This window comes from Streptomyces sp. DSM 120436, from assembly GCF_055778765.1.
Genome location: NZ_JBSKBS010000001.1, coordinates 3981074 through 4038744 on the forward strand (window position 1 = coordinate 3981074; position 57671 = coordinate 4038744).

The 57671-nt window shown below is 71.9% G+C and carries 47 protein-coding genes (2 of these 47 running past the window's edge); 27 read left to right on the plus strand and 20 right to left on the minus strand.

Translation table 11 applies throughout. From position 1 onward, the window contains the following. The 7 genes from ACWH4W_RS17675 to ACWH4W_RS17705 all read left to right on the plus strand — a co-directional run. Positions 1 to 2194, plus strand: partial view of a non-ribosomal peptide synthetase gene (locus ACWH4W_RS17675; RefSeq protein ID WP_473076683.1) — the final stretch only. 8069 nt of this gene lie to the left of the window's left edge; 2194 of the gene's 10263 nt are visible here — the last part of the coding sequence; the start codon falls outside the window, past its left edge; it ends in the stop codon at positions 2192 to 2194. A gap of 211 nt (positions 2195 to 2405) precedes the next feature. Further along, positions 2406 to 3290 carry a GHMP family kinase ATP-binding protein gene (locus ACWH4W_RS17680; protein ID WP_473076684.1) on the plus strand — a complete coding sequence of 295 codons (885 nt, stop codon included), beginning with the start codon at positions 2406 to 2408 and terminating at the stop codon, positions 3288 to 3290. Between the two features lies 1 nt (position 3291). Continuing rightward, positions 3292 to 4350 carry a PLP-dependent cysteine synthase family protein gene (locus tag ACWH4W_RS17685; RefSeq protein ID WP_473076685.1) on the plus strand — a complete coding sequence of 353 codons (1059 nt, stop codon included), beginning with the start codon at positions 3292 to 3294 and terminating at the stop codon, positions 4348 to 4350. Then, on the plus strand, positions 4347 to 5591 hold the full coding sequence (locus ACWH4W_RS17690) for an ATP-grasp domain-containing protein (RefSeq protein ID WP_473076686.1): 1245 nt from the start codon (positions 4347 to 4349) through the stop codon (positions 5589 to 5591). The genes ACWH4W_RS17685 and ACWH4W_RS17690 overlap by 4 nt, the downstream gene beginning before the upstream one ends. Continuing rightward, a complete protein-coding gene (gene argH, locus ACWH4W_RS17695) occupies positions 5588 to 7066 on the plus strand; it encodes an argininosuccinate lyase (protein WP_473076687.1) in 1479 nt (492 codons plus the stop codon). The genes ACWH4W_RS17690 and argH overlap by 4 nt, the downstream gene beginning before the upstream one ends. Continuing rightward, positions 7063 to 8355: an MFS transporter gene (locus tag ACWH4W_RS17700; RefSeq protein WP_473076688.1), complete on the plus strand. Its 1293-nt coding sequence runs from the start codon at positions 7063 to 7065 to the stop codon at positions 8353 to 8355. Before argH ends, ACWH4W_RS17700 begins: the two co-directional genes overlap by 4 nt. 42 nt (positions 8356 to 8397) lie before the next feature. Continuing rightward, positions 8398 to 9162: a 4'-phosphopantetheinyl transferase family protein gene (locus ACWH4W_RS17705; RefSeq protein WP_473076689.1), complete on the plus strand. Its 765-nt coding sequence runs from the start codon at positions 8398 to 8400 to the stop codon at positions 9160 to 9162. A 103-nt stretch (positions 9163 to 9265) separates the two neighbouring features. Here ACWH4W_RS17705 and ACWH4W_RS17710 read toward each other — a convergent pair whose 3' ends face one another. From ACWH4W_RS17710 to ACWH4W_RS17720, 3 genes are all read right to left on the minus strand, one after another. Next, complete coding sequence (locus ACWH4W_RS17710) at positions 9266 to 9586, minus strand: hypothetical protein (protein WP_473076690.1); 321 nt, start codon at positions 9584 to 9586, stop codon at positions 9266 to 9268. Between the two features lie 492 nt (positions 9587 to 10078). Continuing rightward, entirely contained in the window at positions 10079 to 10972 is an 894-nt protein-coding gene (locus ACWH4W_RS17715) for a DUF1963 domain-containing protein (RefSeq protein WP_473076691.1), read from the minus strand. Between the two features lie 507 nt (positions 10973 to 11479). After that, positions 11480 to 12052, minus strand: a complete 573-nt coding sequence (locus ACWH4W_RS17720; protein ID WP_473076692.1) for a dihydrofolate reductase family protein — start codon at positions 12050 to 12052, stop codon at positions 11480 to 11482. Between the two features lie 282 nt (positions 12053 to 12334). Here ACWH4W_RS17720 and ACWH4W_RS17725 point away from each other — a divergent pair, with 282 nt between their 5' ends. From ACWH4W_RS17725 to ACWH4W_RS17760, 8 genes are all read left to right on the plus strand, one after another. After that, positions 12335 to 12688, plus strand: a complete 354-nt coding sequence (locus ACWH4W_RS17725; protein ID WP_473076693.1) for a hypothetical protein — start codon at positions 12335 to 12337, stop codon at positions 12686 to 12688. Positions 12689 to 12849: 161 nt separating this feature from the next. Next, on the plus strand, positions 12850 to 13338 hold the full coding sequence (locus ACWH4W_RS17730; RefSeq protein WP_473076694.1) for a hypothetical protein: 489 nt from the start codon (positions 12850 to 12852) through the stop codon (positions 13336 to 13338). 914 nt (positions 13339 to 14252) lie between these two features. Further along, complete coding sequence (locus tag ACWH4W_RS17735; RefSeq protein ID WP_473076695.1) at positions 14253 to 15023, plus strand: AraC family transcriptional regulator; 771 nt, start codon at positions 14253 to 14255, stop codon at positions 15021 to 15023. Between the two features lie 102 nt (positions 15024 to 15125). Next, positions 15126 to 15314, plus strand: a complete 189-nt coding sequence (locus ACWH4W_RS17740) for a hypothetical protein (RefSeq protein WP_473076696.1) — start codon at positions 15126 to 15128, stop codon at positions 15312 to 15314. Between the two features lie 133 nt (positions 15315 to 15447). Then, positions 15448 to 16002: a MauE/DoxX family redox-associated membrane protein gene (locus tag ACWH4W_RS17745; protein WP_473076697.1), complete on the plus strand. Its 555-nt coding sequence runs from the start codon at positions 15448 to 15450 to the stop codon at positions 16000 to 16002. An 18-nt stretch (positions 16003 to 16020) separates the two neighbouring features. Then, positions 16021 to 16569 (plus strand): TlpA disulfide reductase family protein, encoded by a 549-nt coding sequence (locus ACWH4W_RS17750; protein ID WP_473076698.1) that lies wholly within the window; start codon positions 16021 to 16023, stop codon positions 16567 to 16569. Beyond that, on the plus strand, positions 16566 to 18470 hold the full coding sequence (locus tag ACWH4W_RS17755; RefSeq protein WP_473076699.1) for an ABC transporter ATP-binding protein: 1905 nt from the start codon (positions 16566 to 16568) through the stop codon (positions 18468 to 18470). Before ACWH4W_RS17750 ends, ACWH4W_RS17755 begins: the two co-directional genes overlap by 4 nt. Then, a complete protein-coding gene (locus tag ACWH4W_RS17760; protein WP_473076700.1) occupies positions 18467 to 19105 on the plus strand; it encodes a S26 family signal peptidase in 639 nt (212 codons plus the stop codon). Before ACWH4W_RS17755 ends, ACWH4W_RS17760 begins: the two co-directional genes overlap by 4 nt. A gap of 193 nt (positions 19106 to 19298) precedes the next feature. On the opposite strand, the gene ACWH4W_RS17765 is transcribed toward ACWH4W_RS17760, so the two are convergent. After that, positions 19299 to 19634, minus strand: coding sequence for an ATP-binding protein (locus ACWH4W_RS17765; RefSeq protein WP_473077532.1), 336 nt, complete (start codon positions 19632 to 19634; stop codon positions 19299 to 19301). A gap of 2 nt (positions 19635 to 19636) precedes the next feature. On the opposite strand from ACWH4W_RS17765, the gene ACWH4W_RS17770 reads away from it, so the two are divergent. Then, on the plus strand, positions 19637 to 19930 hold the full coding sequence (locus ACWH4W_RS17770) for a hypothetical protein (protein ID WP_473076701.1): 294 nt from the start codon (positions 19637 to 19639) through the stop codon (positions 19928 to 19930). Between the two features lie 114 nt (positions 19931 to 20044). Here the strand turns inward: ACWH4W_RS17770 and ACWH4W_RS17775 are convergent, their stop codons facing one another. Continuing rightward, positions 20045 to 21454 (minus strand): MFS transporter, encoded by a 1410-nt coding sequence (locus tag ACWH4W_RS17775; protein WP_473076702.1) that lies wholly within the window; start codon positions 21452 to 21454, stop codon positions 20045 to 20047. A 435-nt stretch (positions 21455 to 21889) separates the two neighbouring features. Between ACWH4W_RS17775 and fusA the strand changes: the two genes are divergently transcribed. Next, positions 21890 to 23938 carry an elongation factor G gene (fusA, locus tag ACWH4W_RS17780; RefSeq protein WP_473076703.1) on the plus strand — a complete coding sequence of 683 codons (2049 nt, stop codon included), beginning with the start codon at positions 21890 to 21892 and terminating at the stop codon, positions 23936 to 23938. A 294-nt stretch (positions 23939 to 24232) separates the two neighbouring features. On the opposite strand, the gene ACWH4W_RS17785 is transcribed toward fusA, so the two are convergent. After that, positions 24233 to 24442, minus strand: a complete 210-nt coding sequence (locus ACWH4W_RS17785; RefSeq protein ID WP_106411463.1) for a 4-oxalocrotonate tautomerase family protein — start codon at positions 24440 to 24442, stop codon at positions 24233 to 24235. 127 nt (positions 24443 to 24569) lie between these two features. On the opposite strand from ACWH4W_RS17785, the gene ACWH4W_RS17790 reads away from it, so the two are divergent. Continuing rightward, the gene (locus ACWH4W_RS17790) at positions 24570 to 25427 is read left to right on the plus strand and encodes a helix-turn-helix transcriptional regulator (protein WP_473076704.1); all 858 of its coding nucleotides are present in this window, start codon (positions 24570 to 24572) and stop codon (positions 25425 to 25427) included. 120 nt (positions 25428 to 25547) lie between these two features. Continuing rightward, entirely contained in the window at positions 25548 to 26048 is a 501-nt protein-coding gene (locus tag ACWH4W_RS17795; RefSeq protein WP_473076705.1) for a hemerythrin domain-containing protein, read from the plus strand. Positions 26049 to 26093: 45 nt separating this feature from the next. Here ACWH4W_RS17795 and ACWH4W_RS17800 read toward each other — a convergent pair whose 3' ends face one another. The 5 genes from ACWH4W_RS17800 to ACWH4W_RS17820 all read right to left on the minus strand — a co-directional run bounded on the left by ACWH4W_RS17800 (position 26094) and on the right by ACWH4W_RS17820 (position 33573). Next, the gene (locus ACWH4W_RS17800; RefSeq protein WP_473076706.1) at positions 26094 to 29018 is read right to left on the minus strand and encodes a DUF5682 family protein; all 2925 of its coding nucleotides are present in this window, start codon (positions 29016 to 29018) and stop codon (positions 26094 to 26096) included. Next, positions 29015 to 30139, minus strand: coding sequence for an ATP-binding protein (locus ACWH4W_RS17805; protein ID WP_473076707.1), 1125 nt, complete (start codon positions 30137 to 30139; stop codon positions 29015 to 29017). Before ACWH4W_RS17805 ends, ACWH4W_RS17800 begins: the two co-directional genes overlap by 4 nt. A gap of 97 nt (positions 30140 to 30236) precedes the next feature. Continuing rightward, positions 30237 to 31667 (minus strand): vWA domain-containing protein, encoded by a 1431-nt coding sequence (locus tag ACWH4W_RS17810; protein ID WP_473076708.1) that lies wholly within the window; start codon positions 31665 to 31667, stop codon positions 30237 to 30239. After that, positions 31664 to 33055: a hypothetical protein gene (locus ACWH4W_RS17815; RefSeq protein WP_473076709.1), complete on the minus strand. Its 1392-nt coding sequence runs from the start codon at positions 33053 to 33055 to the stop codon at positions 31664 to 31666. The genes ACWH4W_RS17810 and ACWH4W_RS17815 overlap by 4 nt, the downstream gene beginning before the upstream one ends. After that, positions 33055 to 33573 carry a hypothetical protein gene (locus ACWH4W_RS17820; protein ID WP_473076710.1) on the minus strand — a complete coding sequence of 173 codons (519 nt, stop codon included), beginning with the start codon at positions 33571 to 33573 and terminating at the stop codon, positions 33055 to 33057. Before ACWH4W_RS17820 ends, ACWH4W_RS17815 begins: the two co-directional genes overlap by 1 nt. 341 nt (positions 33574 to 33914) lie before the next feature. Between ACWH4W_RS17820 and ACWH4W_RS17825 the strand changes: the two genes are divergently transcribed. Further along, the gene (locus ACWH4W_RS17825) at positions 33915 to 35552 is read left to right on the plus strand and encodes a phosphodiester glycosidase family protein (RefSeq protein WP_473076711.1); all 1638 of its coding nucleotides are present in this window, start codon (positions 33915 to 33917) and stop codon (positions 35550 to 35552) included. Between the two features lie 62 nt (positions 35553 to 35614). On the opposite strand, the gene ACWH4W_RS17830 is transcribed toward ACWH4W_RS17825, so the two are convergent. Then, entirely contained in the window at positions 35615 to 35941 is a 327-nt protein-coding gene (locus ACWH4W_RS17830; protein ID WP_473076712.1) for a protein kinase family protein, read from the minus strand. A gap of 294 nt (positions 35942 to 36235) precedes the next feature. Between ACWH4W_RS17830 and ACWH4W_RS17835 the strand changes: the two genes are divergently transcribed. Continuing rightward, positions 36236 to 37270, plus strand: coding sequence for an alpha/beta hydrolase (locus ACWH4W_RS17835; RefSeq protein WP_473076713.1), 1035 nt, complete (start codon positions 36236 to 36238; stop codon positions 37268 to 37270). Between the two features lie 42 nt (positions 37271 to 37312). Here ACWH4W_RS17835 and ACWH4W_RS17840 read toward each other — a convergent pair whose 3' ends face one another. Further along, complete coding sequence (locus tag ACWH4W_RS17840; protein ID WP_473076714.1) at positions 37313 to 38050, minus strand: TioE family transcriptional regulator; 738 nt, start codon at positions 38048 to 38050, stop codon at positions 37313 to 37315. Between the two features lie 70 nt (positions 38051 to 38120). On the opposite strand from ACWH4W_RS17840, the gene ACWH4W_RS17845 reads away from it, so the two are divergent. Together ACWH4W_RS17845 and ACWH4W_RS17850 are read left to right on the plus strand one after the other, a co-directional pair. Continuing rightward, on the plus strand, positions 38121 to 39326 hold the full coding sequence (locus tag ACWH4W_RS17845) for an erythromycin esterase family protein (protein ID WP_473076715.1): 1206 nt from the start codon (positions 38121 to 38123) through the stop codon (positions 39324 to 39326). 60 nt (positions 39327 to 39386) lie between these two features. After that, the gene (locus tag ACWH4W_RS17850; protein WP_473076716.1) at positions 39387 to 39860 is read left to right on the plus strand and encodes a hypothetical protein; all 474 of its coding nucleotides are present in this window, start codon (positions 39387 to 39389) and stop codon (positions 39858 to 39860) included. Between the two features lie 76 nt (positions 39861 to 39936). Here the strand turns inward: ACWH4W_RS17850 and ACWH4W_RS17855 are convergent, their stop codons facing one another. From ACWH4W_RS17855 to ACWH4W_RS17875, 5 genes are all read right to left on the minus strand, one after another. After that, positions 39937 to 40446: a hypothetical protein gene (locus tag ACWH4W_RS17855; RefSeq protein WP_473076717.1), complete on the minus strand. Its 510-nt coding sequence runs from the start codon at positions 40444 to 40446 to the stop codon at positions 39937 to 39939. A gap of 564 nt (positions 40447 to 41010) precedes the next feature. After that, positions 41011 to 41751 (minus strand): hypothetical protein, encoded by a 741-nt coding sequence (locus ACWH4W_RS17860; protein ID WP_473076718.1) that lies wholly within the window; start codon positions 41749 to 41751, stop codon positions 41011 to 41013. 110 nt (positions 41752 to 41861) lie between these two features. Further along, complete coding sequence (locus tag ACWH4W_RS17865; protein ID WP_473076719.1) at positions 41862 to 44642, minus strand: glycosyl hydrolase; 2781 nt, start codon at positions 44640 to 44642, stop codon at positions 41862 to 41864. A gap of 966 nt (positions 44643 to 45608) precedes the next feature. Next, complete coding sequence (locus tag ACWH4W_RS17870; RefSeq protein WP_473076720.1) at positions 45609 to 46421, minus strand: M23 family metallopeptidase; 813 nt, start codon at positions 46419 to 46421, stop codon at positions 45609 to 45611. 123 nt (positions 46422 to 46544) lie between these two features. Beyond that, entirely contained in the window at positions 46545 to 47012 is a 468-nt protein-coding gene (locus ACWH4W_RS17875; RefSeq protein ID WP_473076721.1) for a MarR family winged helix-turn-helix transcriptional regulator, read from the minus strand. A 30-nt stretch (positions 47013 to 47042) separates the two neighbouring features. Here ACWH4W_RS17875 and ACWH4W_RS17880 point away from each other — a divergent pair, with 30 nt between their 5' ends. After that, positions 47043 to 48107 (plus strand): GNAT family N-acetyltransferase, encoded by a 1065-nt coding sequence (locus tag ACWH4W_RS17880; protein WP_473076722.1) that lies wholly within the window; start codon positions 47043 to 47045, stop codon positions 48105 to 48107. A 192-nt stretch (positions 48108 to 48299) separates the two neighbouring features. Here the strand turns inward: ACWH4W_RS17880 and ACWH4W_RS17885 are convergent, their stop codons facing one another. Together ACWH4W_RS17885 and ACWH4W_RS17890 are read right to left on the minus strand one after the other, a co-directional pair. After that, a complete protein-coding gene (locus ACWH4W_RS17885) occupies positions 48300 to 49214 on the minus strand; it encodes a YceI family protein (RefSeq protein WP_473076723.1) in 915 nt (304 codons plus the stop codon). 678 nt (positions 49215 to 49892) lie between these two features. After that, positions 49893 to 52751: a type 1 periplasmic-binding domain-containing protein gene (locus ACWH4W_RS17890; protein ID WP_473076724.1), complete on the minus strand. Its 2859-nt coding sequence runs from the start codon at positions 52749 to 52751 to the stop codon at positions 49893 to 49895. Between the two features lie 796 nt (positions 52752 to 53547). Between ACWH4W_RS17890 and ACWH4W_RS17895 the strand changes: the two genes are divergently transcribed. From ACWH4W_RS17895 to betT, 3 genes are all read left to right on the plus strand, one after another. After that, positions 53548 to 55026, plus strand: a complete 1479-nt coding sequence (locus ACWH4W_RS17895) for an aldehyde dehydrogenase family protein (protein ID WP_473076725.1) — start codon at positions 53548 to 53550, stop codon at positions 55024 to 55026. 85 nt (positions 55027 to 55111) lie between these two features. Continuing rightward, entirely contained in the window at positions 55112 to 56683 is a 1572-nt protein-coding gene (locus ACWH4W_RS17900; RefSeq protein WP_473076726.1) for a GMC family oxidoreductase, read from the plus strand. 171 nt (positions 56684 to 56854) lie between these two features. Further along, positions 56855 to 57671 carry the start of a choline BCCT transporter BetT gene (gene betT, locus ACWH4W_RS17905; protein ID WP_473076727.1) on the plus strand. The gene runs 1304 nt beyond the window's last position, so only the first 817 of its 2121 coding nucleotides appear in the window; the start codon lies at positions 56855 to 56857; its stop codon lies beyond the right edge, outside the window.

A 57671-nucleotide genomic window follows, 5' to 3' on the forward strand; every position in this document is an offset into this window, starting at 1 on the left:
TCTTTCGCGTGAGGTTGCCGGGATCAGCGCGGAGTCGGGTTCGGCCGTGGAGACCGGCGGGTCCCCGGAGGCCGTCGCCTGTGTGATGTTCACCTCCGGTTCGACGGGCAGGCCGAAGGGGGTCGTCGCCTCGCATCGGGCGCTGGCCGCGACGTTCGTGGGTCCTGACTATCTGGCCTTCGGGCCCCAGCAGACTTTCCTGCAGTGCTCGCCGGTGTCCTGGGACGCCTTCGCCCTGGAGGTCTTCGGGCCTCTTCTGCACGGTGGAGTGTGTGTGCTGCAGCCGGGTCAGCACACCGACCCGCATCAGATCGCCGAGCTGGTCGAGCGGCACGAGGTGACGTCCCTGCAGATGTCGGCGAGCCTGTTCAACCACATGCTCGACGAGCATCCCGCCGTCTTCGGGCACATCCGTGAGGCCATGACCGCCGGTGAGGCGGCTTCGCCCGTGCACGTGGCCCGGGCGCTGCAGGCCCGTCCCGGGCTGCGTCTGCTGAACGGTTACGGTCCGGCGGAGAGCATGGGGTTCACGACCACGTTCACGGTCGAGCCGGGCGCGTGTCCGGAGACGGCGTCGAGCATTCCGGTCGGTGGCCCGCTGCGCGGAAAGCACGCCTACGTCCTGGACGAGAACCTGGAACTGGTGCCTGCGGGCGTGCCGGGTGAGCTGTATGTCGCCGGTCACGGGCTCGCCCACGGTTACATCGGTCAGCCGGGCCTGACCGCGGACCGGTTCCTCGCGAACCCGCACGGCCCGGCCGGCTCCCGCATGTATCGCACCGGCGACCTCGCCCGCTGGAACAGGCAGGGTGCCCTGGAGTACCTCGGCCGGGGTGACGAGCAGGTCAAACTGCGGGGCTTCCGTATCGAACCCGGTGAGATCGAAGCCGTCCTGACCTCCCGCCGCGACGTCCAGCAGGCGGCGGCCGTCGTCCGCGAGGACCGCCCCGGAGACAAACGACTCGTAGCCTACGTGGTGGCCTGCGACGTCGAGGCCGACGCCCTGCGCCGGCACGTGGCCGCCCGCCTCCCCGAACACATGGTCCCCTCGGCCGTCGTGCTCCTCGACGAACTGCCCCGCACGGTCAACGGCAAACTCGACCGCCGCGCCCTGCCCGCACCCGACCTCAACGCCGACAGCCACGGCCGCGCCCCGCGCAACCCGGCCGAAGAAATCCTCTGCGGCCTCTTCGCCGACACCCTCGGCGTCACCGGCGTCACCGTCGACGACCACTTCTTCCACCGCGGCGGCCACTCCCTCCTCGCCACCCGGCTGATCAGCCGCATACGCACGGTCTGGGACACCCGCATCACCATCCGTGACCTGTTCCAGTGCCCGACCCCGGCCCTGCTCGCCGAGCACATCGCCGCGGGCGGCGGGGACGACCCGCTGGACACGGTCCTGCCCATCAGGGCCGCGAAGGGCCGCGACGGCCGGGAAGCGCCTCTCTTCTGCGTGCACGCCGTCTCCGGAGTGAGCTGGGGCTACGCCGGCCTCCTCCCGTACCTCGATGCGGACCGCCCGCTCATCGCCCTCCAGGCCCGCAGGCTCACCGGCACCCGGAACGTGCCGGCATCCGTCGAGGAGATGGCGGACGCCTACCTCGCCGAGATCCGCGAGGTCCAGCCGCACGGGCCGTACCACCTGCTCGGCTGGTCCTTCGGCGGGCTCGTCGCGCACGCGATCGCCGCCCGGCTCGAGGCGGCCGGGGAAGAGGTGGCCCTACTGGCCCTTCTCGACTCCTATCCGCTGCCCGACGGCTTCACCGCGCCCGAGATCGACGGCAGGCACGTCCTGACCGCCCTCCTGGGCAGCCGTGGCGAGACCGTGCCCCTGCGGTGCGCGGCCGGCACCCCCGACACCGCCGAACTCGCCGAGGCGCTACGGCAGCGCGACCCGGTTCTCGCCGGGCTGGAGCACGCCCAGGCCGCGGCCGTCGTGGAAGCGACCGTCGACAACCTGCGGATGCGCTACCGGTACGTCCCCGCCGGACGGTTCGGCGGCGACGCGCTGTTCTTCGACGCCACGGGCACACCGGCCGAACAGTCCGGGGCGGCGTCCTGGGCGCCGTATGTCGGGGGTCACGTCGAGGAGGTCGCAGTCGACTGCGAACACGCGCGGATGACCGAGGCGGAGCCGCTGAAGGCGATCGGACAGGTGCTCGCGCGCCGCCTGAGGCCGGCCCGCATCTGACGTGCCCCGCGGTGAGGAGCCGGGCGACGAGACCCGGCTCCTCACCGACGAACTGCCCGCATACTGCCGCTCCACCAGCCGGACCGGCACCCTCGCGGTCCTTAGCGTGAAGACGTCCGCACGATCGGCCAGGCCCGCGAGCGGTCCGGTCCGGCTCACAGAGGAAGTCAAGGACATGGTGGATCATTCCGGTTGGCGCGTCGGTGTCGCCTTGGCACCGATACATCACGGCGAAATTCTCCAGGGCGTCTTTCCGTACCAGGGTCAGCTCACCCGGGGACTGGTCACACTTCCCTGTACCGTCCACACCACCCAGGCCTCCTTCATCCCCGCGCGGGGCGAGGAGCTGACCGTCTACCCGACGTGTAAGAGCAAGGCCCGGCGCGCGGCCCAGCTGGCCGTCGAGGCCTGCGCACTGCCCGGCGACGGACCCGTCGGCGGCCATCTCGAACTCTCCGGGGACGTCCCGCTGTGCCGTGGGTTCGGCTCCTCCACCAGCGATGTGCTGGCCGCCATCTGGGCCGTGCAGGACGCGCTGGTACGCCCGCTGCCGCCCGACACGGTCGCGCGGATCGCGGTACGCGCGGAGACGGCATCCGACTCCCTGATGTTCAAGGAGAGTTCGGTGCTGTTCGCGCAGCGCGAGGGCAAGGTCATCGAGGACTTCGGTTACCGCATGCCGGCTGTCCGCGTGCTCGGCTTCGGCTCCCGCCCCGAGAACCACGGCGAGGGCGTCGACACCCTCGCCCTCCCGCCCGCCGAGTACTGCGACGCCGAGATCGACCTCTTCGCCGAACTCCAGAGCATGCTGCGCGAGGCCATCCACACCAAGGACGTCGCCCTGATCGGTGCGGTCGCCTCCGCCAGTACCGAGATCAACCAGCGGCACCTGCCCATCCCCCGCCTCGACGAGCTGCGTGCCATCGCCCAGGACACCGGTGCTCTCGGGATCCAGGCGGCGCACAGCGGTGACATCGCCGGGCTCCTCTACGACCGCGACGACCCCGAGGTCGACGCCCGCACCGAACAGGGCCGCGCCCTGCTGCACACCATCGGCATCCACGAGCAGTGGATCTTCACGACGGGTGACTACTGACATGACCACTCCCACACTCGCGGGTGCGTCCAAGCTGCACGACTCGGTGGTCGACGCCACCGAGCTGCCCCGCGTCATCCAGGTGACCGAGAACCTCTATGCGTCCGCGTTCAGCCTGATGAAGCTGCTGCCCGCCCGTTTCATCATCGACCGGGCCGAGACCGCGGGCCTGCTGCGCCCCGGCACCCGTGTCATCGAGACCTCCTCGGGCACCTTCGCCCTGGGCCTGGCGATGGTGTGCCGGCTGCGCGGTCACGACCTGACCATCGTCGGTGACAACGCCATCGACCGAGATCTGCGCACCCGCCTGGAAATGCTGGGCGCCACCGTGGAGATCGTCGAGTACGCGGGCCAGCCCGGCGGCATCCAGGGCGCCCGCCTCGCCCGCGTCGAGGAACTGCGCCGCATCCATCCGAACAGCTTCGTGCCCGGACAGTACGACAACCCCGACAACCCCGGCGCCTATGCGGTGGTCGCCGATCTCATCGGGGAAACCGTCGGCTCGGTGGACTGCCTGGTCGGCCCGGTCGGCTCCGGCGGCTCCACCGGAGGCCTTGCCGCCGCTCTGCGGCCCTCCGACCCGGCCCTGCACCTTGTCGGCGTCGACACCCACGGCTCGATCATCTTCGGTACCCCCGACGGCCCGCGCACCCTGCGTGGCCTGGGCAGCAGCATCCACCCCGGCAACGTCCGGCACGCCGCCTACGACGAGGTCCACTGGGTCACCGCCGCCGAGGCCTTCCACGCCACCCACGAACTCTTCCGCAACCACGGCCTCTTCATGGGCCCCACCAGCGGCGCCTCCTTCCAGGTCGCCTCCTGGTGGGCCGCGCAGAACCCCGACAGCAAGGTCGTCATGGTGCTGCCCGACGAGGGCTACCGCTATCAGTCGACCGTCTACAACAAGGACTGGCTCACCGAGCAGGGCATCGAGCCCGCCCCTTCCGTCGGTGGACCCTTCACCGTCGAACACCCTCTGGACGCCCCGGCCTCGTGGACCCGCCTGCTCTGGGCCCGCCGCGGCTTCGACGACGTGATGATGCCGGAGGCCGGCGCGTGAAAACCCGGCTCCTGGTCCTTGTCGAGTCCAACACCACCGGAACCGGGCGTCAGTTCGCCCAGCGAGCCCGCGCCCTGGGATACGAGCCGGTGCTGATGAGCGCCGACCCCGGCCGGTATCCGTACGCGTCCGAGGACGGGCTGCGCACGCTCGTCGTCGATACATCGGACACCGACGCCCTGTGGTCCGCCGTGCGGCGCCTCGACGGTCAGGTCGCGGGGGTCCTGTCCAGCTCCGAGTACTACGTCGCCTCCGCAGCCGCGCTCGCCGCACGCCTCGGCCTGCCCGGCCCCTCCGCCGACGCCGTGCGTGCCTGCCGCGACAAGTCCCTGCAGCGCCGCACGCTCGCCACCGCGGGGGTGCCCGTGCCCCGCTTCTCGGTCACGGGTTCGGTCGCCGAGGCGGTTGCCGCCGCGCAGTGGCTGGGCGACGGCGGCCCGGTCGTGGTCAAGCCGGTGCAGGGTTCGGGCAGCCTGGGCGTGCGGCTGTGCCGTACGCCCGCCGAAGTCGCCCGGCACACCAGAGACTTGCTTGCCGCCACGGTGAACGAGCGAGGGCTGTGCAGCCCTTCCGTCGTGCTGGTCGAGCAGTATCTGACCGGGGCCGAGTTCTCCGTGGAGGTGTTCGGGGAGGCGGCCGTCATGACCGTCGCCAAGCATGTGGGCGCGCCGCCGGTGTTCGTGGAAACCGGGCACGACGTACCGGCCGTCCTTCCCGCGTCGGAGGCCGCCGCGCTGGTTGACGGCGCTGTGCACGCGGTCAAGGCGCTCGGCCTTGGCTGGGGCGCCGCGCATGTCGAGCTTCGCCTCGACGGGGGCGTGGCCCGCGTCATCGAGGTCAACCCCCGGCTGGCCGGCGGCATGATCCCGGAGCTGGTGCGGCGCGCGCGTGGGATCGACCTGGTGGGCGCGCAGGTGCGCGCGGGGCTGGGACTGCCGGTGGACGTGACGGGCGGCCCGGACGCCGCGGGCTCGGCCTCGATCCGCTTCCTGACCGCTTCGGCGGCCGGCGTGATCGGCTCCACCGGGGCGGCCGAGTCGGCGGCACACGAGGTGCCCGGGGTCGTCGACGCCACGCTGTACCGCCCCACGGGCAGCGAGGTCGGCCCGGCCGAGGACTTCCGCGGCCGCTTCGGGCACGTCATCGCCGCCGGGACGGCCTCGGCGGAGGCCGCCGAGCAGGGGCGCGCCCGCGCTCTGGCCGCCGCACTGGGGGCGGTCACGGAGGCGGTGCCTGTATGAGCGCGTCCCCTGGCGCAGGCGTCGACACCGGCCGGCTGCGCACCGCCCTCAACGCCCGGGCCCACAGCATCGTCTACGGCGCCGGCGCCCCACTGGCGCACGAGCTGAGGCTGATCAGCGAGGTCGACCGCGCACACCTGGTGATGCTCACCGAGCGCGGCATCGTCGACCCCGCCCGAGCCGCAGCGCTCCTCGGCACCATCACCGAGCTACGCACGGCCGACTTCGTCCCGGTGCGCGAACTCCCCATGCCCCGTGGGGTGTACCTCGCCTACGAGGGCTGGCTGGTGGACCGGCTCGGCCAAGAGGTGGGCGGGGTCCTGCACACGGGCCGTTCCCGCAACGACCTCAATGCCACGACCGTACGACTGAAGGTGCGCGAGCCCTACGCCCGACTGGTCGGCACGGTGACGGAGTTGGCGCGCACGCTGCTCGACCAGGCCGAGGCGTACCAGCACGTCATCATGCCCGCGTACACGCACGGTCAGCCCGCCGTGCCCATCAGCTACGGTCACCACCTGTCCGGTGTCGCGGGCGCGGTTCTGCGATCGCTCGCCGAGCTCCTCGACGCCGGACGGGAAATCGACGTCAACCCGCTCGGCGCGGGAGCGATCGGCGGTACGTCCGTGCCGGTGGACCCGGCACGGACCGCGGCTCTCCTCGGCTTCACCGCGGCCGCGCCGAACTCCGTGGACGCCGTGGCCTCGCGGGACTTCGTCCTCCGGCTGCTGTCCGCCGCGTCCGTGCTGGGCGTGCTCATGGCCCGGGTCGCCCGCGACCTCACCTGGTGGACGTCCGAGGAGTTCGGACTGCTGCGGATGGCCGACGACCTGGTCGGCTCCAGCTCGATGATGCCGCAGAAGCGCAACCCCTTCCTGCTGGAGCACATCCAGGGCCGCTCCACCGCGGCCCTGGCCGGCTTCACCGGAGCGGCGGCGGCCATGTCGACAGCCGGCTACACCAACGCCATCGCCGTCGGCACCGAGGCCGTACGGCACCTCTGGCCCGGCCTGACCGACACCGAGGAGGCGGCGACCCTGCTGCGCCTGGTGGTCGCCGGGGCCGAGCCCGACGCCGAGCGCATGCGCGCCCGCGCCCGGGACGGCTTCACCTCGGCGACGTACCTCGCGGAGCGGCTCGTCGTGGACGGTATGCCCTTCCGCTCCGCGCACCACCTGGTCGGCGAGACCGTACTGGCTGCCCTGGACGGCGACCTGCCCCTGTCCGAGGCGGCCCGCACGCACCCGGCCGTGGCGGAGGCGGCCGAGGGCTACCCGGCCGACTGGCTGGACCCGGAGACTGTCGCGGCGGCCTGCGCCCACGGCGGCGGCCCCGGTGCGACGGTGAAGGCGATCAGCCAGGCTCGCTCCGAACTGGACCGACTGGAAAGCGATTTCGCGGCCCGCCGGAAACGCTGGACAGGTGCTGCGGCCCAACTCGCCGACGAGGTGGCCAAGGTGGTGGCACAGCGATGAAGCACCTGGGTGCCGGACTGCTCCGGCAGCGCGACTTCCGCCTGCTCTGGGCGGGCGAGACGGCCAGCCGGTTCGGCAGCAACATCACGGGCGTGGCCATGCCGCTGGTCGCCGTGGTCACCCTGGACGCGAGCACCTTCTGGGTGAGCGCCCTGGCCGCGGCGGCCTGGCTGCCCTGGCTGCTGATCGGCCTGCCCGCCGGCGCCTGGGTGGACCGGCTGCCGCGCCGCCCGCTGATGCTGCTCTGCAACATCGGCTCACTGCTGCTGCTGGCCGGCGTGCCCGTGGCAGCGTGGCTGGACGCGCTGACCATGACGTATCTGCTCCTGGTGGCACTGCTCACCGGGCTGGCCAACGTCTTCTTCTCCATCGCCTACCGCGTCTACGTTCCCTCGGTCGTGGCCCATGACGACCTCGCCGAGGCCAACGCCAAGCTCCAGGGCAGCGAGTCGGCGGCCCAGCTCGCCGGGCTCGGCGGCGGAGGCATGCTGGCGAGCGCCTTCGGCGCGATCAGCGGTCTGCTGGTCAACGCGGCGACCTTCCTGATCTCCACCCTCTGCCTGCTCGGCATCCGCAGCACCGAACCCCCGCCGACCAGGCCCGAGACACCGCGTGCGCTGCGCCAGGACGTGGCGGACGGCCTGCGTCACACGGCGGGCGACCCCTACCTCCGGGTGCTCACTACCTACGGCACGGTCACCAACCTCCTCCTCACCGGTTACCAGGCGCTTCTCACGGTCTTCCTCATCCGCGAACTCCGTGTGGACGAGGCGGCGGTGGGCTGGCTGCTGGCCGGCGCGGGCGTGGGAGGCATGCTCGGCGCGGTGGTCGCCACCCCGCTGGCCCGCCGCTTCGGCACGGCCCGGGGCATGTTGCTGTGCAAGTTCGCCACGGCCCCGTTCGGCCTGCTGATCCCGCTGGCCCAGCCGGGCTGGCAGGTCCTGCTCCTCGCTGTGGGCGGCGCGGTGCTGGCACTGGGGGTGGTCTCGGCGAACGTCATCCAGGGCACCTTCCGCCAGCAGTACTGTCCACCCCACCTGCTGGGCCGTGTCACCGCGAGCATGTCGGTCGCCAACTTCGGAGCGATTCCGGTCGGTTCGCTGCTGGGGGGTGTTCTCGGCAGCGTTCTGGGCGTACGCCCCGCGTTGTGGCTGCTCACCGGCGGCCTGGCGGTCAGCTCCGCGCTCCTGCTGGCCGGCCCGCTGCGAGGCCGTCGCGACCTGCCCGACCGCCCGCCCACGGACGGCGAGGACCTCACCGGAACCGCCGGGGTCCTCGAACACAGGTGAACCCCGCGGACTACGCACCCGCCATCGACCAGGAGGTGTCCGGTGAGTGATCCCACGAGTGGAAATCCGAGCGGCACGCTGCTGCCGGCGGGCCCCGAGCGCGCCCTGCCCCACCCCGGCTTCCTGGACCTCTGGTTGCTCAGGGTGCCCGAGGTGCGCGGCGTGGCCCTCGACACTGCCGTACTGGACACGACCGAACGCCGGCGGGCAGCCGAGTTGGCGCACGCGGGAGACCGCATCCGGTTCACCGCCGCCCACCTGGCGCTGCGCCGGCTGCTCGGCACCTACCTCGACATGCTCCCGCAGGACATCCGCTACGGCCGCGAGGCATGCCCTTGCTGCGGCGGCCCGCACGGCCGCCCGACCGTACTGGGCGCCACGCGCCCGCTGCACTTCTCTCTCTCCCACCGGGGTGACCTGGTGCTGATGGGCACGGCCGTCGCCCCCATCGGGGTGGACGTCGACCTGGTGGCGGATCCGGGCAGCGCCGCGGAGCTGGCCGCCATGCTGCACCCGGCCGAGCAGGCGGAGCTCGAGGCCCTGCCCCTTGCCCGCCGCCCCCGCGCGCTGGCCCGCCTGTGGACCCGCAAGGAGGCGTACCTGAAGGGCCTGGGCACAGGCCTGGGCCGGGATCCCGCGACGGACTACGTCGGCTCAGGTACCCCGGACGGGGTGACGCCGCCCTCCGGCTGGACCCTGCTGGACATCCCGGTGGACCGGGGCTACGCGGCAGCGGTGGCGGTGCACGGTGATCTGGTCACACCTGAGGCAAGGGTGAACCGCCTGACGGAGCGGGACATCCGGTGAGGCCACGGCGACCAGACGCAGGCCGAAGCCGGCCCGACGCGTAGGGTCCCCGGACGGAAACCGTCCGGGGACCCTACGACACCGCTACGTCGACCGCGACAACTCATCCGTCGGCGGCAGCGATCCAGGCGTCGAGCTGCTCCTGCGTGGTGGCCGGATCGGCCACCAGCTCGGCCAGTTCATCTCCCACGTGATGGCGGGTGGAGACCGTGGGGCAGCGCACGCACGCCGCCGTGCCGGTCCGGTTCCCCCACTGGCACCGTGCCCGGAGGTGGCACCGTGGGACCCGCCGGGTCTCCTGCGCGGGCGGCCGGTGGAGCACACGCTCGACGAGCGTGCAGTCGTTGCCCCGGCGGTTGGCGCAGCTGCTGACGCCGTGCGAGGCGAAGCGCAGGACGCGCCGCGGTTCGATGCCTTCGGACACCTCGCCCAGCACCTCGGACGCCGGCACGGGGCCGGCGAGGTAGACGACCTGCCCGTCCGTGCCGGAACGTCCCGCCGTCGTCCCGCGGTGTCAGGAGGGGGCGGTCCCGCCCGTTCAAGGGTCACCTGCTGCGCCGTCGGGCCTCCGTGCTGTACAGCGTCGGCGCACAGCTCTGCCGTGAAGAGGGTCGGTGTTTCGTTGACGTTGCCGGTGCGGCGGGGGCCGTGTCCGGGTCCTCGCTCTCGTGCTCCTTGACGCCGAGACCAGGCTCGGACGCCTTGTCCGGACTCTGGTCATATCGGCCTCCGGGCCGCGTGACCCGAGCCGTCGCCCACATTCGCGCAGGCCCCCTTGCCCAGAGCTCGGGCTCAGGGGGTCCTCCGCGCTACGGCCCGCCCCGGCGGCATGCGCCGCGTACGGTCACGCCGCCCGGAGCAGGGGAGTGCGGGAGCCGGGAAGTGCAGGGCTTCCGCTTCCCGGCGGCCGGCGGGGTCAGCAGAAATACGAATGCTCGAGACGGTCGAATCGCTGGGCGAGGAGATCACCGTGGGGAATCATCCAGCTCACCTCCCCGTCGCCGGAACCGAAGACGTTGGCCTCGGCGACCTCCGCGAAGCACACATACGGTTCGGTGTTCTCCCCGGAGGCCTCCGCCGCTTCCCGGAGGGCTCGGGCGTGCAGCTCGTCGAACTTCTCCGGCGCGTCCCTGACGACGGCCACCGCCTGTTCCCTCTTCTCCTGGAACTCCTCCTCGTAAAGAGCCAGCCAGTCGTGGTGGTTCAACTGCGCCCCGCGCAGATCCAGCGAACCGCCCGCCTCACGGTTCACGACCGGTGCGTCCGGAACCAGGGAGCCGTACTCCTCGATCGCGGCCTCGAGCGGCGGATCGCTCTCCGGCCAGCCGAGGATGTCCCATGCGGCGGGCACCAGGAGGGTGAGCACCCTGCGCCCCAGGAGCGCCTGGGGCTCCTCGCGCATGGTGTGGTAGCTGAAGTCCACGGGCGCGCTGGGCACCCGCGTCTCGGTTCCCGGGGGGACGAAGATCACTGGAGCGGGTCCGGTGTCCGGGTACGTTTCGTCATAGCAGGGGCCGGCGAACAACAGGAGCCGTCCCTGCCGGGGGATCAGGTCGTCCAGCGGCTGCTTCGGTAGGGCCGCCAGATCGAGACAGGCGACGAAGTGGTCGCCGGGCTTCCAGGTGGAGTGCACGGGCATGTCGGGGAGCCCCCCGACGTAACCGACCACCCGGTCCTCCGGCCGGACGTCGTCGGGCCGCTTGACGTCCATCTTGACCGCCGGCTGCACGGACCACAGGATGCGGGTGACGGCGTCGTCGGACACGCCGTGCCGACGGGCGTGCTCGCGGAACTTCTGCGTATGTGACATTCCGTCATCCTGCCGCAGTGCACTGACAGCGGATGATCCGGTTCCGCCCGCTGGACGCGAGCTGCCGTGCACGTGGGGGCGCGTCGCCGCGAGGATGCGCCCCTTGGTGATCACATGCGCCGCCGGTGGAAACCCCAGGCCGCTGGCGATCCGCCATGTTCCCGTCAGCATGGAAGCGGTGAGCCCGAGAACCGTGCGCGGGCGTCGGTGATCGTGTCCTTGGGGGGACCGTGGGTGGGGACCGGCACGGGTGGCTTCGTGCTGCCGTTTCGCAGTTCGGCGCGCTGTGCAAGGACAAGCTGTCCGGGGGCGGCGGCCAGGCGGCCGCTCCGGGAAGCCGGAGGCCGCCAGGCGGGCCGGAGCCCTCGCCGGGGCGGCCCGGGCGGGGTCGGGGAGGTCACCTCGCATCTTCCTCTGGTCCGCACGGTGATCCAATGCCTGTGGAGCAGGCCCTCCGACGAGTGCCACGCCCGGGGCTGCGAGGGCAGGGTGGGTACGGGAGCCTGGTCAGCGGACGACGTCGAAGACGTTCTTCTGCAGACCGTTGGCGTACGCCTCGTGCTCGACGAGCTTCAGCTTCTGGGCGTCCTTGTCCGTGGCGCTGAACAGACGCTTGCCCGCCCCGAGCAGGAGCGGAAAGACGAGCAGGTGGTAACGGTCGATCAGACCGGCGTCCGAAAGGCTCTGGTTCAGGGCGGCGCTGCCGTGGACGATGATCGGGCCGCCCTCGGTCTCCTTCAGCGCGGCGACCTCGTCGAGCGAGCGCAGGATCGTCGTCTCGCCCCAGTTCGACACCAGGTCCTCCTCGGTGAGGCGGGTGGAGACGACGTACTTCGGCATCAGCTTGTAGTCGGCGAAGTCCTCCATGTCCGGCCACACCGGGCTGAAGGCCTCGTAGCTGGTCCGGCCCAGCAACATCGCGGTGGCTTCCTTCTGCTCCCGGTCCTTGATGTCGAACGCCTCGGGGAGGAACTCGATGTCCTTGAAGGTCCACCCGGAGTTCCGGTAACCGGGCTCGCCGCCCGGGGCCTCCACGACGCCGTCGAGCGAGATGAAAGCGGTGCTGATCAGGGTACGCATCCCAGGTTCCTCGGTGTCTCGTGTCCGGTTCTCGGCAGATTCAGCCGGTACGCGCCTCGACCGCACTCGCCGCTGAGGCGCACCAGCCATGATCTCTGACTGCGGCTCATGGGAGAACTCATCGGTCGTCGCCGGTACGAAACCGCCCAGGGAGCGAAGTGCTCCGCCCCGCGAGGCCCGCGAAACATTCCACTGCACCGTTGAAATAAAGCTGGTTAATGGTTGATGGTTCATCTGAAGCTTCGTTCCGACGGAACACCGACCGGAAGGAACCACGACACGATGAAGAGCCGATCCAAGAAACTGGCGCTGGGCGCCGTGGCGGCCGTCGCGGCGAGTCTCGCGCTCCCGGCGACCCCCGCCTTGGCCACCGAGGAGATCGACTGCACCGCCGGCACGGACGCCGTGCGGGTGACGTATCTGGAGAACGGCGCGGAGCGCAGCCGGTGCTGGACCGGCCCCGGTGACGTCCCGCTCGGGCAGGGCGGTGTCACGTCCTTCTCCTCGGGCGCCCACGAGGTGGTCGTCTTCTGGAGGACGAACTACGGGTGGGACGTCGCGGTGCTCCCGCCCCACACCCTGGCTCCCTTCACCGGCGCCGACACCTACCACGTCTACGGTTTCCACGTCAGGTAACCGCTGACGGCGGCCGGCCGGTCCGTCCGGGCCGGCCCGGTCGGCCGCCCTTGTCGTCACCGATCTCCCGGACCTGCACACGGTCAGCCACGTGATGATTCCGGTCGTCCTGTACCGGACTACGACTCGAGGCGCGCGGCCATGCGCCACAGTGAGTGGTCATGGACATCTGGGTGAACATCGTCACGGCCGCCAGCGGACTGCTCGGTGCCGGAATCGGTATCACCGGCACCCTGCTCAGTGAGCGGTGGCGCGCACGATCATCAGAACAGCAGAATCAGCACGCGGCCGTTCTCCGTCTTCGAGACGAACGCAAAGACGTCCTGATCCGGTTCTTCGCACTCGTACGAGAACTCAAACGAGCTGCGGAGCGGCGTTCTGCCGGCGAGGAGGTGACCGCTCAGGAGGCCGCAGACCTGACCAGCCGTCTCTGGCTGCTTCACGTCGAGGTGCACATCCTTTGCACTCAGCCGGTAGCCGACGCTGTCTATGCCCTCACCGAGCGACTTACCGAGGCTGTGCGGCGGCCCGTTGGCGAGGCCATTCACCTGTATCTTTCCGAAGCCCGGCTCGCCGCCATCTCAGCCGCACGCACCGAACTCGGCGTGCCGGCCATGCAGGTCGTAGTCAGCTCCACCGCAGGTGCGTGACTTCCGTCGACGCAACACATCGGTGCCGCGAGACACAACAGCCAAGCGATGCGCCGCGAACAGAGCGAACGTTGCCTGATGCCGCATCGGTTCCGGGCCGAACCCGAAGTGGGGCGATGACGGCGGCGAGGACTTCCTCAAGTGCCGGCGCCGGTACGACTCGAACCCGGCGCCCGGGGCGAGCCGGTGCGTCGCTCGTGCCGCCGGCAGCCTGCCTTCGAGGGCCCGTCCTCGTCCCGCAGGGTCAGAAGCAGGGTCAGAAGTGGTCGACCGTCTCTCCCTCGGGCATCCGGTAGCAACCGGCCGGCGGTGCGCGGACATCGCGGACGGTCCGGTGGTGGCCGCGCCTGGACGGCCGGGGTCCGACTGTGCTCCGCCCGCTGCGCGTGGTCCGTTGTCCGGTCAGGTCCGTGAGGTCTCCCTGTGGAATCCGACGGACGGCGGCGATCCCGAGGACGGTGCGGTCTCGACTCGGCGGCGTCGCGTGTCCGCGGTGCCAACCGCCGAGGACACCACTCCGACCAGACTGCGGTGATCATGACACGCGGGCGGTTCCGGGTTCCGCCGTCCTGTCCGGGAAGGGATCCGGACAAGGCTCTGACCAGCCCGGACATCCCGGTCGTGTCCGGGACGGCGGACGGCCGTTGATTCGTTCCGCCGCCGGCCAGCAGGCTCTCGCTGCCCGGCCCCGCCCGATGCGGCACGGGGCCCACCCGGCGACACCCTCCTGGCGCCTTCGCGCCGTCCGCCTCCGGCTGAGAGGACCGACCGTGCGGTATTCGGCATGCCCCGACGGGACATGGGAAGTGGCATCCGCGTTACCTCATCCCCGGCTGCGGCCGGGCGTGGTCTGTTACCGGGGACTCCGGCTGGGCCTGCACCGGCCACGCAGACGCCTGGAAGTGCCTTCGGGCATGGCGGTCATGATGATCGTGTTCGACGAGAAGCTGAGACTGACCCGAGCACCAGACCTCTCGGACCCGGTGGAGGCGGACGCCTTCACCTCCCTGCTCTGCGGTCCGCACCACAGCGCCCGAACGGGCGAGCACAACGGCCGCTTGGCCGGGGTGGAAGTGACGTTCACCCCCTGGGCCGCGTTCACCGCCTTCGGCACGGCCCTGCACCCACTGGCGAACGCGGTGGTCGGGCTTCACGAACTGCTCGGCACCCGTGCCGACGACCTCACCGACGCGCTGGCGTCCGCCACGGGCTGGAGGGACCGTTTCGCCCTGCTGGACACCGTGCTCTGCGAGTGGACGCGGTGCGGCCCCGCGCACTCGGCGCGTGTGGCCTGGGCCTGGCAAGAACTCGCCCGCGAGGCCGGGGCCGTCCCCATCCCGGCGCTAGCTGGAAGAACAGGATGGTCGCAGCGGCAGATGGAGAAACGGTTCCGGGAGCAGATCGGCCTCACCCCCAAGGCCGTCGCCCGGGTCTTCCGCCTCCGGCGGTCCCTTCAACTCCTCGTCGACGGGCTCCCCCCGGCCGAGGCGGCGGTGCTGGCCGGCTACCACGATCAGGCCCACTTCGGCCACGAGTGCAAGGCGATGACCGGTCACGCCCCCTGCGGCTTCCTCGCCCGTCGTGCCGTCAGCCGGCGGGACCCCTCGTTCACGGACCGCGTCGAGGGGCAGGCCACCGGCGTGTTGCTTCCTGCCCCTGCTCGAGCTGAGAGCACCGCCGGCTGATGGGGCGAATTTTTACAAGACGTCACCGGGCGACCGACGGGAGTCTTCTGCGGCGGGTGTTTCCCTCCCGTACCGGAACGGATCAAGCGAAGGAGTAGGGACATGTTCAAGAAGCTTGAATCGATGGGGGGCCGCCTCCTCGACCGGTTCGTCCCCAAGGTCGACGCGTCGGCCGGGGAACAGCGGTGCTGGAGCTGGCCGGCCTGCTGGCAGTGCCAGAGCCAGTGTGGCTATCACGCCTCCTGCTCGCGCTGCGACAGCGCCCCCAACCTCTACATCTGCGACTGCTGAGCGTGCGCCCTCGACGGGGCGCACACCGAGGAAGGCCCAGGTGACGGAGCACCGGGATCGAGTCCCGGTGCTCCTTCCCCCACTGTTTCCGCCCGTGGGACGACGGCGCGGAAAACGATACGGAAGGGTTGCGGTGCACTATCTGGAGCTCGGGGCCCGCTCCCTGATCGGGGTGGTGTTCCTGGCCTCATCCATCAGCAAGACCGTGGGAAGGGGCGCGTTCGGCGCCTTCGTTGCTTCGGTGCGCGGTCTGGAACTGCTGCCGGCGAAGGCATGCCGACCGGTGGCCCTGCTCGTGGTGGCCGCCGAACACACCGCTTGGCTGCTGCTTTTGGCGGGGACGACGACGGCCGTGGTCACCGGATTCCTGGTCGCGGCAGGACTGCTGGTGGCGTTCGCGACAGCGATCGCCCTCGTGCTGCGCAGAAGCATCCGCCAACCGTGCCGGTGCTTCGGCGCCTCGACAACTCCACTCGGTGGCCGGCACATCGTGCGCAACGTCGTCCTCGCCGCCGTCGCGGTCCTCGGCGTGGTCACCGCGCCGACGGCAGGCACGTCGCAGAACCTCGGCGGAACGGCCCTGGCCGTGTTCGCCGGCCTGCTGCTGGGCGTACTGGTCGCCCTGCTCGACGACATCCTCGAATTGTTCCAGCCCCTCGGCCCCGGTTCCGCCCGGAGACTGCCATGACCCAGGAGGAGAATCACGATGCCTTTCCTGATCGCCGCTCTGACGCTCGTGGGTTCGCTGTGCCTGCTCGACCTGATCCTCACGGTGGGCGTGATCAAACGGCTGCGTGAGCACACGGAGCTGCTCGCCGACGTGAGCGGTGCGGGCAACGGCCGAGCCTCGATCACGGTGGGGGAGGAGGTCGGGAACTTCGCGGTCTCCACCGTGGACGGCGAACGACTTTCCCGTGACCTCCTGACCGGTGAGACGCTCGTGGCCTTCTTCTCACCCACCTGCAAGCCCTGCAAGGAGAAGTTGCCGAAGTTCGTGGAGTACGCGAGGACGCTGTCCGGCGGCCGTGACCGGGTGCTGGCGACGGTGGTCGGCGATGCCGAGACCTCGGCCGCGCTGGTCGCCGAACTGGCCCCGGTGGCGCGCGTGGTCGTCGAGGAGTACGACGGGGCGCTGGGCGCCGCGTTCCAGACCAAGGCGTACCCCACCGTGCTCATGGTCGCCCGGGACGGCGCCGGGCGGCTGACCGTCACGGATGACGACGTCCGGCTGACCCTCCCGGCTTTCACCGCATGAGCGATCCCGTCACCGAACAGCCGCGGAGGCGGGTCGGCGCGGGACGGTCGGCGGTCGCCGCGTGCTCGCTCGCGGTCCGGGCGGCGCCCGGACCGCTCGCGCTGTACACGGCACTGACACTGACCGGTGGCCTGCTCCCGGTGGCGATCGCATGGCTGACGAAGCTGATACTCGATCGCGTCGCCGGCGATACCGACCCGGGGACACTGACCGGCCTGGGAGCGGGGCTCGCCCTGTGCGGGCTGGTCGCCGGAGTGACGCCGCAGGTGACCCAGTACCTGCGGGCGGAGATCGACCGTGAGGCGGGGCTGCTCGCCCAGGACCGGCTGTTCACCGCCGTGGACGGATTCGTCGGACTGGGCCGGTTCGAGAACCCGCGGTTCCTCGACCGGTTACGGCTCGCCCAGCAGTCCGCCGGGACGGCACCCGCCCTGGCCGTGGACGGAGTTCTCGGCATGGCCCGGGCGGCCTTCACCATCACGGGCTTCCTCGGCTCTCTGCTCCTGCTCAACCCGCTGATGGCCGTGCTGGTGCTCGCCTCGGGGGTGCCGACGCTCCTCGCGGAGATCGCGCTGTCGCGGAGGCGGGTACGGATGTTCTGGGACATCGGTCCGGTCGAGCGGCGGGAGCTCTTCTACGGCCAGTTGCTGTCCAGCGTGGAGGCGGCCAAGGAGGTGCGGTTGTTCGGCGCGGGTGCCTTCCTGCGGCAGCGGATGCTGACCGAGCGGCGTACGGCCAACGCCGCGAAGCGGACCATGGACAGGCGCGAAGTGCTCGTCCAGGCGGGGCTGGGACTGCTCGCCGCCGCGGTGTCCGGCGGCGGGCTGCTGTGGGCGGTGGGCGCGGCCCGGACCGGGGTGCTGTCCGTGGGAGGCATCACCATGTTCGTGGCCGCGGTCGGCGGGGTGCAGAGCGCGCTCGCCGCGCTCGCCGCCGAGGTGGCCCGCTCTCACCAAGCGGTGCTGATGTTCGGACACTACGAGGCGGTCACCACGGCCGGCCGGGACCTTCCGGTCGCCGCCGCCCCGCGCGCGCTGCCGGAACTGCGCGACGCGATCGAACTGCGGGACGTGTGGTTCCGCTACTCGGAGGAGCACCCCTGGGTGCTGCGCGGCGTCAACCTGCGGATACCCCACGACAAGGCAGTGGCACTGGTCGGGCTGAACGGCGCCGGAAAGTCGACGCTGGTCAAGCTTCTGTGCCGATTCTACGATCCCACGCGGGGGACGATCCTGTGGGACGGGGTGGACCTGCGCGACACCGGTCCGGCCGAACTGCGGCAGCGGATCGGCGCGGTCTTCCAGGACTACATGGAGTACGACATGACGGCGGCCGACAACATAGCCCTGGGCGCCCCGGGGTCCTCCGACAACCCGGACGGCGCCGACGACGACCGCGCGCCGATCCAGGCCGCGGCGAAACGGGCGGGCATCCACGACACACTCGCCCGCCTGCCCCACGGCTACGACACGTTGCTGTCACGGATGTTCTTCATGGAGTCCGACAAGGACGATCCGGCCACCGGAGTGATGCTGTCGGGCGGCCAATGGCAACGGCTCGCCCTGGCCCGGGCGTTCCTGCGGGACGAACGGCACAAGCGGGACCTGATGATCCTCGACGAGCCCTCGGCCGGACTCGACGCCGAGGCCGAGGCCGAGATCCACGACGAACTGCGGCGGCACCGCGAGGGGCGGACCAGCCTGTTGATCTCGCACCGGCTCGGCGCCGTACGCGAGGCCGACCTCATCGTCGTGCTCTCCGAAGGGCGCGTGACCGAACAGGGCGACCACGCCGCCCTGCTGGCATCCGGTGGGGAGTACGCCCGGCTGTTCACACTGCAGGCCTCCGGCTACCAGGCCGAGCCGGAGGCCGGAGCGGCCCCCACCGGAGGAACCCCATGACCACCCCGCGACCGCCCGCCCGGACACGTCGGGCTGCAGGCGTCACCAGGGTCGCGCTGCTCTGCGGAGCACCAGCGGCGCTCCTCGGACTGGGCGGCCTGGCCGTCTCGGCACTCCTGACGCGTGGGCTGGTGGCGGTGACCGTGCGCGGGGCGAGCATGGAACCGGCGTACCACGACGGTGACCGGGTTCTGGTACGCCGTCACCGGACCCCCCTGCCGGGCCAGGTGGTCGTGACGGAACGCCCCGGTACCGGGCCGGTTCCCGGCTCCGGTTGGCACCGCCCGCCCGTGCCGCGCACCGCCCGGCCGTCCACGATCACCGAGCGGGAGTGGCTGATCAAGCGTGTGGTGGCCGTACCGGGCGACCCGGTCCCGCGGGACCGGGTCGCCGCCCTGAGCGAAGTGCCCGAAACCCGGGTCCCCGTCGGCAGTCTGGTCCTGCTGGGCGACAACCAGGAGGTCAGCTTCGATTCCCGGCAGCTCGGCTACTTCCCGGCGGAGCGGGTGTTGGGCACCGTACTGCGCCCTCTGCCCCGCACGGCCGGGCGGGCGGGCGGTCTCCCCGGGCATGACCCGGCCGGGCGAGTGGGAGGGTGCCGCGGCCGCCATGGACCACCGGCCCTGAGTGAGTGACCGGACGCGAAGAGGAGGGATGCGCACCACGAGCCGGGGCGGCGGCACCGGGCCGAACCGGAGGAGGGCCGCACGGCGGCACGCCGGGCGGGCGGGACCGGTGCGGGGACCGAAGACGCCTGGGACATCGCGGGGGACGTGCCAGGAGCCATCGGCGTCATGTCACTGAAGGGCGGGTCACACTCACGGATACCTACACGGTCTTGCCGGGGCCGTGGCGGCGGTCGATGACGCCCCAGTCGTCGGCGCGGGCGGCGGCGAGGAGGAGTCCGCGGCCGGACTCGGACTCGGCGGTGGGGTCCGGGGGCGCGGTGACGGCGGGCCGGCGTTCGGCGCGGGTGTCGGAGACCTCCGCGCGCAGCCGCTCGCCGTCCGCCTCGGCGGCCAGCCGCACATGGAAGTCCCGGCCGGGAACACGGCCGTGCCGCACGGCGTTCGCGCTCAGCTCGGCGGTGATCAGCGTCAGTGTCTCGTCGACCTCGCTGTCGTAGGGGTGGCCCCAGGTGTCCAGGCAGCGCGCGACGAACAGCCGTGCCGGCCGGCACCCATGCGGAGACCGGCGTGGTGCTCGCCGAGCGTGAGATCGACTCCTTCGGCCCCGACGGCACCCCCTTGCAGCAGGGCCTCGACGACGAGCTGACCCGCCTTCTGGCCCACACCGTCCGCCCGTTCACCGACGGCTCCTCCCCCGTCCGGCACCTCTCGGCGGCCGAGACGGCCGACGCCCGCCCCGCGCCGATCGCCATGTCCGTGCGCGTGGTGGAGGCCGACCCCGCGGTGACGGTCAACGGCGAGCCGCAGGGAGTCGTGACCAGGGGCCTCTGAGCCGTGCGCAGCAGCCGCCCTCCCCGGACGCTGACGCGCACGGGCCGGGACTGCACGCAGAAGGCCCTCCGTGTCCGGGCGACGGACACGGAGGGCCTCACTGATCCAGGGAGCTCAGCGAGCTGCAGCGGCAGCCGCCTCCTCGTGGGCCGGAGTCTCGGGAGCCTCGCCCTCCTCCAGCCCCACGTCCTTCGTCTCCCGTCCGATCACCAGCGCCACCAGCGTCAGCAGGGCCATCGCCGAGAGGTAGACGCCGACCAGCCACGGGGAGCCGTCGCCGGCCTCCCACAGGGCCACCGCGATGAACGGGGCGACCGCCGCGCCGAGGATCGAGCTGACGTTGTAGGAGATGCCGGAGCCCGTGTAGCGCACGCTCGTCGGGAACAGCTCCGGCAGCAGCGCGCCCATCGGGCCGAACGTCATGCCCATCAGCGTGAAGCCGAACACCAGCCACAGCACCACGCCGACCGTGCCCAGGCCGATCAGCGGCACCCAGACCAGGCCGAAGACCAGGATCCCGGCCGTGACCGCGATCAGCGTGGCGCGCCGGCCGTAGCGGTCCGCGAGCGGGCCGGAGATCAGGGTGAACGCCGCGAAGAACAGCACACCGAAGATCATCATCAGCACGAACGTCGAGTAGCCGTAGCCCAGGCCCGGCACGTCCGCGTCCTCGGCCGCCCGTCCGTAGCTCAGCGAGAACGTCGTCATCAGGTAGAAGAGGACGTACGTCGCCAGCATGAAGAACGTGCCGAGGACGAGCTGCTTCCAGTGGTTCCGGAAGACCGTGGCCAGCGGCAGCTTCCGCACCAGGCCGGCCTCACGCGTCTTGGCGAACACCGGCGCCTCGACCAGGCGCATCCGCACCCACAGGCCGATCGCGACCATCACCGCGGAGAACAGGAACGGAAGGCGCCAGCCCCAGCTCAGGAAGGCCTCCGACGGCTGGGACGGGTCGGCGCCGGCCGAGGACGGCAGCAGTGCGCCGATGATCAGGAACAGGCCGTTGCCGATGATGAAGCCCAGCGGGGCGCCCAGCTGCGGGAAGGTGCCGTACAGGGCGCGTTTGCCCTTCGGTGCGTTCTCAGTGGCGATCAGGGCCGCGCCGCTCCACTCGCCGCCGAGCGCGAAGCCCTGTGCCAGCCGCATCAGCACCAGCAGCGCGGTGGCCACCCAGCCGGCCTGCGCGTAGGTGGGCAGGACACCGATGAGGAACGTGGCGATGCCCATGGTGAGCAGGGAGGCCACCAGCGTTCCCTTGCGGCCGAGGCGGTCGCCGAGGTGGCCGAAGACCACCGCGCCGATCGGCCGGGCGACCATCGCGGCGCCGAACACCGCGAAGGACGAGAGCAGCGCCGTGGTGGGGTCGCTGCTCGGGAAGAAGAGCGTGGGGAAGACCAGTACGGCGGCGGTCGCGTAGATGTAGAAGTCGTAGAACTCGATCGTCGTGCCGACGAGGCTGGCGACGAGTACGCGCGACCGCGAGTTGACGGGGGTCGGGGCCGGACTGGTGGGTGATGCGGGCATTTCACGGTCTTTCCACGGGGAACGATCACTTCACATTCTCAGAAGGTCTCATTTCTCAGAAAGTGCGTTTCATGATGTGAGACGAATCCGCTGTGACCTGCCGCGGAAAATGCGTGGCCCTGCGACCTCCGCCCTCCCTACACTCGCCGGGCAGGCGCGCGCCGCCCCCGGTCGGCGGCCCGCGCGCGTTCAGATCCGACCAGGGAAGGGAGCCCGGCCGTGCGTGCCCACACCGCTGTCGCCGTCGCCCCCCGCTCCCGGTCCCGCCGGTCCGTGGTGATCCTCGTGTCTCCGGCCGCCCGGTGCCCGCTGCGCGGCCGGCACCGGCTGCCCTGACGCACGTCGGACCGAACCCTCTCGAGGGGGGTGCTCGGCGCCGTGCGCCGGGGGACATCGCGCCGCCCTTTTCCGGTTCCCTCCGAAAGGCCACGGGCCATGCGCACCACCGACCCACTCGCCGTCGTCCGCAACCTCGGCATCCTCGCCCACGTCGACGCCGGCAAGACCACCGTCACCGAGCGGATCCTGTACGCCACCGGCACCACCCACAAGCGCGGCGAGGTGCACGACGGCACCACCGTCACCGACTTCGACCCGCAGGAGCGCGACCGGGGCATCACCATCTTCTCCGCCGCCGTGACCTGCTCCTGGAACGGTCACCGGCTCCACCTCATCGACACCCCGGGCCACATCGACTTCGCCGACGAGGTCGAGCGCTCCCTGCGCGTCCTCGACGGCGCGGTCGCCGTGTTCGACGCGGTCGCCGGGGTGGAACCGCAGAGCGAGTCGGTGTGGCGGCAGGCGGACCGGCACGGCGTCCCGCGCATCGCGTTCGTCAACAAGATGGACCGCGCCGGGGCCGACCTCGACGCGGCCGTCGCCTCCATCCGGGAGCGGCTGCACCCGGTACCGCTCGCCGTGCACCTGCCGATCGGGGCCGAGGACGCCTTCGCCGGGGTCGTCGACCTGCTCGGCATGCGCGCTCTGACCTGGGACGACGAGGGTGAGGCCCGCGACCCGGCACCCGTGCCGGACGTCCTGCGCGAGGAGGCGCTGCGACGGCGCCGGCTGCTGGAGGAGACCGTCGCGGAACTGCACCCGGCCGCGCTGGAGGAGTTCTGCGGCACGGGCGCGCTCCGCACCGGGACGCTCACGGCGGCCCTGCGGGACCTGACCGCACGCGGTGAGGCCGTGGTCGTGCTGTGCGGCTCCGCCTATCGCAACCGCGGGATCGAACCGCTGCTGGACGCCGTCCTCGCCTACCTGCCCTCACCGCTGGACGTGCCACCGGTGCGCGGCACGCACGACGGCGCCGAGCGGGAGCGGCCCGCCGACCCGGCGGCGCCGCTCGCGGCGCTCGCGTTCAAGGTGACCGCCACCGCCACCGGACGCCTCACCTATCTGCGCGTCTATTCCGGAACGATCGAACAGGGGGACACCGTGTGGGACGCCACCGCCGGCCGCGCCGAGCGCGTCGGCCGCATCCTGCGCGTCCGCGCCGGCCGGCACGCGCGCCTGGACCGTGCGGTCGCCGGCGACATCGTGGCCGTGGTCGGGCTGAAGGGCGCCCGCGCCGGCACCACGCTGTGCGCGCCGGACGCCCCGCTGGTGCTGGAGCCGCCCGGCACCGCCGAACCCGTCGTCTCGGTCGCCGTCGAGGCGCTGCGGAGCACGGACACCGGGCGTCTGGCGTCGGCGCTGGCCCGGCTCGCCGAGGAGGACCCCTCGCTGGTCGTGCGCACCGACGCGGAGACGGGTCAGACGGTGCTGTCCGGCATGGGCGAACTGCACCTGGAGGTCGCGGTGGAGCGGATCCGGCGTGACCACGGGCTGGGCGTCGCCGTCGGCCGGCCCCGCGTCAGCCACCGGGAGACCGTGGGCCGCGGCGTGTCCGGGTTCGTGTACCGGCACGTCAAACAGGACGGCGGGGCGGGACAGTTCGCGCACGTGGTGCTCGACGTCGAGCCGCTCGACGGCACCGGGAGCGGCTTCGCGTTCCGGTCGACGGTCGTCGGCGGCCGGGTGCCGCAGGAGTACGTCCGTGCCGTCGAGGCCGGCTGCCGGGACGCGCTCGCCGAGGGACCGCTCGGCGGACACCCGGTGACGGGTCTGCGGGTGACGCTCACCGACGGCTCGACGCACGTCAAGGACTCCTCCGACACCGCCTTCCGCACCGCGGGCCGGCTCGGACTGCGGGACGCGCTGCGGGCGTGCGCGATGGTGCTGCTGGAACCGGTCGCCGAGGTCACGGTCACCGTGCCGCAGGACGCGGTGGGTTCCGTGCTCGGTGACCTGGCCGCACGGCGGGGCCGGGTGACCGGCTCGGTCACCCGGGCGGGCGCGGCGGTCGTCACGGCGACCGTGCCGCTGGCCGAACTCTTCGGCTACGCCACCCGGCTGCGCAGCCGCACCCAGGGCCGAGGCGCCTTCACCAGCCGGCCCACCGGCTACGCCCCGGCACCTGCCGGGGTGACCGCGCGGTAGGCGGCACGACGCGGCGGCCCCCCGGCCGGGGGAGGCCGCCGCGTCGTCCAGCCCCGTGACGCCGCGCCCCGGCAGGTTCCGCACGGCCCGGCGACCTCGCGGCCATCACGGCCCCGCCCGACCGGCTCGGCCTCGGCTCCTGCGTCCCGCAGGCGGTGGCCGCACCGGCCCACGTCGACCACGCCACCCCGGCCCGCACGGTCAAGGGCCCGGGACACCGGTACGGGGACATCATCCGCGGGCACGCGGAGCGGGTGCGCCGGGCGGGGCGCCTTTCGTGCGTGGTCCGCCGGTTCAGGTGCCGCCGTTGAGCAGGGCGGCGGTGAGGACGTGACCGCCCACGCCCCAGCCGCCGTCGGCGACCTCGTCGACCAGCACGACGGTGGTGGCGCGGGCGCGCTCACCGTAGATCTCGGCGTACAGCTCCGTGGTGCGCTCGACGATCGTCTGCTTGTCCTCGGCGGTGAGGGTGCCGGCGGGGACCTTGAAGTGGGCGAACGGCATGACGGGTCACTCCTGACGCTCGGGGCCCGCGGCGGTGCGCGGGCCGGTGTGCCTCCACGGTGCGGGGCGCCGGCCCGCGCAACCAGGGGATGCCGTCCCCTGGGTCGGTGAGGCGCGCGGCCCGAGAATGGGACGCATGGGTGCGGCGAAGTACACCGAGCTCGGGGCGTTCCTGCGGTCACGGCGGGACCGCATCCGCCCGTCCGACGTGGGCCTGCCCGCAGGACCCCGGCGACGGGTGCCGGGACTGCGCCGGGAGGAGGTCGCCCAGCTCGCCGGGGCGTCGGTCGACTACTACAACGAGCTGGAGCGCGGGGCCGGTTCGCAGCCGTCGGAGCAGATGCTCGCCGCTCTGGCCCGGGCGCTGCGGCTGACCGCCGACGAACGCGACTACCTGTACCGCCTGGCGGACCGGCCCGTGCCCGCCCCGGCCGGTCCCGCCGCACACGTCCACCCCGGCATGCTCGACCTGCTCCAGCGGATGCCGTCGACGCCCGCCCAGGTCATCACCGATCTGCACGTCACGCTGGTGCAGAACCCGCTCGCGGTGGCCCTGCTCGGCGACCACTCCGGCTTCCGCGGCCCCCGCGCCAGCTTCGTCCACCGGTGGTTCACCGAGCCCGAGTCGAGACAGCTCTACCCCGAGGCCGACCACGCGAGCCAGTCCCGCGCCTTCGTCGCCGACCTCCGCGCGGCCGCCGCCCGCCGGGACGCCAAGGACACCGAGGTCACGTCGCTGATCCACACGTTGCGGCGTGCCTCGCCGGAGTTCGCCGCGCTGTGGGCCGCCCACGAGGTGGCGTTCCGCCGCGACGACCGCAAACGGATCCGGCACCCCGCGCTCGGCGTCGTCGAGGTCAACTGCCTCAACCTGTTCAGCGAGGACGGCCGGCAGCGCCTGCTGTGGTTCACCCCCGCCGTGGGCACGGACAGCGCCGGCCTGCTCGACCTGCTGGCGGTGGTGGGCACGCAGGAGGTCTCCTGAGGCACGTCGCACATATCCCTTGCCGCGACTCCGCGATGCGTGATCGGATCGGAGCAGCATCGCGTGCCGGTGGCGGTCTGCGCCAGGCATGGAGGTGCGGAACCGAAGGGACTGCCCCACGTGGCCTCCCACCACAGCGACCGTGCGGTTGCTTTGAGCCTGCAACTGTCACAAGCACATCAGGAACTGCGCCGCCGGCTGAACGACATCAAGGCGGATCTCGGACGCCGGCAGTTGAGCGACGACACACTCGTCACCCACTGCCTGGCCTTCTGCGACGCGTTGACGTCGCACCATCAGGGCGAGGACGACGGGATGTTCTCCCGGTTGCTGCACGAGCGCCCGGATCTCGAGGCGACCGTCGCGAACCTCGTCCAGGATCACGGGATGATCGCTTCGATCCTGTCCCAGGTGCGTGAACTCGCCGCCAGGGCCGTCGAAGCGTCCGGTCCGGACCTGGCGGCGATCGGCCGTGAGCTCGACGGACTGGCGGCGATCATGGAAAGCCACTTCACCTACGAGGAACGGGCGATCGGGGCGGCGCTGGACGGCGGAGTCGACGACACCGACTGGGCCGGCACGGTCTTCCGGTTCGAGAGACAGGTGAGGCCGGCTCCCTGAGAGCAACCGGCCTCACCTTCGCTTCACCTCCGCCTCACCTCACCGTCACACACCGGCGAGCAGCGCCTCCAGTGCCTCAGCCGCAGCGGGGTGCGTGACCGTCAGGGCGCCGACCGGTGAACCGGCATCTCCGGTCGGCGCCCAGCCGGCGTCACAGCCCAGCAGCCCGCTCACCGCGTCGCACGCCGCCGGGTACGCGGCCAGCAGTGCCGCGCCCGGTGCGGCGGCGGGCGTGTCGTGCCGCTGCCAGCCGTCCTCGCACCCCAGCAGTCCCGCCACCGCGTCGCACGCCGCCGGGTGGGCGGCCAGCAGCGAGGCGCCCGGGGGCGCCGGGGCGGCGGCCGTGCGCCGGGCGCGGGAGGCCGCGAAGGGGTCCTCCTGCGGCTGCCGCCACGGCGGCACCCACGCGTCCAGCGCCGGCAGCCGGCCCGGGAAGACGCGGCCCGCCTCGCGGATCAGCAGCGGGGCCAGGTCCGCCGCGCCCTTGCGCAGGGTGGTGATCAGCAGCGGCAGCCACGGGAGCAGCACCGTGTCCGGCAGACGGCCGAACGCGTTCGACACCGCCTCCACCACCACGTCCGCCAGCCCGGGCACCGGCTCCAGCGCGTGCACGAAACCGTTGAGGTAGCGCGGGTAGGAGGGCACCACCAGCGGGTTGTCCAGCAACGCGTCGCACCTGGCGCGCAGTTCGGCGCGTGACAGGGTGCCGAGCTGCACCTGCGCCGCCCACAGCAGGGCCGTCTTCGACGGGTCCTCCGGGTGCGACTGGGCGACCGCCAGCTCCAGCTGCGTACGGTCGCAGCCCAGCGACAGCGCCAGGCTCTCCATGCTGAACAGGAAGCCCAGCATCGCCGCGACCTGCCCCACCGTCGCGTCCTCGTCCCGGAACGCCGTCGGCAGCAGCGTGCAGTAGTGGGCGTACCCCGTCCGGACGAACGACTCGATCCACGCCGGCAGTTCCGGCCGGCTCGTGCGGTAGTACGCCAGCAGTGTCCGCGCCCGGCGCAGCACCTCCGGCGCCCCGTCGACCGTGCGTTCCGCGGACAGCACCTTCAGCGCGTGGGTGCCCAGCTCCTCCGCCAGCCGCCCGCTGCGCAGGTACAGCAGGGTGTCCTCGACGGCCGCCAGCACGCCCGCCGTGGTCGCCCGCGGCCCGTACGCCTCGCGCCGCAGCCGCTGCTCCAGCACCTGCTCGACGCTGACGCCCTCGTAGCCGAGCTCGATGAGCGCACGCTGATGGGTGCCGAGGGCCAGGTCCCAGGACTCCTGGATCGACCGCTCACCGAGCCGCCGCTCACCCATGATCGGCCGGGCCGCGGCCGCCGGCATCAGCCGCCGCAGCATCCACAGCACGTCCGAGCACGCCTCCAGCTCCGGCCGGCCGGCTATGTCCAGCAACGCCCGCTGCACACCGCGCTGCTGCAGCTTCAGCCCCAGCGGCTCCAGCCGGTCGTACACGTCCCGGGCGAGCGGCGGCAGGGCCTCGTAACCCACCTGCCCGACCCGGTCGCCGCCCATCATGATCTCGACGAGCCGCCGCACGTCCCGCCGCCCGGGCACGCTGTCCTTCTCGATGCAGGTGACCGCCGCGTCCTGGAAGTCGTACGGCGTCGGCTTGGCCCGGTCCCGCATCCCCGCGAGCAGGATCGACGTCTCGAAGACCGCGATGGCGTCCGCGGTGGAGGCGAGGTAGCCGTTGCGGCGGGCCGCCCGCACGATGTCCACGGACCAGCCGAGCAGTTCCGCCTCGTCCAGGCCGTCCAGCACGGGAGGCCGGTGCAGGAACCCGGACAGCCGGTCCGTGGCCGGCGCCGGTGCGGCCACGGCCGTCGCCTTCTTCGCGCGGGACTTCCGTGCCCCCGCCTGACCCTCCAGCCGGTACGGCCGTATCCGCGTCCGCTGCAGGCTCTTCCGCCACTGCGTCGCCGCGATCGACACCGAGCCGGGCGCCAGGCCGAACTGCGCCTCGATCGCCGCGTGGCTCGACGGGATCAGCCCGTACTGCCAGGTGGTCGCCGTGCGCGGGGAGACGGTGAACCCGTCCGAGCGTCCGTGCACGCCGAACTCCTCCACCCGGCTCGCCGCGTGGAACGCCCCGCACACGTACAGGCAGTCCTCCGGGTCCGTGCCCGTCGCCGCCATGTGCTCACGCATCCGCGTCCACATGTAGCGCTCGCGGTCCTCGTCCACCCGGACCCGGTCGCCGTCGCCCGGCGCCAGCCGCCGGAACAGGCTGCCGATGAGGAACATGACCTGGCGGTAGGTGTCGTGGTCGCTGTCCCCGAGCGGCACCTCGACGTACTGGTGCCACCACTCCGACCAGTGCCGCACCTTCCCGTGGCGCAGCAGGTGTTCCTCCAGCTCGGCGAAGCGGGGGCGCAGGTCGCCGATCTCGACGCCGACCGCCTCGCCGTGCAGCGCGGCCTCCTCGGACTTCGGCGTATCCTCCGCGTCGGCCGAAGTCCCTTCGGCGTCCGTGGTGCCGGCGCGGTCCCACTGGAACACGTGGTCGCAGGAGCGGTCCACCAGGACCAGTTCGACGCCCGGGGTGTCCAGGGCGTAGGCGATGGCCTGGTACTCGGCGGACGCCTCCGTGATCGGCGCGACCACCGACAGCGGGGCCCACTCCTGGGGGAAGCCGTCGATCTCGCCCGCGAACGCCTGCACGGCCACGGGGAGCCGGCAGTTGCGCAGCTCGGTCAGCAGCGGCGCCATGTCCTCGCACAGCTCCAGGTACACCACCTTGGGCCGCTTCTCCCGCAGGCGGCGGGCCATGGCCAGGGCGGAGGCGGGGGAGTGGTGGCAGACCGGGAAGATCTCCAGCGGCTCCCGCACCGCCCGGTCGACGTCGTCGACCATGCCGAGAAGGATGCCCTCCAGGGCGTCGGGCCCGCCCGCGAACTCGGTCGCCGCCTCCTGCAGCTGCGTACGCAGTGCGGTGAACACACCGCTCTCCTGGTGCCCGCTCACGACAGGGTGGCGATCGCGTCGCGGCCGCCCTCGAGGAACTCGGGCCAGGCCCCGCCCTCTTCCTTGCTGCGCGGCTCGACGACCCCGTGCAGGTACTTGTTGAGGATGGCCAGGTCCTCCGGCTCGCGCCGGGTCAGCGAGCCCACCAGCGACGACGCCAGGGTACGGGCGGTCAGGGCGCGCTCACCGAAGAAGTTGCCGTGCAGCACCGCGTCCTCCAGGACCCCGATCTGCTCGGCCGTCGACAGCGCGGACTCCAGCTTCTCGTCGTCGCTGCCGGCCGCCGCGGCGGAGGCCCGCAGGTCGGCGAAGCTCTGCAGCAGCACGTCGAGCAGCGTCGGCGGCACGTCCAGGTCGATCGCGTGCCGGCGCAGCAGCTCCTCGGTGCGGAAGCGGACGATCTCCGCCTCGCTCTTCTTGTTCGTCACCACCGGGATGCGGACGAAGTTGAAGCGGCGCTTCAGCGCGGACGACAGGTCGTTGACGCCCCGGTCGCGGCTGTTGGCGGTGGCGATGATGGAGAAGCCGGGCTTGGCGAACACGATGTTGTCGTCGCCGCTCCCGCTCCCCAGCTCGGGAACGGAGATGTACTTCTCGGACAGGATCGAGATGAGCGCGTCCTGCACGTCACTGGTGGAGCGGGTCAGCTCCTCGAAGCGGCCGATGGCGCCGGCCTCCATCGCGGTCATGATCGGGGAGGGGATCATCGACTCCCGCGACTGCCCCTTGGCGATCACCATCGACACGTTCCACGAGTACTTGATGTGGTCCTCGGTGGTGCCGGCCGTGCCCTGGACCACCAGCGTGGAGTTGCGGCAGATCGCCGCGGACAGCAGCTCGGCCAGCCAGCTCTTGCCCGTGCCGGGGTCGCCGATGAGCAGCAGGCCGCGGTCGGAGGCGAGGGTGACGATCGACCGCTCCACGAAGCTGCGGTCGCCGAACCACTTCTGCGAGATCTCACGGTCCAGCCCGTCGGCCCGCTCGGAGCCGAGGATGAACAACCGCACCATCTTCGGCGACAGGCGCCACGAGAACGGCTTGGGGTTGTCGTCGATCGACTCCAGCCAGTCGAGCTCCTCGGCGTACTTGATCTCGGCGGGGGCGCGCAGCAGTTCGGACATGAGGGATGAGCCTTTCGCAGTGAGAGTCGAGAAGTCGAGTGGGTGAGAAGTCAAGAAGGGGGGAGGTCGGGAAAGTGAGAAGCCGGGAAGGCGGCGGTCAGGTCAGGAACGTCTTCAGCTCGTGCACGAGCTTCTTGATGTGGCCGGATATCACCGGCGTGCCCAGGTCCTTGAACTTCTCCCGGAACCAGGGGTTGACGCTGCCGCGGCCGGAGCTGGTCACCGATCCCACCGGGATGAACTTCGCCCCGGAGCGGTGGATGGCGGCCATGCTCTCGAACAGCTCCTCCGTGCGCCATTCGTAGAAGTCGGAGATCCACACCACGACGGTGTTGCGCGGCTCGGCGATCTTGGGCTGGGCGAGCGCCATGGCGACCGTGCCGTCCGTGCCGCCGCCCAGCTGGGTGCGCAGCAGCGTCTCGAACGGGTCGTGTGCCCAGGGCGTCAGGTCCAGCGCCTGCGTGTCGTAGGCGATCAGGTGCACGTCCACCTTCGGCAGACCGGCGAAGATCGACGCCAGGATGGTGCAGTTGACCATCGAGTCGACCATGGACCCCGACTGGTCCACCACGACGATCAGCCGCTGCGGGGTCGTCTTGCGGCTGGTGTGCCGGTAGTAGAGCCGGTCGACGTAGAGCCGCTCCTGCTCCGGGTCCCAGTTGGTGAGGTTCTTCCAGATGGTGCGGTCCAGGTCGAGGTTGCGGAACACCCGCTTGGGCGGGACGGACCGGTCCAGCTCACCGACCGTGGACTTCTCCACCTGCGTGCGCAGCACCTCGGTGACCTCGTCGACATAGCGCCGGATCAGCGCCTTGGCGTTGGCGAGGGCGACCCCGGAGAGGTTGTTCTTGTCCCGCAGCAACTGCTCGATCAGCGACATGCTCGGCGTCAGGCGCGAGGCGAGCGCCGGGTCGGCCAGCACCTCCCGCAGATGCATCCGCCGCACGAGACCGGCCTCGAGGGAGCCCAGCTCCGGACCGATCTCGGGGATCAGCCTGCTCAGGTCGGGCGCGGGCGAGCCGACACCGGTGCCGGTCGGACCGACGCCTTGGCCGGCGCCCACCCGGCTGCCACCGCGGCCGCCGCGCAGGTCACCGGGCCGGCAGCCCAGCGCCCGCTCCAGCCATCCGGCGTCCGACTGCCAGCGGGCCAGTTGCTCGGCGGTGACCGTGCCGCTGCCGGTCGAGAAGACGTTGAGCAGCACCTTCGACACCAGCGCCGCCCGCCGCACCTCGGCGGCCCGGTCCCGCGCACCGTCCGCGTCCGGCTCCGGCGTCATCAGCCCGTCGAACTCGGCGGCCAGCCCGGGGTGCCGCTGCACCACCGAGTCGACCGACGCGGCCGGATCGAGCAGCGCCACCGGCAGACCGATGTCCTCGACCACGGCGACACTCGCCGACTCCAGCGACGCCTGCTCCTCCGGGTCGAAGAGGCGGGCCAGCAGCCGCCAGTACAGGACCTGCCGACGGTTCTCGTCGGAGTCGGGGGCCGGGACGTCCCCCAGTTCCCCGGTGTTCTCCTCGCTCATTTCCGCAGCAGCCTTCCCGCGCGCTCGCGCAGCACGTTGACCGCGTCGGTGGCCGCCTTCTCGGCCCGTACGCCCGCCTTGTCGGCCGTGCCGCCGGCCCAGGCGCCCGCGTGCACGGTGACGGGCTTCTTCCGCACCGTCCGCTCGACGGCCAGCGGCTGGAGCAGGAACTCCCCGGCGTCCCAGCGCAGCAGGCCGAGACACGCGGCGGACGAGGCCACGGCCTCGGCGGTCAGCGGACCTGCGGCGGGCACCCGGCCGGCGTCGACGGCGAGCCGCTCCCCGGCGACCCGGAAGGCGATCCCGTCGTCCTCCTCCTCGACGGCGTACCCCTCGAGCAGCACCGGCACGGCGATCCGCGCCGGATGCCGGTCCACCGGCGTCACCGGGGCGGAGACCGCCGTGGGCAGCGCCACCCGCGCGGTGGTGAAGACCTCCGCGGACTCACCCGGCGTGGCGCGGGCGTCGTCCCAGACCAGATCGTCCTCGGCGGTGAGGGGCATGGCGTCGAGCTCCATGGCGCGCCCCTCGCTCACGGCGGCCAGCAGCGACATGTGCGGCCGCAGCAGCTGCCACAGCCCCGCGCCGACGACGGTGTCCGGCTTGGACGCGGACACACTGGCCCGCACCAGGCGGGGTGCCCCTCCGTCCGCCGGCTCGAACACCGCGTGCACCTGCGCCTGCACCGCGGTGGCGTGCTCGTGCAGATCGACACCGAGCGGCAGCAGGCGGCCGGTGGCCTCCGTGACGGCGGTCGCCCGGTCCGCGCCGGGCAGCGTCAGCAGCATCGCCCGCGACCACAGGTCGGCCCACCGGCGCACCGGGACCCGCTCCAGCGTGGCGCCGGGGCAGGACGCGGCGAGCTCCGCGGCGAACCCGTCGAGCAGCGCGGCGAGCCGCCGCAGCGCCGGCTCGGGCAGCATCGCGGACACCACGGGAGCGGCGCCGCCGACCAGCTCGTGGTCGATGCCCTGCCAGCCGGCCCGCGCCAGGTCGCACAGCCAGCCGCGCGCCGCCACCAGCAGGTTCACCGGGTGCTCGGCGCCCGCGGCCGGAGCGGCGGACTCCTCGCCGCGCGGCCGCCCGACCGCCTCCTCGACCCGTGCGACGAGCGCGTCGTGCACGGAACCCAGCAGCGCGGTGCGCGCGGCGGCCAGCGCCATGAAGTGGTCCTCGTCCGCGGCCCCCGCCGCGGTCTTCTCCGCCGCCTCGGCGACCCGCCCGGCCAGCGGCGACCCGGCGACGGCGTCGGCCAGCCCGGCCAGTCCGCCCGCCTGGGCCGGCTGCGGGCGCAGCAGCCCGCCGACGAGCGCCTGGTCGAACCCGTCCACGGCGGCCAGAGCCTCGTCCAGCCCGTCGACGGCGTCGGTCAGCAGATCCGCCCGCATCACGCCACCGCCCCGGCCGTCGGGAACCAGTGCATCTCCGGCAGGGGAGCGGTCGCCGGCGCGAACTCCAGGTAGGCCAGATGGCGCAGGAACCGGCTGAACACCTGGGCCGCCGCCGACCTGTCCCCCTGAGCGGGACGCGTCGCCGTCATGGCCGCGGTCAGGCCCTGCGCGTCCGCCTGCTCACCGGCGGCGTCCACCTTCAGGTACCGGGCCACGCGGTCCGCGCCGTACTGCAGCACGGCCTCCCCGATCAGCGCCCGTATGTGGTTGCAGAAGGCGCCGCGCGCCCCGCCGCAGGGCCGGTTGTTGTTGGTGCTGCACGAGAACGCGTACGTCCCCGCCTCCACCGACGACACGTACACCCGCCCGATGTCGGAACCGCTGGACACCACACCCTGCAACCGTCCGTCCGCCAGCTCGACGAACGGCACCTTGGCGAGCTTCCTCGGCCGTGCGGACGGCACCACCCGCACCGTGCTCGACCTCTCCCAGAGCGACAACGCACCATCTCCCATGCATGCGAAAGGGGATGTCCTCGCCAGACCGGCGGGACACGAGGGAATCTATCGACGGCCACTGACAACGACCCCGGGCTGTGGACAACCGCGGATCTGTGGACGTCGCCGTCACCCGACGGTGTGGCCGGCGCGTTCACCGGGGCGGGCAGCGCTCCTCGACTGGCAGGACAGCACGCCTTCTTGACGCGCGTTCCCACAGGTCGATACTTGTCCAGCGTGCGTTAAGTGACTGTTCGTGACGCCGCCAGCACCAGGCGAGAAAGTGACGCATGTTCCCGACCGGGGCTTCGCTCCACGAGTGACGCGGGCAGGCTCGACGCGCGAGAGGGCGGTCAAGGATGAAGAGGAAGAGACTGGGCGGGGCGGCCGTCGCGCTCGGCGTCGTCCTGGCGGCGACCGGCCTTCCGGCTCAGGCGTCCGCCGGCAACCGGGCCGCCGGCGACCAGGCCGCCGACGCCCGCGCGGCCCTCCCGCTGGGCCCGGCCGGCCTCGCCGAAACCCGCACCACACGCACCTTGCAGCCCGGCCTGACGCTCACCCGCATCGTGCGCGGCGCCGTGGACCCGGCGCACCACTGGACCGTCGAGGCGACCATCCCCGGCGGCGACACCTCACCCGACCCCGACGCACCGCCGACCACCCTCAAGGACAAGGCCAGCGCCGACGAACTCGCCGCCGACCTGCGAGGCGACGGCTTCGACGCGCGGGCCGAACAGGTCACGACACCCAGCACGACGGACTTCGCGGGCGGAACGCTCGGCTGGCGCGTACGCATCGGCAGCTTCTCCTCCCGGTCCGCCGCGACAGCGGAACGCACCCGCGTGATCAACGCCGGTCACACCGGCTCGGTCACCTACACCGGCTGGGACGGCGCGACCACGGACCGCGGCCCCTGGCGCATCGACGTCCTCACCATCGACCCGCGCACCTTCCGCGGCACCCTGGACGCCACCCACGGCCCCGACGTCGAGAACCGCGAGACCGTCAGCACGCTCGCCGCCGACGCCGGTGCCGTCGCCGCGGTCAACGCGGGCTTCTTCGTCCTCGACCCCCGCTCCGGCGCGCCCGGCGACCCGGCGGGCGTCGGCGTGTACGACGGACGCCTGCTGAGCGAACCGGTCGGCGGGCGCCCCGGCTTCGTCGTCCGCGACCACGGCCGGAGCGCGCAGGTCACCCGCCTCACCTGGCAGGGACGGGTCACCGCCCGCGGCACCTCCCTGCCGCTCCACGGCGTCAACCGGGTGCCCGGCCTGATCCGCAACTGCGGCGGCAGCGAGGGCGACAGCCCGACCGCCCTGCCCCTGCACGACGTCACCTGCACCAACCCCGACCAACTCGTCGTGTTCACACCGGAGTACGGCGCGAACACCCCGCAGGGCGAGGGCGCGGAAGCCGTCCTGGACAGCCGGGGCCGCGTGCTGGAGCTGCGTCCCGCCCGCGGCGGCCCCCTCCCGCGCGGCGGCAGCTCGATCCAGGCGACCGGCCGGCACGTGGCCGCCCTGACGGCCCTGGCCCGCCCCGGCGAGCGCCTGCGCGTCGAGACGACCCTCCGCGACGACCGAGGCCGCCGGGTGACGCCGTCCCCCGGGACGGACATCGTCAACGCGGGACCCGAACTGGTCCGTGACGGACGCCTGCACGTCACCCCGGCCACCGACGGCATGGTGCACCCGGGCGACCCCAGCTGGTACTACGGCTGGGTCCACAAGCGCAATCCCCGCACCCTCGCCGGGACGGACACGGCCGGCCGCACCGTCCTGGTCACCGCGGACGGCCGCGGCACGGACTCGCTCGGGCTGAGCATCACCGAGAGCGCGAAGGTGGCCCGTTCACTGGGCCTGCGGGACGCCGTCAACCTCGACGGCGGCGGCTCCACGACGATGGTGGCCAACGGCCAGGTGATCAACACCCCGTCCGACGCGGCGGGCGAACGGCCCGTTGGAGACGCGCTGTTGATCCTGCCTCGGAAGCGGTGACCTGCCGGTACGCGGCCGAAGTGTGCGGAGCGCACCGTGGTTGAGACGTCGTTCCGGACAGTTCACTCGTCAAGCGTCCAGGCCGGTGATCCGGACGGCGGTGCCGGCCGCACCTCGAGCGTGGAGAAGTCGATGTTCTCGTCCTCGCCGCCGAACGGCAGACGGCCCGCCGAGTCCGGGAAGTAGTAGGGGCCGTACGCCCAGTACTCGGGTTCCTCGTGGCACATCAGGTCAGGGTAGGGCGAGATGTCGAGGTCCTTGTACCGCTCGTTGATCCTCGCCACCGCTTCGGACCGTGATATCCCGAAGCGGGAAACCATTTCGTCCGCGATGTGCCGGAAGTAGTCGAGCATTCCTTCGTCGAGACGCATCAGGAATTCCGCCGTCATGATGGTCAGGAGCCCACCCTTCGGTGAATTGAGTTGGAGAACAGTCCGGCCCGGCATCGTTCGCGATGCTCTGCAGCATCCTGCCCGAGGCGTCAGCGACGCGGGTGAGTCCGCCGCGCCCGTCGCTCGGGGATCCTCGCGCCGCGCACGGACCAGCGGGGCGGCACCGCCCCGAGAACGGCCGACTCCTGGACTGTCGCGCACCGACTCCTGTGGTGGATGCTGCCTGAGAGCAAGGTGAATACGTCCCGCCCACCGTTGATACAGCGACGAACCGCACCGCAGGGAGCCGCCGTGACCGCCGTCGTGACCTTCCGAGCCCGTGTCCGTCTCGTCCTCGCCGCCCTGGTCCTCGCGCTCGTACCGGCCGCACCGACGCTCGCCGCCCCGCCCCCTGCGGGCGCCGCCGAGGCGCGTATCCCTGCTCAGGGGGAGACGGGGCGCCGCGGCGCAGAGGTTGTCGCGGTCACGCAGGTCGCGGAGCGGCAGGTCGACCTGTCGGTCCGTTCGGCGGCGCTCGGCGGCCGGACCGTCAAGGTCCGCCTGTTGACCCCCGACGGCTGGAACCCGGCCGACCGACGCCAACACTGGCCCACCTTCTGGCTGCTGCACGGCTGCTGCGGCGACTACACGTCCTGGACCGCGATGACGGACGTCGCCGAGACCGACAGCCTGCGCGACGTGCTCGTGGTCATGCCCGAGGCCGGCTGGAACGGCTGGTACAGCGACTGGTGGAACCACGGTGAGGGCGGCGACCCCGCCTGGGAGACCTTCCACACGGTCGAACTCCGGCACCTCCTCGAACGCGACTGGGGCGCCGGCCGCAACCGCGTCGTCGCCGGGCTGTCGATGGGCGGCCAGGGCGCCCTGCTGTACGCCGCCCGGCACCCCGGCATGTTCAAGGCGACCGCCGCCTACTCGGGCTCCGCGCACCCGCTCCTCAACGACGAGTCGGTCGACCGCATCCTGGGCCTGTTCGCCGGCCGGGGCAACGACCCCCTCCGGGTGTGGGGCGACCCGGTCGCCCAGCGCCGCATCTGGCAGGCCCACGACCCGTTCCACCTGGCGAAGCGCCTCAAGTCGCTGCCCGTCTACCTGTCCTGCGGCGACGGCACGGCGGGCCCGCTGGACGCACCGGGTGCGTCCAGCGCCCTCGAGGCGGACTTCAACCGCCAGAACCACGCCCTCGCCGCCGAGTTGAAGCGCGTGGGAGCCAAGCGCCTGACCACCAACTTCTACGGCGCCGGCACCCACACGTGGCGTTACTGGGAACGTGAACTGCACGCTTCCCTGCCGATGCTGCTGGGCGCCCTGGGTGTGAAGAGCTGACATGCCAGAGGGGAGGGCCGCTCTCGCCGCACAGGGGCGGACTCACCCACGCTCCCGCAGATACGCGTCCAGCGCGGCGGCCCCGCGCAGCATCGCCCGTCCGCGGTCGGACAGCCGGCCGTGCCAGTCACGCAGAGCACCCTCCAGGGGTTCCAGGCCGCCGGCTGTCCGCACCTGGGTGATCAGCGGGGCGATCTGCTCGAGCAGGTGACCACCGCGCCTGAGCTGATGCACCAGGTGCGCGTCCCGCACGTCGGCCGGGTCGTACACCCGGTATCCGGTCACCGGGTCGCGCCGCGGACGTACGAGTCCGGCGCCCTCCCACTTGCGCAGGGTCGCCGGGCGGACGCCCAGTTCCTCGGCCAGGGGCCCGATGAAGACCGGCCCGGACCGGTGGGGCCCGCCGGCCGGATCCGTGGACGCGGCGTCCGAGGTGAGCCCGCGCAACGCGTCCTCCACGGCGTGCAGCGTGCGCCGGTCGTGGAGCAGCCGGGCGTGACTCTCGTCGATGAGCCGGAAAGCCTCGTCGACGGCGTCCTGGTTCACGGCCTGCATGACCGCCGTCGCCGTCGCGTGCCCGTACCCCGGCACGAGGGCGAGGAACGCGTCCAGCGCCCGCTCGTGCAGTGGAGCGTAGACGCGGTAGCCGTGGGCCGTCCGGGCGGCGGCCGGGAGGATCCCGGCCTCCTCGTAGTTCCTCACCGCCTGGGTGGACAGTCCGTGCCGACGCGCCAGGTCCACCGGCCTCAGCTTGCCACTCGTTTGAAGGTTGTGACCCACAGTTCCGAGGATACAGAGAGAAGACAGCGAGCAAACCTTCAAACGAAAGTTCAACGATACCGTTGAATGCATGGAAACCGGCATCAAGGACTGCGCCCGCCCCGTCGAGGCCTCGGCACTCATGGAACTGCTGCCGACCCGCCCCCGCCTGCTCGCCCTCGGCGAGCCCACACACGGCGAGGAGACCCTCCCCGACCTGCGCAACACTCTCTTCCAACAGCTCGTGGAAGAGGAGGGCTATCGGACCATCGCGCTCGAGAGCGACTGCCTGAGGGCGTTGACCGTGGACGCGTATGTCACCTCGGGTGAGGGCTCCCTCGACGACGTCATGGAGCGAGGCTTCAGCCACGGATGGGGCAGCTCGCGGGCGAACCGCGAACTGGTGCGCTGGATGCGCGAGTTCAACGTGGATCGCCCCGCAGCGGAGCAGGTCCGGTTCGCGGGCATGGACGGCCCGCTGGAGATCACAGCCGCCGAAAGCCCGCGCCAGGCACTCACCGCGCTCCACGCCTACCTGGCGGCCCACGTCGACGAGGACCTGCTGCCCTGCACGGCGGACGAACTCGACGGGCTCCTCGGCGCCGACGCGCGGTGGACCGATCAGGCGGCCATGATGGACCCGTCCCAGTCCATCGGCCGTACGCAGGAAGCACACGAACTACGCCTGCTCGCCGACGACTTGACCGCCCTGCTGGAGACACAGGCACCGCACCTCGCCGCGGTGTCGTCACCGGCCGACCGGGACCGCGCGCACCTGTACGGACGCACCGCCGTCGGCCTGCTGCGCTACCACTCCTGGATGGCCGACACGTCACCCGCCCGCATGGCCCGCCTGCTCGCCACGCGGGACGGCATGATGGCCGGGAACCTCATCGCCCTCGCCGCGCGCGGGCCGGTGCTCGTCCACGCCCACAACAGTCACCTGCAACGCGACAGGAGCGCGGTGCGCATGTGGGGTCATCCGAAGGTGGAGTGGTGGAGTGCCGGGGCCCTGGTGAGCGCGCACCTCGGTGATGAGTACGCCCATCTGGCGACCGCCCTGGGCACGATGAGGCACCAGGGCGTCGGCACCCCGCCCGCGGACACGGTGGAGGGCATCCTGCACGCCCTGCCCGAAACGCACTTCATGATCGACGCTGCGCAACTCACCGCCGCGGCACGCGCCGTACCCGTCGTTCCACGCGTGTCCCCGTACTTCGGCTACGCCCCGCTGGACCCCTCCCACCTGCCCCGCGTCGACGGCATCGTGTACGTCAAGGACGTCCCGCACGACTAGAGTCGGCGTGACGGCGCGTACGACGGTCCCGCCCCGTCCGGAGGGGAGGCGACGAAACCGTTGTTCGCACTGCCGGTGCTCGGTCTGTCCGTGGTCTGTGCTGTCGCGGTGCTCATCTCGGTGGCACGGGCCGCCGCGATGGCGCTCCCCGGCCGGCCCCAGCCCTGGGCCGAACACCTGCTGCGCCGGACGGCGGCAGCGTTCGGATGGGCCGCCGGTGCTGTCTACGCCGTGGGACTGGCCGGTGTTCTGTGGTCGGAGGCGGAGGTCGGCGACGGCGCCGACTCGACCCCGGCACCGGCCTGCCGCTTCGGTTTCGACCCGGAGACGGTCCAGGGCCTGTCCCACCACCGTGCCTCCTACCTCCCCCTCCGCTTCGACTGCGTCCGGGAGGACGGCAGCGTCTACGCCGGCGATCCCGGCCTGGTGGGGATGAACTGGACGTGGGCCTCACTCGCCCTGACCGCGGCACTGCTCGTCATCGGCATGCACTGCCGAGCCGAGCTCCGCGCCCGGAAGGCGGCGGCACGGTGACGCCGCTCCTGGCCGGTGGCGGCCGGGGCCGTCACCGGGACGTGATCACGACAGCGGACAGGCCGTGGAGCGTGGGTCACCACCAGTCGTCGTGGGATTCGTCCTCCGTGGCGGGGTTACGCACGACCACGACGAGGTGCACCGGCGCGTCGGTGTCGTCCTGCTTGACGCCTACGAGGAGCTCTTTTCCGGATACCTTCCACGCGCGGTACTCGATGAAGGAGCTCACGTCCGCGACGTGCTCATCGGCTTCCTCCAGCCGGTCCCAGGGGACTCCGGACCGCAGTCGCTCCGTGACGTCCGGCAGCTTTGCCGCGCCTGCGGCGTAGAGGCCGCCCAGGTGCGCGTCCATGTCCGGCGCATCGTCCTGGACCTCTTGGAACCACGAGGTGAACTCGACGTCGACCGGGCCATCGCCCTGGACCCAGGCACGGGCGCCGTCACGATTCCACGTGGTGGCCCAGCTCCTGGACGGATTCCTGCGCTCGCCCGACCATCCCGCAGCGGCGAGGATCGCTTCCACCGCGGAGCCTTCGAGTTCGTCCAGCTCGAGCAGTCGGGTAATTTCCGCACTTACGTCAACCATGTGCTCGTTCCCTTGCCTGACACGGGGAAGTTCGCTGATTCATCACTCGCAATGGCATCCGGGAATCGTGTGCCGAGCACCTCGGCCACCGTGCCCAGCCATTGGCCTGCCCGCCGTCCACGTGAACCGCCCGTCCGTCGTCGAGGTTCCGAATGGCCCGTTCCGGGAACAACGTGTTGACACCGGAACCGTGCCACGGGCCGATGGCTGCCGGGCGTGTGCTCGTAGGTGATGCTCGTACGGTGATCACCGACGTTCCCGGACTTGTCGACCTGCTCCTTGCCCGCTCTGTGGCCGAGAGGGCCGCACACGTAACTCCATTGAGCGCCCTCCGGTGTGACCACCCGGATCAGGTTGTCTTCGGAATCCCCCGCGTAGGTCCAACTCCTGCGAATCCCGGAGAGGGGGGTCAGGACTTCGCGGGCCAGTCGTCCTTGAGGGGCGTGGGTGTAGGTGTGCCGACCGGGGCGGACGAGCTGGGTCCCGTCATACGTGAACGATCGGGAAAAGCTGCTGCGTGCCTCCCGGACCCTCGTGGACGACACAGCAGCGTCACACCAGCCCTCATGAACTCACCCGCAGGGTGATGTCGGCACAATCCAGCACGTCGTCGACGCTGAGACCGCGCCGCTCCTCCCCGCCACCGATCAGCACCCAGTCCTGGTCCCACTCGACCCGCCACACGTCGCCGAGCCGGTTCTCCCACTCGACGTATCCCCCGACCGCACCCTCCAGCCGGGGGATCTCCTGCCGCAGCAGCCGGGGATACGTCAGCGCCCGCCCGGCACGGGTGCTTCCGCCACCGGTGCGGGGGTTGTCGAAGCGCATCTTCAGGAAGGGCACCGCTTCCCGGCCGATGTCCGCCGGACCGAGCATCCTCTGGTACCGGACCTGCGCTTCCTCCGGTGACTCGTGCCCCGACACCTCCGTCGCGAAGGCCGGGAACACGATGTGCGTCACAGCCGTGAGGCCGGGGTGCTGGACTCGGTGATGGCCGTGGACCTCGGGAGCCACGGCGGCCACCGCGTCGAAGTCGTAACCGGCCGCGGAGAAGCCCTGAACAGCCGTGAGGGGCCGGTCTGTCCCGATCAGTGCTTCCTCGTGCCACCGCGCGAACGCGAGAACGTCTCGCGCGAGCCCCTTGTCGTGCGTGCCACGCTGATTGGTCTGCAGCAGCCGGCGACCGTCCGCCGTCACGGCTCCCGCGAAGTGCAGCACGGGACCGAGTGACCACGTCCACGCCCGGTCCAGGCCGGTGAGCGGTGCGGCGTCCGGGAAACCGGCCAGTGTGGTGAGGAGATTCATGTTTCCTGTGGCGGGATGGGAGCTGCGGCTTCTGGCCGTGACCCTATCCCGTCCGTCCGGTGGGGACCGGCCGTCCGCCGGTCCCCACCCACAGCTCACATCACAGAGGCTCAGCCGTACGGAATGACCAGCACGGACTTGTCCGTGCCCGTCTGCAGCTTCGCCGGGCCGTTGCCGATGGCGCTCCACACCTCCAGGCGTACGGTGCCGCCCCTGAGGTTGCTCAGGGTGCCCGTGGACGACTTGAGGCCGCGGTCCTGGGTGTACTCCTCCCAGCCCGGCACCGGGTCGGTCGCGAAGTAGTGGTACGTCTCCGTCCGGTCGAACGTGCCGTCGCCGGTGAAGTCGTAGCTCACCCGCGCCTGCTGGCCGAGGCCGACCGCCGTGCCCGCGTCGACCTGGAGCCGGAAGGCGGTCCGACCGCCCGAGGACAGCGTGCCGTTGACGCCCCGCGCCTCGTAGACCAGGGGCTGGTACGGGGCGCCGTCGTGGTTGGCGCCGTTCGCGGAGGGGATGGTGTCGCTGCCCGCCGTACCGCCGGACGCCGTGGTGAGGACGCCGCCGGCGCGCAGCTGGAAGGTGTTGCCGGTCGGCTCCGGGTCGGGATCGGGGTCCGGGTCGGCGGAGCCGGGGCCCGTGCCGGTCGCCGTGGAACGGGCCGGTACGGACAGCGTCCTGCCGTCGGAGAAGGTCACCGTACGGGCCGTCGACCCGTGGTTGTGGGCCACGTACGTCCGGGTCGTGCCCTTGGTGAACACCGCGGAGGTCGGGATGTCACCCGTCACCGTGGCGTCCGGGGCGCCGACGGCGGCCAGGGTGTTGATCCAGTGGTAGGTGTGCGCCTTCGACTCGCCTTCCTCCGGGGTGTAGCCGGCGTGGCCGGCGTCCCACTTGGCCTTGGCCGAAGCCGGGTCGGCGAAGGACTCGAACTCCCAGAGGAGGTCGCGCCATTCGACGGCGGGACCGCCGTTCTCCCGTTCCATCTCGGCGAGGTTGCGACGGATCGCCGCCTTCTCGCCGCCGAGGTGCAGCGAACCGCCGGTCACCGGCAGGACGTTGATGCCGTGGATCTCCTCGGGGTTCGCGGTCCACCAGGTGGAGTACGCGGCGCCGCTGCCCCACACCATGCCCGCCGTGTCGTGACCGAACGAGGACGGGAAGACCTGCTCGTCGGCGTCGAACCAGTACTGGGCGATCGACTCCGACTCCGTGGTCAGCAGGAAGGCGCCGAGGTCGCGCAGCGAGGTGTCACCGGTCGCGGAGCCCCACAGGACGAGGGCCGCGCTGAGGTTGGTGGACTCGGACGACGACTCCTGGTTGTTTCCGGCGGCGAAGCCCTGGTGTCCGGAGGCCCAGCCGTGACCCGCGTACACGTCGAAGCCGCGCAGGAAGGGGAACGCGGAGTCGGTACGGTTCGGGTTCGCGGTGTCCCGGACGAGCGTCTTGACCATGCCGCCCCAGGCCGAGTCCGCGGCCCAGGCCGGGTCGTACTGGGCGATGATCGCGGCCGCGTAGACGTAGTACCCGTAGTGGAAGTGGTGGTCGTTCAGCTCGGTGTCGCTGCCGTAGGAGGCGGGGTAACCGGTGAGCGTCTTCCAGTCCCTGTCGTAACTGAACTCGTTGGCGCCGCCCGCCGTGAACCAGTCCTGCAGCCTGCCCTTCATCAGGTTCAGCATGCGGTCACGGATGCCGGTCTCACCGATCTGGTCGGCCACGGGCACGAGTTGGGCGAGGCGGCCGAGGGCCTTGCCGGTCCAGTAGGTGTCGACCGCGCCGGAGAAGGGGTCGGAGGCGTTCACCACGTCGTTCAGGTAGCCGCGCAGCCGGGCGGCGTCCACGCCGTTCGACTTGGGCAGCGCGGGCAGCACCGCCGCCGCCTTCTGCGTGGTGGTGAAGGACGCCGACTCGCGGACCTTCATGGTGCCGCGCGGCGACACGTAGGTGTACGAGGTGAGCGGGTCCGTGGTGTGCAGCCACTGGTGACGGTAGAGGGCCTGGAGCGTGCCGCGCTCGGTGCCCTCCTTCGCCTCGGTGGTGAGCGTGTAGGTCGCCCTGACGGTTCCGCCGCTGTAGTTCCAGGTCACCTTGGAGCCGGTGACGAAGCTGTAGGCGTACTTCTTGAACGTCGCCAGCGCGCCGGTGTTCGGCAGCACGGCGACGGAGAAGTAGTCCTTGCCGCCGAGACCCGCGGTGACGGTGGAGCCGGAGACGTTCCAGTCGCTGCCGGTCGGGGCGAAGAGGGCGTAGTGGTGTCCGGCGACGGTGATGCCGAGGACGTTGCCCTGGTCGGCGAAGACGGTGGGCGCGCCCGCGGTGGTGATCTGTGCGTTGCCGCCGGAGCCCTTGGCGTACACGAAGGGCGAGCCGTGTCCGATGGTGGCGCGCAGGGTCCGGGTTCCGTCGGACCAGTAGGGGGTGACCGTCCAGTCGGACCAGTCGTCGGCCTTGGTGTCGGGGGAGTTGAGGCCGGTCAGGCCGATGGTCAGGTCGCGCTTGTGGGCGAACTCGTACTGGCGGCCGTCACCGGTGATCGTGGGGGTCGTCGGGTAGCCGACGTCGAGTCCGCCGGCGGTGGCCTGGTAGGTGAGGGGGTGCCCGTACATGGGGGTCGAGTACGGGTTGTCGCCGTAGCGCTGGAAGGCGAGGGAGGACCACCAGTCGTTGGTGGGCACGGGGCGGTTCCGTGCGGCGGCGGTCACCTTGGGGGTGACCGGCGTGCCCGTGTTGGTCGTGGGGCCGGACGTCCCGGGCGGCCGGGTGTCGGAGTAACTGCCCGCGCCTACGGGGACGGTGGCGGCGGCCGCGGGGGTGGCGGCCGGGCCCAGGCCGACGACGGCGAGGGCCGAGGCCAGCAGCAGAACGGTTGCCGGTCTGGTGCGTGGGGATGGCATGCGTCACCTCAGGTTGTGACTGGGGGAGTCTCTGAGAGCGCTCTCAGATGGCCGGAACGTAAAGCCGATGTAATGCACGTGTCAATGGCTTGAACGCAACAGGCTGTGTCGGGCCCGTATTTCGTCATGTCTTCGACGGTGACGGGGAGCCGTGCCGTGGCGTGTGCGGTGGGTGTGTCCAGGGGGACGGGACGCACCCGGTGACGGCGGCCCTTGGATGACCGAGGAGGCGGCCTCCGCGATCGGACGGGACTCGTCCGGGGCGCAGCCCGCCGGCCGTGCCCCGCCGATCACTCAGCAGGTTGGCGGGACGAGTGATCACCGGGGTGTCGAAGCAGCCTGGAGCCGTCTCACCGAACGGCCGGCGGTGCGTGCGCCGGGCTCACACGCCTCCTTGCTGCCGCCCGCCCCCGAGCGGGCCGTGGAGGCTGCCGACGCCGAGTTGAGACAGCACCCGGGTTTCGTCCTGCCCGCCGAGCCGGCCGCTCTCCGGCGGCTGTGCGGGGGAGCGGAGCATCAGTACATCGAGGCCGACGAGGAGGGCGAGGTCGGGCCGGGGTGTTTCCGCCCGGCGGGGTTCTGCTCGGACCCGCGGACGCGGTCAGGGCGCGGCTGCCTGAGACCGGTCACCACGACACCTGGGGTGCCGCGGTGGTGCCGTGGCCGACCGGTGACGGGGCGGGGCCCGAGTCCGGGCACCACGTGGGCCCGGAGGGTGTCGGCCGCTGGTCGCCGCCGGACGACGTGGCCTGTGACGAGCCGGACCACCCGTCGCCCGCCGCCTGCCTCGACGCCGTGCGCCGCACGCTCCCCGAGGGGCCCGCCGACGCCATGGGCGCCGATGTGCCTGGTCTGGTGTGGGGCTGCCTGGTCCGGGACGATCCCGAGGCTCCTCCGATGGGATGCGCGGGGAGCACCGGCGCCCCGTCCACCCCTGGGCACGACACCGCAACACCCCAGTGGACGTCAGCAGTTCGGAATGACCGACCCGCCGTTGTCCCGCGCCTCGTCGTTCCCCCACCGGGACAAGTAGTACGCGGACACGTACGCCCCGCGTCCGTTCTTGCCCGCGTAGGTGACGTCGAGGTCCGTCTTCAGCCACCAGTGGTTGTACGTGCCGTTCGCGCCGCGGATCTCCTGGCCCCACACCTTGCAGTACACGTAGTTGGTGCCCGCGTTCAGCACGCCCTGCGCGTCGTTGGTGTTCGGCTGGGCGTAGCCCGTCGCGTTGGCGAAGGTGTCGACCCAGTACCGGCCGGCGCCGCAGCCGTTGTCGCTGGTCAGATGGTGACTGCCGTACGAGCCGGGGTAGGCGAGGGCGGCTCCGTTGATGGTGATCCTCTGTCCGACGCCGTTGAGGAGCTGTTCGTAGTGGATGTGGGCGCCGGAGCTGTTGCCGGTGCTGCCGGTGGTGCCGATCTGCCGGCCCTGCCCCACGTGGGCGCCATGGGCGACGGAGAAGGCGTTCAGGTGGAAGTAGTAGGTCTTCCAGCCGCCACCGTGGTCGATCACGATGTAGTTGCCGGCGCCGTTCGCCTGGTAGTGCCGGGTGGCGGTGCCGGCGGCCGACGCGAGCACCGGCGCGCCGCCGGTCGCGCCGCCGTCGCTGCGGACGAAGTCGAGCGCCTGCCGGACCTCGGCCGAGTGGTGGCTGTACGTCCACTTCTGACCGCAGGCGAAAGGCGCCTTGAAGAGGGGCGCCGCCTGCGCGGGTGTCGCCACGAGCAGGCTGCCCACGAGGGCCACGAGGCCGACCAGGGCGATGCGGATCGATCGCAAGGCTGTCTCCGAACTGCGACGTGCGTCGCGCGGCGATGTCAGCGGACAGGGACGGCGACCAGGATGCCGTAGTTGATGCGTTCACGACAGAGTGTCGATCCGTGCGATGCGGCGGGTGAGCTCTCATGGCCCCTCGTCGGCGACCTTCTCCGCGATCCGGCCGAGCGTCGCCAGCTCCTCCGCGTCGAGCCGGTCGACGAAGTGCCGTCGTACGGAGTCGAGATGGGCCGGCGCGGCTTCCCGGAGCGTGTCCCAGCCCGTCCCCGTCAGCACCAGGAGGCAGCCCCTGCCGTCGGCGGGGTCGGGTGCGCGGCGGATGAGGTCGCGCGCCTCCATGCGGGTCGCGTGCCGGGACAGGCGGCTGCGGGACCAGCCCATCTTCGCGGCCTGTTCGTGCAGGGTGCTGGTCCCCCCGGGGCGTTCGGACAGGGTGCTGAGCACCTCGTAGTCGGGCTCGGACAGGCCGTGTGCGGCGAGGTCCTGCGCGGTGCGGGTCTGCACCGCGATCACCATGCGGCGGTAGGCCCGCCAGGCGCGTTCCTCCTCGGCGGTGAGCCACCGGACCGCGGATTCCTCGTTGTTCGTTGACATGTAATCAATCTAGCGGTTAGTTTCATTTCCATGACAACGAAACGGCTCCGCATCCTCGTCCTGACGTGCAGCACCCGGCCCGGCGCGCTCGGCCCCGCCGTCGGCGGATGGCTCACCGACACCCTCGCCCCGGTCGCCGAAGGGCTCGACGCGGACCTCGTGCCCCTGGCCGTCGGCGATCTGGACCTGCCCTTCCTGGACGAGGAGGAGCACCCGTCGACCGGCGTCCACCACCACGAGCACACCCGCCGGTGGAGCCGGATCGTCGACGAGGCGGACGGGTTCGTCTTCGTCACGCCGGAGTACAACTACGGCATGCCGGCCACGCTGAAGAACGCGCTCGACTACCTCGGCCCGGAGTGGGCCTGGAAACCCGCCGGCTTCGTCAGCTACGGCCACACCTCGGCCGGAACCCGCGCGGTCCAGCACGCCAAGCAGGTGGTGACCACGCTGCGCCTGGTCCCGCTGGGGTCGACCGTCGCGCTACGGATCGGCGACGCGATGCGGGACGACCGGTTCGCCCCCGAGGCGCGCCACGCCGAGGCGGCCGAAGGGCTGCTGGCGGAACTGGTGCGGGTCGCCCACGCCCTCACCCCGATGCGCGAGCGCGCACAGGCCGGCTCCGTGACCGGTCCGCTCCCCGGTTCCTACGCCCGGCGTCTCGGCCCGGACGACGCCGCCGAGGTGACCGTGCTGCAGCGCTGCTGCTGGATGGAGGAGGCGCTGGTCAACGACACGCTCGACATCCCCGCGCTGCACGAGACCCCGGACGACGTGCGCGCGTGGCTGGCCGACTGGGACGTCACGGGGCTGTGGCGCGACGGACGGCTGCTCGGGATGGTCCGCACCCGCCGGGCCGGCGACGACCTGCACATCGGGCGCCTCGCCGTCGCACCCGACCTGCGGGGACTCGGCGTGGGCCGGTGGCTGCTGGGCCTCGCCGAGTCGGCAGCCGGGGGGTGCCGCCGTGTCGTCCTGACCACCGGCGCCGCCAGCCACCGCAACCTCGCCCTCTACCGCCGGCAGGGCTACGTCACGCTTCCCGGCGCGCGGGACGACGGAGCGGTGGATCTGGCGAAGGCCGTCGCCGTCTGAGCGGGCGCCGGATCAGGCCGCCCCCGCACGGGTGAGCGGGGGTGCCGCTGACCGGTGCGGGGCGACGTCCCGTGACGGGGGCGGGGCGAGCCGGGACGCGTGGTGCGGGCCCCTTGGCGCCCCCTCGCGGACGGGGCGCTGCCCGGAGTGGTGAGGGGCCGTGAGAGGTCCCGCCCGCCGGGCGACGACAGCTCACTCCGGGGGCGTGGGGGTCTCGTGGGTGCGGTACATCGCCTGGACGTCCAGCTCCAGTTGTACGGTCGGACCGACGACCGCGATGCCGCGGGCCAGCATCGAGCGCCAGTTGAGCGTGAAGTCCTCGCGGTGCAGCTCCGCCTTCGCCAGGGCCGCGCAGCGCAACTCCTGTTCGTAGCCGCCGTTCACCGTGCCGAGGTACGTCGTGTCCAGGCCCACGGAGCGGCTGGTGCCGTGCATGGTGAGCGTGCCGTTCAGCGTCCACCGGGAGCCGCCCCGGTAGGTGAACCGGGTGCTGACGAAGTCGATGTACGGGTACTGCTCGACATCGAGGAAGTCGGCGGAGCGCAGGTGGTTGTCACGGGTCTTGTTGCCGGTGGTGATGCTGGAGGCGTCGATGCGCACCGAGACCTGGGAGTCGCCCATGTCGGGCGCGACGCGGATGCCGCCGGTGAAGCGGGTGAAGCGTCCGTGCACGTGCGCCATGCCCACGTGCTTGGCGATGAAGCGGATCGCGGTGTGCGGCGGGTCGAACAACCAGGTGCCGGGCGGCGGCAGTTCCAGTTGACGTGCGGGCAGCAGCGCGATGCGTGCCGGGGGTGGTACGGCGCCGGCGGCGATGTCGACGGTGTTGCGGACCGGGGTGAGTCCCTCCGCCGAGACCAGCACGCTGTAGGAGCCGGGCGGGAGCGCCGCCATGAACAGGCCGTACGGATCAGTGGTGCCGTGGGCGACGACCCGGTGGCTGTCCAGGGCGGTCACCGTGACGTCGGCGCCGCCCAAGGGCTGTCCCACAGGATCGACGATCTCGCAGCCGTATGCGCCGGCGCCGGCCGGAAGGGGCAGCGAGATGTCCGGTGAGGCGCCGGGGGCGTTGCGGGAGCGCCGACGCCGGAGCAGTCCGAGGGCCATACGGTTCGCCTTCCTTCGTGCGTGTCACCGCCGCGAGTCCCGCACCGATGCGCGTGCCCGCGGTCGTCGAGAGTCGCGGGGGTGGGTTGCAAGCGCGATGAAGTCAATGGTTGAACAACCATAGATCACGTGACATGGAGTGATCGTCGTCGAGTTCGGGCGCTGCACGCCCTTGTCACGTGCTGAAATGCGAAACTCCACCGTCCTGTCCTTTTGGAGGGTCGTGTAGCGGCCGTCGGCTGCACTTGTTTTGCTTCGGTGCTGTGGCGAATGCCACAGGGAATCGCGAAGAGCTCACACGCGGCTCGCAGCCCCGTCACGAGGCCCTCACAGGACGCGGCCCGGACCGCTGTGCCGACCGGCTTCGCCTGCCCGCGCAGGAGACGGCCCGCAGGGTGGGCGAGGGTGCGGCGACGGGACGGCGTACGTGCCGGGGGAGCCGGACACCGACGGCCGGGACCGCGGCCGGGCCCGTGGGGGACCTGTCCGTGCACGGCACCAGCCGCCCCTTCCGCCTGGCCGCGCGGCAGCAGGCGGGAGAGGTGGCAGAAGCCCTGGAACAGGACGTCACCCGCCCTCCCCGCGGAGGCGGTGGACGCCGATGCGCGGAGGAGGTCCGAACCGCCGCGGACCGGTTCGGACCTCCTCACGCGGACAGCGCGACAACCGCCGACCCGCTCACTGGATCGAGCATTCCCGCACCGTCAGCGGCTCCGCGCTGCCCGCCGGCCTGCTGCAGAGCACCTCCGCCTTCGAGAGCCCTTCCGGCGTTCTGCGGACGCGGGCGAGGACGATGCTGTGACCGTGGCGTTCGCCGTAGAGGGGGGCGTCGGTGAAGTCGATCGTGCCGGTGGCCATCCCCTCGAGCTTGACGCTCCTCAGGTTGACCCAGGTCGCCGCCCGGCTCTGGCGTACGTCACCGAGGCTCGCCGCCCAGTACAGGGCTCGGGTGGCGTCGTGGGAGAGGGCCGTCTGACCGCTGGCGAAGCCGGGGGCGTCGTAGGTGGCCTCGCTCGGTTCGAGCCAGGGAAGGTGTTCGCCCGCGTCCTGGTAGAAGGCGGTCCCGGACGCCGCCTCCCGCAGTTCGGCCAGTGCCGCGTGGTAGAGCGTGATGCGCGGGGCCACGCCGTCCCGGCCGCCCGTACCGGAGAACTTGGCCTTGCTCAGGTCGTCCCCGGTGAGGATCGAGATCTCCCGATCGGCGCAGCCCGGTTCGACGCCCAGCTGGGTCATCAGCGGGCCGATGTCCTCGACCCGTCCCGCGAAGTAGATGACCGACGGGACGTCCTCACCGCGGCAGATGCTCTCCGCGTGCAGCCGCAGTTCGGGCTTGCCGTTCGCCACCCGGTAGGTCCGCGAGGGCAGCAGTCGGAAACCCCTGTCGCGCAGCATCTCCCTTCCGTAATGAGCCTGTTCGCTGGTGTACCGGTCCTGCGACGCCTTGGTGTCGCGGGCCAGGACGAGGGCGTGCGGGGACGCGTCCTTGCCGCGGAGCTGCTGTGCGACGAGGCCGAGCACCTCCGCCTGGTGCTCGTCGGGGGCCGCGAGGCTGAACCAGTTGGAGAAGTCCTCCGGCAGATACGTCGCCGAGTTGGTGCCCGAGACGACGGGCAGGCCTGCCGCGTGCAGCCGCCGCGTCACGGCGGGGCTGCTCTGCAGGTCGCGTCCGAAGCCGACGACGCCGACGACCGTGGGGTCGCGCTCGGCGTACCGCGCGATCGCCGTGGCGGTGAAGAGCTGGTGTCCCATGTCCGCGCCGCCGTTGGCGAGCAACACGCGTAGCTTGACGCGGTAGTTCTCGTTGACGACGCGCTGGGCGAGGTACACGCCGGCCAGTTCCTCCGCGCCCTTGACCAGGGACGGGTCCACCGTGGCCGAGCTGAGCGGACCCGCGTACACCACCGTGACATGGGCACGCGGGTGGTCGCGCGTCACCTTGTCGTTCTCGGCGTGCACCAGGTTCTCCAGGTCGCGCAGCCGCCCGCTCTCCGAGTCGGCCCCGCCCTTGAGGTGGGCGCCGAAGCGCACGCCGCCGGTCGATATGCCGACGCATTCCGTGCCGCCGCCCGGCGCCGGGCGCAGCTCGGTGTCGCGGTCGGCGGTCAGCAGGCCCGCCGAGCAGTACGTGCGGTGCAGGTCGCGGGCGTGCACGACGCCGACGGTGGCGGCCAGGGCGAGGACCAGGGCCAGGCTGTACGCCGACCACACCACCTGCGCCACGGGCGGGCGGTGCCGGGCCCGCACGCACCGCCAGTCCGCCTGCCGCAGCTGGACCAGCTCGTCATGGGGGAGCGCTATGCGCAGCACCCAGGGCAGGGCGTTGGTCCGGCTCGGCGACTGGTCGGCGCGCAGGTTCCCGGCCCATTCGTCGTACCAGTGCCGCAGTCGTTGCTGCAGGCGGGAGGGGGCGGAGCGGAGCTGGGAGCGGGGGTGCTGACCGTTGGGGGATGTGCCGGTGCCCCGGTCGAGCAGCGGCGCCTCGTCAGCGGCCACACCCGCCACGATCAGCAGGGGGTCCAGTTCGCTGCGCCGGCTGCGGACGTCGCTGACCGCCCTGATCAGCTCGATGCCCCCGTTCTCGCGGCTCACCCGGCGCAGGATGAGCACCGGGGGCCGGGGCCGCTTCAGGCCGCGCAGGTCCCAGCTCGCGCGCCGGTGGTTGTCCCGCAGGTCCTCGAAGAGCGCCAGCACGTACAGCTGGAGGGGGAAGGGGCCGCCCCCGCGCATGGCTTCGGCGACGTCGTAGGCGCGGGCCGCGATGGCACGCCAGGAGCGCAGGGGCCGTAACAACCGCACGCTGGTCGACTGCCGGCGGGCGGCGGACTGGAGGAACGTCGTGGTCAGGAACCACCGGCTCTCCCTGCGCAGCCACAGGAAGAGGGGAGCGCGCCCGGGCACGTGGTTCAGCGCGGCCAGCAGGATCATCAGACCGGTGCCCGCGAGGACGGCGACGTACCACTCGGGACGGGTGAGCAGGGAGGTGAGTGCGCCCAGGATGCCCGCGGGGAGGAACTGCTGCACGTCGTTGAGCAGCGCCTGCCGGTTGCGGCGCGCGGGCCTGCGAGGGCGCCAGCGCTGCCGGGCGAGGACGCGGAGCAGCTGTGTCTGGGCCTGCTCACGCTGGGCGTTGCCGTCCGGCGTGCCCACCGGGGCGGTGGGCCAGTGCTCGCGCATGTCCGGGTCGTCGGTGGCGTCCTGGAGGGCCCGGACGAGACCCAGGCGGGGGAAGGAGTAAGGACGGTAGGACGCGGAACGGTCGCCCCACTTCCGGCTGTCGCCGAGGTCGCGCAGAAGCCGTACGGCCTGGGCGCTGGGGTCGAGGTCGCCCGGCGGCGGCTCGGTGGGGGCGACGGCCAGGCGCGTGCCGTGACTCTGCTGGCCTTCGCGCAGCTCGTCGACCAGCTCCGTCACGCGGTCGTCGTCGGCGGCGTCCTCCGCGTGCAGCACGATCACCGGCATCGGGGGGTCGCCCGTCCGGAAGTCCTGGATCAGCGACTCCAGTTGCCGCTGGACGTCGATCCCCGCCCCTGTCGACATGCCCGGGTGACCTCCCGGACAGTCCTGTGGGAACATCTGATCCCGGCCGAGCATGGACACTCCCCGCTGTCGTACGACACACGTGTCACAAGCGCCTAGCGAGGATAACGCTTGCCTCGGACAACTGGTGCTGCTGAAGGGGTGATCGGTTCCCGGCCGGCGCCGGCCGGGGACGCCCCTGCCGTGCGGCCGCCCTGACCACGGATCGACACCCTCGGCCGCGTGAGGGTTCTGTGCGGCGAGGGGCGGGGGGAAGGAGACCGCTGGTCACCGAGCGTTCGACGTCCCGACCGGATTTGCCGCGTGGGTAGCCGCATCCTGCGTCTTCCCGGTGCATCCGAGGATCACGGTGGCCTTTTCCGGTCAGGGCGGGGCCAAGGGAACAGCGGTCCGCCGGGCGGGGAAGGAGGTTTCCACTCGTGAGCGAGCCGGTCCGACGCAAGGGGGGCGCTCGCTCCGCGGGTACGCGATGTGCGCGCGGTCGGTCGCTGCGTTCCGGCCAGACGCGCGGCGCGGGGAGCGGGGTGCGCACCGCGCTCCATGAGGGGGAAGCGAAGGCGCCCCGAGCGTGGCCTTGCTCATGGTCGCCGCCGAAGACCTGCGCGGAAGGCGTGGAACCTCGGGGTCGGCCCCGGCCTCTGGGGCCGGCGCCGACCCTTCCCTCACCCGCCCGGCCCACCCCGCCACCCGTCCGCGACGATCACCGCGCGCCCCGGCGCGTCCCCCCCGCACCATGGGCGTGCTGCCGACCGGCAGCCCGAGCCGGTACCGGTCGGATGCGAAGGAGGCGCCCGCCATGGGTGAGCTGTACATCGACGGGGAGTGGACGAACGCCGCCGGCGGAGGGCGTCGGGAGGTGATCAATCCGTACGACGCCTCCGTCGTCACCACCGTCGACGAGGCGGACGCCACCGACGTGGACCGGGCGGTGCGGGCCGCCCGCCGTGCCTTCGACGAGGAGGACTGGGCGAACGCCCCCACCCGGCGCCGTGCCGACCTGCTGATGCGGGTGCACGACCTGCTGCTGCGCGACATCGACGAGATCGCCCGCACCGAGACCCTCGACACCGGCAAGACGCTGACCGAGGGCCGCTTCGACGTGGAGGACGTGGCGAACGCCTTCCGCTACTTCGCGGAGCTGGCCGGCAAGGACGGCGGGCGGGTCGTGGACGTCGGGCCCGACGTGCTCAGCCGCGTCGTCTACCAGCCGGTCGGAGTCTGCGCGCTCATCGCGCCCTGGAACTACCCGCTGTTGCAGGCCTCGTGGAAGGTGGCGCCCGCGCTGGCGGCCGGAAACACCATCGTCCTCAAGCCGAGTGAGACCACCCCGCTCACCACGATCGCCCTGTTCCGGCTGATCGAGGAGGCGGGCGTCCCGCGCGGTGTCGCCAACCTGGTGCTCGGCTCGGGCGCGACCGTCGGCGCGGCCATGACCTCCCACCCCGAGGTCGACCTGGTGTCCTTCACCGGCGGCCTGGCCACCGGGCGCGCCATCATGGCGGCCGCGGCCGAGGGGCCGAAGAACATCGCCCTCGAACTCGGCGGCAAGAACCCCCACATCGTGTTCGCCGACGCCGACTTCGAGGCCGCCGTCGACTACGCGCTGGACGCCGCCTTCCTGCACGCCGGGCAGGTCTGCTCCGCCGGATCGCGCCTGCTGGTGGAGGACTCGCTGCACGACCGGTTCGTCGAGGCCTTCGCCGAGCGCGCCCGCCACATCCGGCTCGGCAACGGCCTGGAGGAGGGCACCGAGAGCGGGCCGCTCAGCTCCGCCGAGCACCGGGAGAAGGTCGAACGCTACATCGCCATCGGCAAGGAGGAGGGCGCCCGGCTCGTCACCGGCGGCACCCGCCCCGACGACCCCGCCCTGAGCCGCGGTTACTTCCTGCTGCCGACGATCTTCGCCGACTGCGACCGGTCCATGCGCATCGTGCAGGAGGAGGTGTTCGGGCCGGTCGTCACCGTCGAACGGTTCCGCACCGAGGACGAGGCCGTGGAACTCGCCAACGACACCCGCTACGGACTGGCCGGCGGGGTCTGGACCTCCGAGGCAGGCCGCGCGCAGCGCGTCGCGCAGCGGCTGCGGCACGGCACCGTGTGGATCAACGACTTCCACCCCTACGTACCGCAGGCCGAATGGGGCGGCTTCGGACGCTCCGGCGTCGGCCGTGAGCTCGGGCCCACGGGCCTGCGCGAGTACCAGGAGGCCAAGCACATCTACCAGAACCTCAACCCGGGACCCTCCGGCTGGTTCAAGGGCAACAGCGGCGGCTGAGCCGTCCCACCGGCTCCCCGGCCCGCCCGGGCCGCAGCACGCCGCCCCCGCCCCCTCACCCGACGGTTCCGAAGAAAGGCAGCCCATGGCCTCCACCACCCCTCACGGAGCGGAGTCGGACTACGACTACGTCATCGTCGGCGGCGGCACCGCCGGATGCGTGCTCGCCGCCCGTCTCAGCGAGGACCCCGACTGCCGCGTCTGCGTCATCGAGGGCGGCCCCACCGACGTGGGCGACGACCGCATCCTGCGCCTGCGCAACTGGATCAACCTGCTCGGCTCGGAGTTCGACTACGGCTACACCACCGTCGAACAACCGCGCGGCAACTCGCACATCCTGCACTCGCGGGCCCGCGTCCTCGGCGGCTGCTCCTCCCACAACACCCTGATCAGCTTCCTGCCGCTGCCGCAGGACCTCGACGACTGGGTGGCCGCCGGCTGCACCGGCTGGGACCCGGACACGATCCTGCCGTACCGCGACCGGCTGCAGACCAGGATCGTGCCGGTGGCGGAGGCCGACCGGAACCCCATCGCCAAGGACTTCGTCACCGCCGCCGCCCGCGCCACCGGCGTCCCCGTCATCGACGACTTCAACGCAGAGCCCTTCGCCGACGGCACCGGCTTCTTCTCCCTCGCCTACGAGCCGGAGGGCAACCTGCGCTCCTCCGCCTCCGTCGCCTATCTGCACCCCGTCCTCGACCGCCCCAACCTCACGCTGATGCTGGAGACCTGGGCGCACCGGCTGCTCACCGACGAGGCGGGGCGGCTGACCCGGGTCGCGGTGCGCGGCGCCGACGGCGAGCCCGCCACCGTACGCGCCGACCGTGAACTGCTGCTGTGCGCCGGGGCGATCGACACCCCGCGACTGCTGATGCTCTCCGGCATCGGCCCGGCCGACGACCTGCGCCGCCTCGGCATCGACGTCACCGTCGACCTGCCGGGCGTGGGGGAGAACCTGCTGGACCACCCCGAGTCGGTGATCGTCTGGGAGACCCGCGGCCCGCTGCCGCCCAACTCCGCGATGGACTCCGACGCCGGTCTCTTCCTGCGCATCGACAAGGGACAGCCCCGCCCCGACCTGATGTTCCACTTCTACCAGGTGCCGTTCACCGTCAACACCGAACGGCTCGGCTACCCGGTTCCCGAGCACGGGGTGTGCATGACGCCGAACGTGCCGCGTGCCCGCTCCACCGGACGCATGTGGCTGCGCAGCGCGGACCCGTCCGAGCATCCCGCCCTGGACTTCCGCTACTTCACCGACCCCGAGGGCCACGACGAGCGCACCGTCGTCGAAGGGCTCAAGCTCGCCCGCGAGGTCGCCGCCACCGATCCGCTGAAGGACTGGCTGGTCCGCGAGGTCGCGCCCGGCCCGTCCGTCACCTCCGACGCCGACCTGTCGGAGTACGGCCGCCGCGCCGCGCACACCGTGTACCACCCGGCGGGCACCTGCCGGATGGGCGCGGCCGACGACCCGACGGCCGTGTGCGACCCGGAGCTGCGGCTGCGCGGCGCCGAGGGCGTGCGCATCGTCGACGCCTCGGTCTTCCCGACCATGCCCACCATCAACCCCATGGTGACGGTGCTGCTCGCCGCCGAACGCGCCGCCGACCTCATCACCGGGCGCAGCGGACCGTCCGGCCGGGCGACGACGCGGTGACCGGTCCGCGGCCCTCCGCGACGAGTGAGGACCTCTCGGCCGGACGTGCCGTGGTGACGGCGGGCCGGCTGGGTAGGTGCGCCTCGGTGGCCGGAAATCGTCCGGGCGCCCGCGCCGCGGACCGGGCATCGGGTGCGGCGGCCGGCAGCCGAAGCCGAGAAGGAGTGCGACGTGTCGACCATCGGAGACAGAAGTCCCGGAACCCCGGAGGAGTTGCCGCTCGAGGACGCCCCGACGGGCCCGGCGCGGATCAAGCCCGTCGTCTTCTTCGGGGCGGCGCTCCTCGTCCTCGCGATCTCCCTGTGGGCGATCATCACCCCGTCGGGCGCGGAGCACGTCATCGGCGTCGCGGTCGGCAAGATCTCCCACTGGTTCGGCTGGTACTACTTCCTCGCGGCGACCCTCTACCTGTTGTTCGTCGTCTTCATCGCCGCGTCCAAGTACGGCACCATCAAGCTCGGCCCCAAGCACTCCAAGCCCGACTACGGCCTCTTCACCTGGGGCTCGATGCTGTTCGCGGCGGGCATCGGCATCGACCTGATGTTCTTCTCGGTGTCCGGACCCGTCAGCCACTACCTCGCGCCTCCCGAGGGCGACCCGGAGACGCTCGAGGCGGCCCGGCAGGCGGTCGTCTGGACGTTGTTCCACTACGGCATCACCGGCTGGGGCATGTACGCGCTGATGGGCATGGCACTCGGCTACTTCTCCTTCCGGTACCGGCTGCCGCTGGCCATCCGCTCCGCGCTCTACCCGATCATCGGACGCCGCATCCACGGCCGGATCGGCGACGCCGTCGACCTCGCGGCCATCATCGGCACGGTCTTCGGCATCGGCGTGACCCTCGGCATCGGCGTGGTGCAGCTCAACTACGGCCTCAAGGCGCTCTTCGGCGTCCCCGAAGGGCTGGCCGCGCAGATCGCCCTCATCGTCATCGCGGTGGGCATGGCGACCGTGTCCGCGGTGTCCGGCGTCGACAAGGGCATCCGCC

Excerpts from the sequence above, each read along its gene's own strand:
- ACWH4W_RS17890 (WP_473076724.1), bottom strand. The coding sequence starts at position 52,751 with ATGTCGACAGGGGCGGGGATCGACGTCCAGCGGCAACTGGAGTCGCTG.
- ACWH4W_RS17720 (WP_473076692.1), bottom strand. The coding sequence starts at position 12,052 with ATGCGTACCCTGATCAGCACCGCTTTCATCTCGCTCGACGGCGTCGTG.
- ACWH4W_RS17775 (WP_473076702.1), bottom strand. The coding sequence starts at position 21,454 with ATGCCCGCATCACCCACCAGTCCGGCCCCGACCCCCGTCAACTCGCGG.
- ACWH4W_RS17820 (WP_473076710.1), bottom strand. The coding sequence starts at position 33,573 with ATGGGAGATGGTGCGTTGTCGCTCTGGGAGAGGTCGAGCACGGTGCGG.
- ACWH4W_RS17875 (WP_473076721.1), bottom strand. The coding sequence starts at position 47,012 with ATGTCAACGAACAACGAGGAATCCGCGGTCCGGTGGCTCACCGCCGAG.
- ACWH4W_RS17725 (WP_473076693.1), top strand. The coding sequence starts at position 12,335 with ATGAAGAGCCGATCCAAGAAACTGGCGCTGGGCGCCGTGGCGGCCGTC.
- ACWH4W_RS17700 (WP_473076688.1), top strand. The coding sequence starts at position 7,063 with ATGAAGCACCTGGGTGCCGGACTGCTCCGGCAGCGCGACTTCCGCCTG.
- ACWH4W_RS17750 (WP_473076698.1), top strand. The coding sequence starts at position 16,021 with ATGCCTTTCCTGATCGCCGCTCTGACGCTCGTGGGTTCGCTGTGCCTG.
- ACWH4W_RS17825 (WP_473076711.1), top strand. The coding sequence starts at position 33,915 with ATGAAGAGGAAGAGACTGGGCGGGGCGGCCGTCGCGCTCGGCGTCGTC.
- ACWH4W_RS17810 (WP_473076708.1), bottom strand. The coding sequence starts at position 31,667 with ATGAGCGAGGAGAACACCGGGGAACTGGGGGACGTCCCGGCCCCCGAC.
- ACWH4W_RS17895 (WP_473076725.1), top strand. The coding sequence starts at position 53,548 with ATGGGTGAGCTGTACATCGACGGGGAGTGGACGAACGCCGCCGGCGGA.
- ACWH4W_RS17885 (WP_473076723.1), bottom strand. The coding sequence starts at position 49,214 with ATGGCCCTCGGACTGCTCCGGCGTCGGCGCTCCCGCAACGCCCCCGGC.
- argH (WP_473076687.1), top strand. The coding sequence starts at position 5,588 with ATGAGCGCGTCCCCTGGCGCAGGCGTCGACACCGGCCGGCTGCGCACC.
- ACWH4W_RS17730 (WP_473076694.1), top strand. The coding sequence starts at position 12,850 with ATGGACATCTGGGTGAACATCGTCACGGCCGCCAGCGGACTGCTCGGT.
- fusA (WP_473076703.1), top strand. The coding sequence starts at position 21,890 with ATGCGCACCACCGACCCACTCGCCGTCGTCCGCAACCTCGGCATCCTC.
- ACWH4W_RS17845 (WP_473076715.1), top strand. The coding sequence starts at position 38,121 with ATGGAAACCGGCATCAAGGACTGCGCCCGCCCCGTCGAGGCCTCGGCA.
- ACWH4W_RS17735 (WP_473076695.1), top strand. The coding sequence starts at position 14,253 with ATGGCGGTCATGATGATCGTGTTCGACGAGAAGCTGAGACTGACCCGA.
- ACWH4W_RS17715 (WP_473076691.1), bottom strand. The coding sequence starts at position 10,972 with ATGTCACATACGCAGAAGTTCCGCGAGCACGCCCGTCGGCACGGCGTG.
- ACWH4W_RS17805 (WP_473076707.1), bottom strand. The coding sequence starts at position 30,139 with ATGTCCGAACTGCTGCGCGCCCCCGCCGAGATCAAGTACGCCGAGGAG.
- ACWH4W_RS17815 (WP_473076709.1), bottom strand. The coding sequence starts at position 33,055 with ATGCGGGCGGATCTGCTGACCGACGCCGTCGACGGGCTGGACGAGGCT.
- ACWH4W_RS17865 (WP_473076719.1), bottom strand. The coding sequence starts at position 44,642 with ATGCCATCCCCACGCACCAGACCGGCAACCGTTCTGCTGCTGGCCTCG.
- ACWH4W_RS17900 (WP_473076726.1), top strand. The coding sequence starts at position 55,112 with ATGGCCTCCACCACCCCTCACGGAGCGGAGTCGGACTACGACTACGTC.
- ACWH4W_RS17760 (WP_473076700.1), top strand. The coding sequence starts at position 18,467 with ATGACCACCCCGCGACCGCCCGCCCGGACACGTCGGGCTGCAGGCGTC.
- ACWH4W_RS17685 (WP_473076685.1), top strand. The coding sequence starts at position 3,292 with ATGACCACTCCCACACTCGCGGGTGCGTCCAAGCTGCACGACTCGGTG.
- ACWH4W_RS17755 (WP_473076699.1), top strand. The coding sequence starts at position 16,566 with ATGAGCGATCCCGTCACCGAACAGCCGCGGAGGCGGGTCGGCGCGGGA.
- ACWH4W_RS17880 (WP_473076722.1), top strand. The coding sequence starts at position 47,043 with ATGACAACGAAACGGCTCCGCATCCTCGTCCTGACGTGCAGCACCCGG.
- ACWH4W_RS17785 (WP_106411463.1), bottom strand. The coding sequence starts at position 24,442 with ATGCCGTTCGCCCACTTCAAGGTCCCCGCCGGCACCCTCACCGCCGAG.
- ACWH4W_RS17830 (WP_473076712.1), bottom strand. The coding sequence starts at position 35,941 with ATGACGGCGGAATTCCTGATGCGTCTCGACGAAGGAATGCTCGACTAC.
- ACWH4W_RS17855 (WP_473076717.1), bottom strand. The coding sequence starts at position 40,446 with ATGGTTGACGTAAGTGCGGAAATTACCCGACTGCTCGAGCTGGACGAA.
- ACWH4W_RS17740 (WP_473076696.1), top strand. The coding sequence starts at position 15,126 with ATGTTCAAGAAGCTTGAATCGATGGGGGGCCGCCTCCTCGACCGGTTC.
- ACWH4W_RS17790 (WP_473076704.1), top strand. The coding sequence starts at position 24,570 with ATGGGACGCATGGGTGCGGCGAAGTACACCGAGCTCGGGGCGTTCCTG.
- ACWH4W_RS17860 (WP_473076718.1), bottom strand. The coding sequence starts at position 41,751 with ATGAATCTCCTCACCACACTGGCCGGTTTCCCGGACGCCGCACCGCTC.